Source organism: Pedobacter kyungheensis, from assembly GCF_000812965.1.
Lineage (GTDB): Bacteria > Bacteroidota > Bacteroidia > Sphingobacteriales > Sphingobacteriaceae > Pedobacter > Pedobacter kyungheensis.
The window spans coordinates 1-57124 of record NZ_JSYN01000043.1 but is presented as its reverse complement, the minus strand read 5'-3'; the positions used below and the strand labels follow the sequence as shown (position 1 = coordinate 57124).

Genomic DNA, 57124 nt, shown 5'->3' with positions numbered 1-57124 from the left:
GCCTTCTTCGGTTTGAATGAAATCGATACTGTTATTGGTGTACTGAATACCATCAATATAATTGGTGGCGGTACCACCAGCTTGTTTTTGTAGTTTTTGTCCGGCAGCATCATAGGTATAGCTTACATTCGGGCCTGCAATAGAAACAGGCAGGTTAAGGTAATTGTAATCAATGTTTGTAATGCCCCTGGCCGTATTGGTTTTCTGGTTACCGTTAACATCGTAGCTGTAAGTACTGTTAATAAAACCACTAATAGCTGTTAACTTATTACCATCGTAACCGGTATAGCTGTTGGTAGTAAGATTATCGCGGGTTAAACTAGCAATATTCCCCATTACATCGTAACTAATGGCTTCACTCATCGGTACACCTGCAACTGTTGCTGCAGTTTGCAGTCTATTCAGCTTATCATAACCGTAGTTAAAAATATTTGCAGTTGGGTTTGCGGTATTTGTCCAATCCCAGTATTGTTTGGTAATGTTACCGTTGTAGCCTTGTGCAACACCATCCTGATAATCGAGTTGCATGCTAAACTGATCGGAAGTGCTGTTCTTCATCCAACCACGTTCGTTGTAGGCAAAGATAGTAGCCTGGCTATCGTTGTGCAGGTTCTTTTTAGTCAGCTGGCCAATTTCATTGTACTCCAGGTGATTCAAAGCTACCTCGCCCTGGTTATTGATGTTTTCGAAAGTAGCCAGTTTACGGCCGGCATGGTCGTACTCATAACGGTTGGCAATGGTAGTAACTACCCCACCTACCGTGTGCGTACGGGTACTGGCTTTCAGGCTGCCATCAAAGTTCCAGGTATTATCTACCACATCGGTACCATTTAAGTGGTTGCTGCTTTTGCTTTGTACTATACGCCCTTCCAGATCATAATAATTGGTGGTGAGCAGCATGGCACCCGTGCCCAGGTTCTTCACTTTGGTACCTGTTAACAGGCTTTTGGTACGCGCTGCAGGAGCCTGGCTGCCTGAGGGCGGCCCAAAGCTATTCCCTGCAAAATCGTAATCATCGTAATAGTTTACCGTATGGTAAGCTGTAATACTGGTTGGAATGGTTGTATTGGTATAACCGATCCCGCTGGCATCGGCATTGTTACGGGTTTCCCACAAGGGCTGGTTAATATTTGTTTGGTTATCTACCGAGCCCTGCAAAGCTGCACGACTGTTACCATCGGTATAAAGCCCTGTAATAATTACCCTACCCAAGGCATCATATTTTGTAAACAACCATTGGCTATTATTCCGCTGGTTGGCATCCTGGCTCATCACCACCTGATCGAGTTTGTTGTAAACCATAAACTCCCAGTCTTTACCCGGGATTTTCTTTTCTACTAACCTTTTTCGCCCATCGTAATGGTAACCGTAAATAAACTGATCGAAAACATTCTGGGTTTCGTCAAAGCTGCTTAAGGCCTGTCCGTTTTCGTTTATAGCGGGTGGCAATACATAACGCAGGTTACCCAAATCATCGTACACATAATAGGTACTCAGGCTTTTGCTATTGGTTTCCCAAACCCGTTTCAATACCACACGCCCTTCAAAATCTTTAAACTCTTCGGTGGTACCGGCATTGCCCGATACCCAGTTTTCGTCTTTAACAATGGTTTTGTAGAGTTTACCCGGCAGGTAAGCACCCGCTGTTGCGCCATTGTCGCCAATGTTTATCGTCCACAGTTTCACTTCATCCTGCGCATTGGTGCCATAATCGGTTTTAAGCGTATGGCCCGCACTGATTTGCCAGTCGGCACCAGGCGCACCTTGTTGCAACACACGGTTAAGCGGCGAGGCTTCGAAAACCGTTTCGGCAAAGGGATAGGCGGTAGCTTTTACACCAGCTGTAGGACTGTTGTAAAAAGCCAGCTGATCTGCCAGCGCAGCTGCGCGGTAATTGCCTGTGGTGCCGCTTTGTGCAGCATAGGGCTGGTATTTAAATTGCTCGCGGCCAAAAGCATCGTAAGCTACAGGCTGTACAATATCTTTAAAGCCGGGGCTACCCTGTACCTGCACGGTTTGCAAGGGCCTGCCCAGGCCATCTAAATACTGGATGGTCTGGTTTTCTTCGCAAATGTTACGGCTGTTGCCCAGAGTAGCATCGGTTACAGGTATTTTAAAGCTGCGCGTAAGAATATAATTTTGGTTGGTGCTAGGTGTTGAGGAGAGTGGTTGGCAGTTAAGGTAGCTTAGCCCGGTGGTAAAAATACGTACCGGCCCGGTGGTTTGGAAACCATCAATAAGCGTTACACTGGTGGGGGCACTGATTTCTCTTTCGCCATTATGCACCGATACCACTTTTTGGGCAAAGGCATGGCTACCAAACAACAAGAACGCTGCTGTAGCAAAGTGTTTAATTTGTTTTTTCATCGGGAGCGTTAGTTTTTATAGTGATAATCAGTTTGTTTTAAAATATTGCCATTCTGGTCTTTTACGGCTTTTAAGCGCTGAAAGGCATCGTACTCATAATAGGTAGTCATGCCTTTGGCATCGGTACTGCTGGTCATGCCAACAAGGGGGCTATAAGTATAACTAGTAATTTGGGCATTAGGCAACCCACTTCTTAAAGAAGCAAGGAAATTAGCTACCTCTGTAGCTGAAGGGTTGGAATTACGGAATGTGTTTATATTGTTTGTACCACCTAACAATGCTTCGATAGAAGAGTATTCGGCATTTTGTATTTTGGCAATTACAAACCTACCATAATAACTATAAATATAGCTTGTATTAATTTGTTCTTCTTTTGTTAATTTTATCAAATTATTATTTCCATCATAGCTAAAATCTGCTCTCTTTTCATATTTGGTAAGGTCTATCGCTGTTCCTGAATACATTGGCACTGAAGATGGCGCTAAGGCAATATTGTTTTTTAAATTATAATAAGCGCTTGGAAACATCCCACCGCCAGCTTTGTAAGCAGTAATTTCGGCATCTACAAGGCGGTCTGTACTTCCATTGTTAAGCATAACCCTCTTTTCAACCACGGGGCTAGAAACATAGCCATAGTTTTGGTCATAATCCTTTGGATAGCGGAAAAGGATGCTATATTTTTCTCCTTTACTTGTACTAATTTCTTGACGGGTAAGCTTACCATGATTTGGATTATCGTAAAAATACTTGTTTTCTACAGTTGCGTATTTTGTCGTATCGGCTGGATTGTAAACCGTTTCTACACTTCGTTTTAAAAATGGCCATGAAGAAACCATTGAAAAAAATTCAGACTTAAATACAGGAGCTACGAAACCTACCGGTTGCTGGCTTTGAATAGAGTTAAATCCTACAACATAACGCTCGTTTAATGCAGGATTATCATGCCCCAGTACCGTATTATAATCATTTGTAACTTTTTTTACAGGGAAATAATTATTAGACTGAATACTGAACTTATAATCTATCGTTTCTATTGGCAATCCTGCAATCCAATCATGCGCGTATAAAGGAGCAAAAGGAAAATTTGCTTTAGATGAATTGCTCGTTGATTCTGAAAAACGATGCAAGGTATATCCTTTTGCCGATTTGGTTTCGTTATATTCGATTACATCCGTATAATAAACAGGGCTCCCCTTTATAGAAACCAGTGGCACGCTAGATGACTGAGCCTTAAAATGACATTCAGGGTAATTTCCAGTTACTTGAATCCTATTGGAAATATCATAACTGTAATAAATCTCAAATTTATTAACACCAGATGACTCCCCGCTTTTCTTCTTATATTCAAAACGCCTTGTATTTGCCAATCCCAGCTCATTGCCGGTAAAGTCTAAAATAGAGGCAATACGTAGTCCTCCTGCAAGTACCTCATTTGATTCATATTCCTGATAAGACCATTCCAATTTAAAGTTCCCGGGGTAACTGCCAGTAGTCTCCACTTCTAGACTATACTGTCCTGGTTGAAGTGTAGTGTAAGGATCGCCATCAAAGTTGCTCGTTCCCGCAAAATAAGTAACAACATTCCCTTGTCCATCAAGTATTCTGGCCCTGCAGTTTATTGCCAAACCAGTCTCAGGGTCAGTTTGTTGGCCAGATGTGAGTTTAAAGTAAGCTTTAAAAGCTGTCGAACCATCAACAACAGTAAAGGGTCTGGTAATAACTGTATTGTCTTGTGATAAGGCTGTAACATATGCAATTTTATTTTCAATACCAGATTTTACGGCCCTGTTACCTTCGTAATTAAACACTGTACTTCCACCAGTTGGATAAATTATCTTTTTTAAAATCCCAGCTTGAGTTGCAAATTCAACCGGCTCCCTATTAGCACCAACAGGAAAGTTGTTAAATGCATCTGCCGGAAGCAATGTGGTATTGCTTGCCGCATTATAATAGCCCCAATGATCTTGGTTCTTAGACAATCTGTTCGGCAAAGATTGTATATCGTAAGAGAATTGATATGCCGGCTTACCTTCCTCTTGAATAGAAAGTAACCTTAACCGGAAATTATCTTGTGGCTGTACTGCTCCATCAGCGGTTGTATGGGTATATGAAAATAAATAGCTAACCAGCGGAGTGGTTGACGATGCATCTAAAACTTTAATGTTGGTTAGTGCCTTAGCTCCTTGTAAATCAAGCCGATCGAAATTATATTCAAAATTAACAGTTTCACCATTTGAGCAACTAATAGAAGTTAGTCTGCTGTCATGAGCATAAGTATAGCTTTGGCTCACAACATCCTGTTTCGAGCAAAATCCCTGAGTTGTAAAATACCGGGTTTCAGAAGGCTGGTTCCAAAATGTTGTAACTGATGTAGTGTTGTAATTAAAATCAACTTGTTCATTATTAACACTAATAATTTTTGAAAGTAAAAAACTGGTATTTGTCTGATTGTTGGTATTCGATACGTCTAGCGTTTTAAACTCATACACATTATCATTTTCATCAGTTACCTTAAAACCTAAGGTACTCCCAAGAAATTCAATTTTAATGGGGTCATATGGAACCGTTACGATCTTCGCTGATCTATCAAAGAAAAATTTTATAGACTTCCCTGGAAGACTTAGAAAAAACATATCGGGTTGGGTATCTACTGTACGAAGATTTACTGATGAATTTAGGAGTATAAATTCAGGATAATTCACATAGGTATTAATAACTTCATTTCCAAAGTCCGCGGTGGTATTACTATACCCTTCACTCTGACTTGCAGTTTGTAGCCATCCACCTTCCTGGATATCTGGCAATCCATTTACTGAACATGTTATGGCACCACCAGCCGCTAAACTCCAACCTAAACCTACATTGCTGGCTATATCATTTACTTTGTTCCCTGCTGCATGATAACTTACAGCAAGCGGTATAGTTAAACTTTTTAGTTTAATACTGTATAAAGGAATATTAATTTCAGGTACACCTGTAAAAAGTCCAACCGGAATTTCTCCATATCTTCCTAAAGAGGCTGCGTTTGGAGATGTTGGCTTTACCTCAAGATCCGGCATATTTATATTTTGCGATGATTGCCCCATTACTTGAAGAGCAGAGCATATCATAATTATTTTTAAGATGGTTTTTCTTATCATATTAGAGAGTATTTATTTTAAAAAAAATGAATTTGAATTGGAGGCATATTCCATGATAAATCGGCCAATTAAACACTTGAATTTTATAGTTAAAAATCCAGCGATTCGTGCGATGCAAGGTTTGGTAAAGCATTATTTATAGATTAATTATTATTTAAAAACTACTACTCATCTGGAACATCGGCAAATACATGGCAATGAGGATTACCCCTACTACCAAGCCCAGAAAGATGATGATTAAAGGTTCGAGCAGGCCGCTGATGGCGTTGGTTTTGTACTCTACTTCTTCGGTATATTGTTCGGCCAGCTGCTCAAAAAAGTATTCGAGGCGGTTTACTTCTTCGGCTATTTTAATCATCTGGATAAATTTGGCCGGGTAAAAGCTGTATTTGGCCAGGGCCGATGAAAGGCTGCTGCCGAGCAGGATATCCTTTTCGGCCAGGCGGAGCGAATTTTCGACCGGGTAAAAAGTAATCATTTGCCTTACCAGTTCGAGGGCCTGCAGCAAGGGGGTATTGGTTTCGGTGAGCAGGCGCATGGTATTGGCAAAACGGGCCAGGTAAACTTTGCGGGTAATTTCGCCCACCAGGGGGATGCGCAGCAAGAGCAATGCAGCTCCTTTTTTAAACCAGAATTTATTGCGGTTAATGAAATAAAGCGCAACGAGTGCCAGCAGCGTAAACAGCATGAGGTAGATGTAGCGATCGAACCAATCGGAAAAACTAACGATAAGCGAAGTGATGTAAGGCAACTTGCCGCCAAAGCGTTTAAATACATCGGCAAACATGGGCACCACAAACTTGATCATGAAAAATACCGCTGCAAAAGAGGTAAACAGTACGAGCAAGGGATAGGTAATGGCGCCGATAATTTTACGTTGCTGGCTGATTTTAGCTTTGTAGTATTTGGCCAGCTCGCCGAGTACCTCGCCCAGTTTACCGGTTTCTTCGCCAATTTTAACGCTGTAATATTCGTACGGACTGAACTTAGATTCGGCCTGCATGGTTTCGGAAAGCGATTTACCGGCTATTACCTGCTTTTGCACCGCAGCAAAAAGCTCCACATCCTTTTTGTGGCTATACGAACCTGAGGTAAGCTCGAGGGCTGAGCGGATATCGATACCGGAGCGAATAAGCGTACCGAGTTCGTTGTAAAAACCTTCCTTTTTCTTATCAGAAAGTTTCCCTTTGCTAAAAGAGATGTCTTTGCTGAGAAAAGCAAATGCCCCGCCCCCTTCTTTTTGCTGAGGGGCGCTGTCTTTTTTCTGGTATTTTGAAATATCTATTGATGGCATGTTAATGAAGTAAATCGTGCGCGCTGTACAATTTGGTTAAGGCAATGGGAATTGCAGGTTGTTTATCGGGTGTGAGCATGAAGTTAACCTGATCAACAGTATCCAGCTCGAGGGTTTCCCTGCCTTCGAAAAGGAAATGGGTTTGTGCAGGTGTTACATGAAAGCTATCGGTACGTAAATCTTTTACCTTCCTTAACACGGCTTTTTCTGCAAAATGGTACGATATGCCGAGGCTATCGCCTACAATATCGATCCCATCGGTGCTTCTGATGAGGTAACGTCCCCTTAAAATGTCTTTCTCCATGGTTCTGCGTAAGGTTAGTACTTCTTCGGCCACAGCATTTCTTTTTTGGAAAGCCTGAAAATAATCGCCCACCATACCATAAGCGGTATAGCAGATACTGATGCATATGGCGGCCAAAAGCATGGCGATGGCTACTTCCATCAGGGTATAAGCCTCAATCCGTTGTGTTTTCATTGTTCTTTTTTAAAAGGAACCTGATACTGCCGGCCTGCGCCCCGTTATCGGTTGCTTTAATTTCTAAAATCTCCATGCCTGCCTTCTCCTGTTTCAGGGTACTGCATTCGTAATCGATACTATCAATAACCTGATGACCGCTTTCTATTTTGCCGTTTTTAATGGCCTGTTGCCTGAGCCATTCGAGCTGCTGGTTTACACGTACTTTACGCATAGAAACCCCGGTGCTGAGCACGTTAGAAAACAGCCCCATGGCAATGGAGAAAACCACCATGATAATTACCATGGCAATGAGTACCTCAATCAGTGTAGAGGCCTGAAGTTGTTTGCCTTTTAATTTTCCCATCGCAATATCTTCTTGTTTTCGGCCACGCCGGTAAATATGGCCGAACTGAGGTACATGCGGTTCCGGGCCTTCCGGTTTAAAACCACATCAATTAAAAAATTTTCGTAAAGGGTTGCAGGTGTTTGCATAATAAAACGGTTGCAGGAAACTTTGCCTGCCACTTTAACCTGCTTACCGAGCTTAAGCAAGCCGGTTGCATAAACCTCGCCCTGCACGCTGCTTTGCTCACCAATGCTTACCAGCGTTTGCAAGGCAGATCTTTTGGGTTCGTAACTGAAAATGATGCCTTCGAAGCGGTTATTTTTCCCCAGTGTAATCTTAGCCTGATCGACCATTTTTTCTCTACTCACCAATCCCAATACAGATGGATAAGTTAGCGTAACCGCATTGCCCAGGGTAATGGAATCGCGTGCAAAAAGCTGGCAATTGCCTTTAAAACCATCGGCCACCACAATGCTTTTGGCGTAAATGATGGTATTATCGAGCTGCGCGGTGGCAGCAATCTTTACAGTGGTATCTGAATACAATATAACCTGACCTGAAAGCTGGGTACCGAGCTGGCTCAGGGCGGATGCGTTAAACTTTTTAGCTTCAGCGAAAAAAGAAACCTGTTCATCGCCCCCATTTAAAGTGGGAAGTTTTGCCGGATCAAAATCGAGCTCGGTTTCTATTTCCTTAATCCATTTGCTTTCGAGGCCATTTAAAGTCCGTTTACTGTCGCTAATTTTACCATAAACCAGCTGATCGCCTGAGTAGGGCCGGCTATCGACATACGATTTACGCATACCAGCCTTGGGCACTTCTGCATTGCCGGTAATGCGGGTATCGCCACTAACGGATAAAGGCCGGTCTTCATCGCTGAGGTACACGGCTACGGCATCGCTGGTGGTTTCGTGCCCCATTAAAAAAACCTGTTTAAGGGTATCGGTCAGTACAAAACTTTTAACGGTTGCCAGGTTAAAAATGCCCCAGTGTTTTTGCTCAATTAATACGCTATCGGTTTCATCGCCAAAAAGATCTAAAGCAAGGTTGTTTTGTTCGTTAGCTGCATCTTGTGCCAGTACATAAGCAATACCCGAATCCATATTGCGGCTAAGCCGGGCCATGCGTACTTCTTTGAGGTAACTACCCCGGTAATGCGCAGCCAGCATAATGAGCGAGGCACAAATTACCGCGATGATAAATGCTACAATAATGGAAAAATATAAAGCACCTGCTTTAAGCATATTTAGGGTTCATTTGTTTGTTGGTCATTGGTTCATTAGTCAATAGTTCATTGCAAATTGTTTATTGGTCATTAGTTCATTGGTCATTGGTTCATTTCCAAATTGATAATTGTTTATTGCTAATTGGTTATTGGTTATTGCTAATTGGTCATTCGTTCATTGCTAATTGATAATTGCTTTTGGTTAACTGGTTAATTGTTCAAGTTGGTTAATCGATTATGAGATAAACTGAAAACTGCCAACTGAAAACTGATAACTGCCAACTAAAAACTGCCTAATGCTTAACTTTCTTCTTCAGTTCATCAATCTCCTTTTGCTGCTGAATGATATAGAGCGTTAATTCCTCCACTTTTTGCAGCAAGCGGGTTTGCAAATCGCTTATACCCACACCTTCCTGCTGCATGGTTTTAGCGGATGGTATTTCGGGCAGGTGGCGGTTTTGTTTCACAAACTTTTCGAGGTCGGCAATGGGGCGCAAAGGGTAGCCATTTTCGAAAACAAAATCGGCTCCGGTGGTATTTACTACAATTTCGTTGGCACGCACTTTACCATTTACATCTACTTTATAAGCCGTATTGGCCTGGGTTGTTTTTCCAATCAGGAGGTTCCCTCCATCTGTAAGCTGCATAGCTGCGTCGGCCACAAACGGTGCACCAACTGTTTCTTCACTTGCACTTTTCGTGTAAAACTTTATCCCGCCGAAACTGAAATTATCGCCCAGTACAATTGCATTCCTCGACATATTACCGTAGGAATAAGTTAAGCCTGCAACGGTAGTACTCGGCTTTAAACCATGTGCCAATACTAAACCTGCAGATGAATACATGCTACCTAAAGTATTATACTCACTTGAACCAACTATACCAAAGCCCAGATAATTTCCACCTGTGGGATTTTCGAGGTTAATGCTGCCGTTAACGCTAAGCCTTTGAGTAGGATATGTAGTGCCAATACCGGTGTTTCCGCTACTTAATATTGTTAACTTTGGATTATTATAATCACCCTTGGCAACCATCCATTCCCCAGCTAATAAATTACCGAAAAACCAATTATTGGTACCATCAGTAAGTCTGGTTTGCACACCCTGGGTGTATCCCCCATCATTGGTATTTCTTTGCAGAAAAAGCGTTGGCGAGTAATCGTATACCACCGGGCTACCAGCTGTTGGGTAACTGTTGTTTTGGGCAAAGCCCGATAAAGCAGCTATTAGCAGCGGCAAAGCGAGTAGTTTTTTCATCATTTATTTATTTTCGGTTAGTTTTTTAAGCAATGTTTCCATTTCTTTTTGTTTGGCAGCGATGTTGCGCAACTCTTTATCTTTTTCAATGAGGTGTAATGTTAATTCCTCAATCTTTTTCTGTTGTAGCTTAACCACTTCACCTAACACTAAACCATTGGTTTCGATCTCTCTGGCAGACGGCATCTCAGGCAGGTGTTTATTGGCTTTGATGTAACTTTCCAACCCTTCCAACGTTCCAACTTTATAACCTTCCTCAAAAACATAATCGGGCCAGTTGCTGGCTTCTACTTTAATTTCTTTAGCCCGTATTTTGCCGTTTACGGCCAGTTTTTCGGTTGGATTAACAGTACCAATACCCACATTACCGTTTTGGCCATTTAAAAATAGCCTGCTGGTTAACTGCGATTGTTCATCACGGCTCCTGAAGTTAAAACTGCCATAAATTGTACCTGCTGTATTTGAATAAAGGTTATCAAAATAGGTATTCGCATCGGCCGTGTAATAATAAATATTTGAACCCGCATAAGCACTGTTTTGATAGCGCATAGAAAGTCCTGGGCGTTGTCCATCAGCGGTAGATTGGATATCAACAGTAGGATTCTCACCTCTTAGGGTAAGTAAATTATCTGGATTTGCAGTACCAATGCCAACATATTTGTTGGGTAGTATTTTCAGGGCAGTATTATTACCTCCTCCACGCCAGTTGAACTCAATTGGTAACCGGTTTCCACTTGGATCAAGAGGAGCTTCAAACAATAAGCCTGTCTGGAACTGCGAATAAATAGCGGTTTTCTGGTAGACAGACCCATCAAGCCCATCACCCCAAATACTCAAGGGCGAATTTTGTGCAAAGCTGCTCTGAACCGCAAATAAGGGCAATAAGAGCATTAATTTAATCAGGTATTTCATTTTATATCAATATTAACGGGTTTTATTTTGCTGTTGCAGCAGCATATTGAGTTTTTGATCGAGCTCGCTTACTTTCGCTTCCATTTTTTTCAGTTTGTTGATTTCCTTGTCTTTTTCGATCAGGTGCAGGGTAAGTTCTTCTATTTTTTGGAGTAAAAGTTTATTCATTTCGCCCAGTTCGATTCCATTTGCGGTTACCTCTTTTGCACTGGGTACTTCTGGCAGGTGTTTATTCGCCTTAATGTAACTTTCCAACCCTTCCAACGTTCCAACTTTATAATCTTCTTCAAAAACATAATCGGGCCAGTTGCTGGCTTCTACTTTAATTTCTTTCGCGCGGATTTTGCCGTTTACCGACAATCTTTCGGTAGGATTGGTTGTATTGATACCAACATTGCCGTAAGCATCAATTCGTAATTTTTCTTCATTGGCATTAGTGCTGAAACTAATAAACCCTCCGGTTACATCTCCACCTCTATGGAAATTGATAGCACTGTTCGTTTGACCGTAAAAGTTATGTACAATTGAAAAGCTTTCTCCTCCTACGACATTGGTATTATGGCCTTGTATACCCAAAAAAGTTCCATTCCCAGCATAATCACCCTCAGGTAATCTTCCAAATACTGCGCCTAAAGCTCCATTAGGGATTGGGGTGGTAATGTCAAAAACAGCACGCGGCGCAGAATGCCCAACACTTATGTTTGCAGCTTCGATAAATAAATTATCATAGCCAGTTGTTATATCATAAGCACCAATCCTTGCATAGCCTGGATAGCCTCCAACGAAAGCATATTTGTTTGGATTTGCCACTGATCTGAATTGAATTTCCTTATTTGTGGTAGTACCCCTATCGGTAACTGATTGTAAAGTTTCCTGGGCAAAGCTGTTTATGCATAAAACGGCAAAGCTTAGCGTTAATATCAGTTTCATATTACTTTTTTGTAGCGTTTATATTTTCAAGCTTTTTTAAGCGTTCTTCAAAAACGGCCAGCAGCTCTGCCTGCGATTTTAATTGTTTGGCCTGTTGCACAGCATTTTTATCTTTCTCAATTAAATGTAGCGTGAGTTCTTCTACCTTCTTTAACAAAAGCTTATTCATTTCGCCCAGTTCGATTCCGTTTGTGGCTACTTCTTTTGCACTGGGTACTTCCGGCAGATGTTTATTTGCCTTAATGTAACTTTCCAACCCTTCCAACGTTCCAACTTTATAACCTTCCTCAAAAACATAATCGGGCCAGCCTGTTGCTTCTACCTTTACTTCCCTTGCCCTAATGTTGCCATTAACCGCTAAACGTTCGGTGCCAAAAGATTCGGTACCAATACCTACTTTCCCATCTGCCCCAACCACCATGTGGATATAATATTTTCCATCGACCCAGTTTGTGGTTCCCAATACAAAACGGTCGTCGCCGCTGCCGTAATCATCGCCAATATTTACTCTTAAATCGCTTATATTAGCTGCTCTATTAAATCTATACATGGACAGTTCATCTCCATTGAAGCTTGTTCCATTAAAATAAATCCTGTTTCCTGCACCTACTACTGTACTTCCATCTATGCCGATGGATAAATTACCATCAATAATTTGGCTCTGTGCCCTGGCACCGGCCAGCGAACAGGCTAAAACGAGTGTTAAATAGATTTTTTTCATAGCTTATTTAGTTGTTTTTTGTAATTGATCGAGTTGTTTTTGCTGTGCCACATTTTCCTTTTTAAGCTCGATAACATAGAGGGTTAATTCTTCTATCTTTTTAAGCAGGAGCTTATTCATTTCGCCCAACGCTACACCGTTGGCCTCCACTTCTTTTGCGTTTGGTACTTCTGGCAGGTGTTTGTTGGTTTTGATGTAACTTTCCAACCCTTCCAACGTTCCAACTTTATAATCTTCTTCAAAAACATAATCGGGCCAGTTGCTGGCTTCTACTTTAATTTCTTTCGCACGGATTTTACCGTTTACGGCTAGTTTTTCGTCAGGTGTTGCTATTCCGATCCCAACATTTCCCTGAGGCCTGATTGTTATTGCTTCAATTTTTGTTTCATTGTTAACGGTATACAGGCTTAAAGAACCTTTAACATATCCAGTTCCTCCATCTAATAATTTAGCCTGAATTCCACCAATTTCAGGTGTGCTACCATTGTTTACCGTATTCTTAAAAACAATTCCTGCCCCTTTATCGCCCTCTATTGTAGTTTTAGTCAAACTCAATTGATCGTAGTTATTACCAGTAGTGACTTCCAATTTAGTTGTTGGTATAGTTGTTCCAATACCTACACTGCCTGTAATCCCTAAAAACATTCCTGTTTGATAATTAAGGAGTTCATAATTATTTTGAGATCCTGCATATTGAAATTGAAGACCTGTTCCACCATTATCAATATTGGTTGTCAATCTCATCCCATAAGAGGTATTTTGCCCTGAATGGTTAACAAACTCTAAAGCACTATTTCCATTTCCGATTTGCCCAAGCTTAACAGTTTCAAAATTATATACTCCAGGAATGCTGATCTGTTTAGCTGCTATCTCCGATCCTAAATTTCCCAATTGGAGTCCTGTTAATGGACTTGTAGTTCCTATCCCCACATTCTTATCAATAGAAAGTCCCAGGTTATGAAACCTTGCATTTTCTGAGCTATTATAAGGCATTATCAGTTTACCATCTTCTGCACCATTGCTTAACCAAAAATTAAAACCAGTTGGTACCAGTTTTTTGGTATAGGTATTTGCTAAACTAAAATTTACACCAAAAATAGATGAAGCAGCTCCAGTATTTATACCTAGAGAAGTGCTATTGCCATTTTGAGTAACTGTTTGCAAATCCTGTGCGCTACCTGTTAACCAAAGTATTGTTAAAGCAAATAAAAGGTTAACTCGTTTTATTCTTATATTGTCAATCATAATGTTTGGTTTTGGCATAATTACTTGTTTGAAGCTATCTTTTTGACTAAAGCTTCTAAATCATGCTGTTTAGCTTCTATCTGTTGTAATCTTTTGTTCGAATTTTGTAGTTCTTTATCTTTTTCAATCAAATGCAGGGTAAGTTCTTCTACTTTTTTAAGCAATAACTTATTCATTTCGCCCAGCTGCACGCCATTTTCTGCTACTTCTTTTGCGCTCGGTACTTCTGGCAGGTGTTTGTTGGTTTTGATGTAACTTTCCAACCCTTCCAACGTTCCAACTTTATAATCTTCTTCAAAAACATAATCGGGCCAGTTGGCGGCTTCTACTTTAATTTCTTTCGCGCGGATTTTGCCGTTTACGGCTAGTTTTTCGGTTGGGTTGGCGGTACCAATGCCTACGTTACCGCTTGTTAGAATATTAAAGTGATCATCGTTATTATGCCTGATACTAAATTTCGAAGACATCGCTTCAGGGAATTTAACAAATGACCATTGCCCTAAACCAGTACCAGCATTACCCGGCACTGCTCCTAGAGCTATGCTTGCATAACCTGAAGTAGCACTTGGTAAACGAAGATTTTCATTATAATTAGTGCCATCAGGATTAGAAATAATGGCAGTTCCACTTACATCAAGTTTTACAATTGGGTTGTTTGTTCCGAGACCAAAATTTCCGTTCTCATTACTCACCAACAAAGATCGCCAAGATTCCCAACCTGTACTCTCAAAACCAGAGCGGAGATAAATCTTACTATCATCACCAAAAGCTAGTTCGTGTGCCTTTCCACCTGAGTCATCGGCCCAACCTCTTAAACCTAACACTGTTTGGTAAAATCCAGTAGAAAGGCCCAGTACTGACGTGGCTTTAAAATGAGCCTCGAAAGAACGGTTGTAAGTATACGGCATCGTTGGTGTTGCTCTTGTGTCCTGAACAGTCAATACAGTTTGTGCCAATAAAACATGGGTTGTTAATGCAAACAAACAGGTCGTTATAAATTTCTTCACCATATTATTTTTTAGTTTTAAACAGTACTTCAAGTTTTGAAATTCTGTCTTCCTGCGATTGGTTTTTGGCTTGCTCCTGTTTCAATGCTTTATCTTTTTCAATTAAGTGCAGGGTAAGTTCTTCTACTTTTTGCAGCAATAACTTATTCATTTCGCCCAGCTGCACGCCATTCTCTGCTACCTCTTTAGCGCTCGGTATTTCAGGCAGGTGTTTATTGGTTTTGATGTAACTTTCCAACTCCTCCAACGTTCCAACCTTATAGCCTTCTTCAAAAACATAATCGGGCCAGTTGGCAGTTTCTACCTTAATTTCGTGTGCGCGGATTTTACCGTTTACGGAGAGTTTTTCGTTAGGTGTTAAAGTGCCGATACCAATATTCCCATTCGGGTTTATGGCCAGCGAATTAATATCAACTCCATCGGCTTTAACCACATTCATTCTAATTTCACCATCTAACAACCTTAAATATGAACCACCCCTAATTGTATTTATTCTGGTAGTTCCGCCAGCTGGAGTGACGAAATTGCTTACATTATTGCCTATTCCGGCACCTGTCCAGGTTAAGCCGGGTTCGCTAGCCCAAAGTGTAAGGTTAGCTTGCTGGCTTGGAGAAGGATGAGGATAAAAAAGGCTTAAATTGGTATCACCGTGTCCACCAACAATCTGTAAAGGATGGGCAGGTGTAAGTGTACCGATCCCCACATATCCCTGTTCTGGAAAAGTATTGGTTTGGCCAACAGCCATTTGCGCCAGCAACAAAAAGGCCGGCAATAAAATCTTAGTCTTCATAATGCGTTTAGATAGTAGGTTTTACCCTATTTATTTTTTTGATTAATTAATAATTCTAATTGTTGTTTCAATTCGAGATGGCTTTTTTCTAACGCCTCAATCTTCTGTTGCTGCCCTTTAATTGCCAGGTCTTCATGTTGTAATTGTTTGTCTTTTTCAATTAAATGCAGGGTAAGTTCTTCTACTTTTTTTAGCAATAGCTTATTCATTTCGCCCAGCTGAACGCCATTTTCTACTACTTCTTTTGCACTCGGTATTTCAGGCAAATGTTTATTGGCCTTGATGTAACTTTCCAATTCTTCCAACGTTCCAACCTTATAACCTGCCTTAAAAACATAATCGGGCCAGTTAGTAGCTTCTACTTTAATCTCGCGGGCACGTATTTTGCCGTTTACGGCTAGTTTTTCTGATGGGTTGGTTGTTCCGATGCCCATGTTACCTGCGCCACTGATGGTAACGGCCTCTACTTTTGAAGAGCCAGCTTTGGTATAAAAGCTTAAAGATCCGGTTACATTACCAGTACTTCCATCTAATAACCTGGCCTGTACCCCGCCAATTTCTGTAGTGCTACCATCATCGACAAGGTTTCTAAAAATAACTCCGGCTCCTTTGTAGTATTCAACAGTATTTTTGGTCAAACCAATCTGATCGTAATCAGTGCTTGTAGTAACTTCTAATTTGGTTGAAGGCGTAAGCGTGCCTATTCCAACTTTGCCACTTCCATCAATAATCATCCGTGCTTCTCCCCAGGTAAAAAGCTTAATTCCTGCATAACCCGACATATACATATAGGGAGGGATGTTCATTGCTTCACTATACCAACCTAAACCATAATGAGCTACAGGTTTTCCTAAATAGTTAAACTGATCGGCGACGTCCCATGCTACTGCCGGGCCATTGCCGCCGGCATCAAAAGTTTGTGCCTTAGCAAGAGTGCCAACAGCAAGCATTGCGATTAATACCAGCCTTTTCATTTATTTTTTCTTTTTAATTGCATTAATTTGATTCTTAAGTAACCTGATTTGTTTACCCTGTTGTAAAAGCTTTTCATTTTGAGTACCGATAGACTTATTCTGCTCAATCAGATATAGGGTAAGTTCTTCTATTTTTTGCTGTTGGAGTTTGAGCATTTCACTCACCGCAATTCCATTGGTTTCTACATCTTTAGCAGCAGGCATTTCGGGCAAATGTTTATTGGCCTTAATGTAACTTTCCAACTCTTCCAACGTTCCAACCTTGTAACCTTTTTCAAAAACATAATCGGGCCAGTTGTTGGCTTCTACTTTTATCTCTCGGGCGCGGATTTTACCGTTTACAGAGAGTTTTTCTGATGGTACAGTAGTGCCGATCCCAAAATTACCATTGGTTAATATGGTAACCGCTTTAGTTTCGCTATTGCCAACCGAAAAACCAATCCCATCAAAAGCCCTGATTAAGAGGTCGTTTCCCGAGCGTTTAAAACCAGCAATCGTATTTCCTCCCAAATCAGTATGTTTTAACCAATAGCCATCAATACTGTTGTATTTCAAGTCAACTGCTCCAGCCACTTCAAGCTTTGAAGTTGGTGTTGAGGTGCCTACACCAAGGTTTCCTCCAGAAAGTGTCATATGGGTTGCAGCCATATCGCCCCAGGTCTGCTCGCCGGTATAAGGGTTTCTTTCCCACCATGTTCTGGTGTTTAACTGTGGCTGCAAAAAAGAAATGTCAACGGCAATGCCATCATGTAATGAGGCAGAAAACCAATCAACACCAGCTTTATTTCGATAAAGCCATAATTTATGCATCATGTTGTTTCCAGTCGTACCTCCAACACTAGATATTTCAAATGCATCTCCTTTCGCCCCGCCTAATTGAGCATTACCATTTTTGGAAAAACCCAGAACAATTGTTAGTACTATTATTATTTTTTTCATTTTATTTTTTATTAAGCTCAATCTTATCTAAGCGTTTCATAATATTCTTTATGACACTTTCTTGCTGGGTTTGTATTGCCTTTAATTGTGTATTTTGGGTTTCCAATTTGTTTATCGACTTATCTTTCTCAATTAAGTGCAGGGTAAGTTCTTCTACTTTTTTCAGCAATAACTTATTCATTTCGCCCAGCTGAACGCCATTTTCTGCTACTTCTTTTGCGCTCGGTATTTCAGGCAGGTGTTTATTGGCCTTGATGTAACTTTCCAACTCCTCCAACGTTCCAACCTTATAACCTGCTTCAAAAACATAATCGGGCCAATTGGCAGTTTCAACCTTAATTTCGTGCGCCCTGATTTTACCGTTTACGGAGAGTTTTTCACGTGGTGAGATGGTGCCTATCCCAACATCGCCCTTACCTGATATGGTTAATTCGGTTGAATAAAGCCCGGCTACACTTGAAGGAATAAGCTGAACATAATCAACATATACATCGGTTACTCCAGGCTGGTAATTCATTCCCCGCATTTCCAAATTGGTAATTCCGTGTGGTATAGCTACTGGAATACTGATTAATTGCCACTCGTTACTGGCTTTAAACATGCTGGGTGAAATCCATATTGCTCCGTGCACTATATAGCCATACTGACTTACAATATCCAGCATAAAAAGATTGGCGTTTGAGGTATTGGCAGCAACCTTTAGCCTTACCTGAAAGAGATAGTTACCAGCAGCAACCGGTACATAAGGGCCTGCCCAGATGGTTCCGCCAGCACTGTTGGCTGGCCTGAACATACAAGTGCCACCATTAGCACTGGCATCATTAACCATGGTAGTGCCCTCAATCACATTAAGTCCGTTACTTTCATCATGAAAGATGTTTGAAATAGCGCCCTGAGAGAAACAGTTGTCAACAAATGCAGCGAAAATGAATATTAAAAATAGTTTTTTCATGTTAATTTATTTTTTGTTTTTATGTTCAACGGCATCCATCCTTTTTAAAAGCAGATTAATCTGTTTGTCCTTTTCAATTAAGTGCAGGGTAAGTTCTTCTACTTTTTGCAGCAGTTTTATATTCAGTTCGCCCAGGTTAACACCTTCTTTTACCATTTGCTGTGCGGTAGGGATTTCGGGCAGATGTTTATTGGTTTTTACGTATTGTTCGAGCTCAGCTAAAGCCGGTAGTTTATATCCCGGTTCGAATACAAAATCGGCACCTGCATTAGTGGTAACCTTAATTTCTCGGGCACCAATTTTGCCAGCTACGGTAAGTTTGTCTTGCGGGTTAGCGGTACCTATGCCCACATTACCATTGGCCAGCGCTTTTATGGCAATTGCCGCTCCGTTCTGAGCATCCATTAAATTACCCACATACAGCTCCCATTCGTTGGTCATGGGTAAAAATTGGTTAACGGTTAAATCGTTACCGGTTGCATTGAGGGGAGTAAACGTATCGTTAAAATTGATTGATCTGATTTTGATATAAACAGTAAGTGGGTCGCTTTTAACCCCATAGATATTTGTGGCACGCACTCTAAATTTTGGATTACTGTAATGAGGATTACAATCAATGGTAAAATTTTGTTGCTGATCTACATATTTGTTTTTGTTGATACAACCAACCTCGCGCCATAGATTTGGATTGACATGAGAGATTGCAGCAATATGGGTAGCCGCTGCAGCAATATAGCCCCGGAGATAACTAATCGAAATTTCGTAATAACCTGAGGCACCTGCAGAAATGGGTTGCACCCCTACAAATTCAATATAATCGCCAACCGCAAAGTTAGCGGGGAAAGTTACATTGGTTTCATAATAATCGGCCTTTGAGTTTAAAACAGTATTTCCCTGTGTTTTTTCTGCTGCATGAATATTACTTTTTGTAAAGATGAATAAGAGCATTAAGATAGCATAGCGTTTCATTTTCGTTTGGTTTTAGGTGTAGTTTTTTGTTTTTCTATGAGTTGTTTTTCGAGTGCTTTAATTTTCTTTTCCTGTGCAACTACGTGCAGGGTAAGTTCTTCCTGGTTTTTTAAGAGTTTTTTTACCAAATCGCCCAGGTCTACCCCATTATTTTCAGCCTCTTTAGCATTGGGTATTCCCGGTAAGTGTTTATTGGCCTTGATATAACTTTCCAATGCTTCCAACGTTCCAACCTGATAACCTGCTTCAAAAACATAATCGGGCCAGTTACTGGCCTCTACTTTAATTTCTTTGGCACGTATATTACCGTTAACGGAGAGTTTATCGGTTGGGAAGTTTATTCCAATCCCAATATTTCCATTACCTAAGATTCTTAAAAGCTGTTTCTCCTGACTGGCATTATTAAAACTGTAAAATGCAAATCCTCCGTGTGAACCATATCCTTCATTAGCTACAAAATCCGATTCTCCACCTCCACCTGTCCTATTATGCCCAATAAGCATTTTTCCAGTGCTTGCCAGATTCTGATAGGCAACGGGGTTTCCATAGGCATCTAAATTTGCAATGTGGCCGCCAAGTTTTGTGGTGCCCTGAACATCTAATGTTGCACTTGGTTCAACTGTACCAATCCCCACATTTCCATTATATTGCCAGGTCATTGCGTGCTGATCGGGTATATTACTCTGATTATTTGCTCCATTGATGTAGAGGTCTAATCTCGAACCCCAAACCGAAGGGCCACCGTGTGTGATCTTAAATTCAGCAGATTCGTTATAACTGTAATTTGGAGTACCATAACGTGTGAGCCTTAATGCCGATTGGCTTGCAGCTACAACGCCATTTGGTCTACTATCCGGCCCAACAAAAACATGTAGTGGGGCTTCCGGATCAGTTGTTCCAACACCAACTGCCCCATTGGCAGGAAAAGTATTCTGGGCATCGGCCAGATTGCTGCCACACAGCAGAGCAAAAGCAATTAAATATTTGAAATTCATCAGGCTAAGGTTTTGGTTTATCCGTTTTTGGTTTAGTGTCTTCAAGTGCTGTTACCCTTTTAATCAGGGCATCAACTTGCTTATCTTTTTCGATCAGGTAAAGGGTAAGTTCTTCTATTTTTTGCTGCTGTAGCTTTAGCATTTCACTTACTGCAATTCCGTTTGTTTCTACTTCTTTGGCAGAAGGCATATCAGGCAGGTGTTTATTGGCCTTGATGTAACTTTCCAACTTTTGCAACGTTTCAACCTTGTAACCCTCCTCAAAAACATAATCGGGCCAGTTGTTAGCTTCTACTTTGATTTCGCGGGCGCGGATTTTGCCGTTTACAGCCAATTCATAGTCTCTTGGTGTTTGTGTTTTAATGCCAACATTGCCAGAAAAATAGCCTTGAGTAGCGATAACACTCTGAAGCCCTAATAGTGAAGCAATTGTGGGTTCATTGCCATTTACTACTTCCACCCTTGGCGCATAAAAGTACTGACGGTCGTTTACATTGGGGTCGTAGTATAGGTAAGATCGAACATTGGTAGCCGTAGCGCCAACAGCGAATTTAAAATCAACTATATCTGCCACTTTACTGCCATTTAACCCATCGTAAATGCCTCCGTAACTCATTGTGGAGGCATCGCCGCTACCGTGGATATAACCGACCACTAAAAACCATTTATTCAGTTCAGGCAGATCTCCATACCAGAAATATGGATTGATATGCTGTTCACCATTTAAGTCGTTTACATTATCTGTTCCGAAATAGCTATAGCCATCATTCGAGTTTGTTTTTTTCAGCCAGATGGAAAACCGGTACATTTTGGTATGATCGATAGTAAAAGCACTATGATCGAAGCCGCCATCAGCGTTACTTTGGCCCTCTGGTTTGGCTTCCCATAAAATAGCTCTTTTACCCTGAGGCCCTTCGCCCCAAATCCTGGTATTTTCTATTGGCTGACCATTTGCATTAAATGCTCCTGCACTACCCGAGCCTACAGTCCAGCTTTGCATATCGAGAATATTCTGGGCCTGTGTGTTATTAGTAGAAAAAATGCAAGTACAGGCGCAAATAAGTGCTATACTCCAAAAATTTGCTTTCATAAGTAGTTATTGATTCTTAATATTTAATACTGCCTCAATTTTAGTTAGCCTAACATCCTGAAGTTTATTATTTTCTTTTTCTTTTTTCAGTTCTTTATCTTTTTGTATCAGCAATAAAGTAAGCTCTTCGATCTTTTTCTGCTGTAGTTTTAGCATTTCACTTACGGCAATTCCGTTTGTTTCTACTTCTTTGGCAGAAGGCATATCTGGCAGGTGTTTATTGGCCTTGATGTAACTTTCCAAACTTTGCAACGTTTCAACCTTGTAACCCTCTTCAAAAACATAATCGGGCCAGTTAGTGGCTTCTACTTTGATTTCGCGGGCGCGGATTTTGCCGTTAACGGCTAACTTTTCTGTTGGATTAGTTGTGCCAATACCTAAGTTACCATTTTCATTAATCCGCATTTTTTCCTGCCCACCTGTTCCAAAAACAATGTTTTGATTCATATCGGGAACAGTAGAATAGGAACTGATATCTATGTATGACATTATACCAGGCGATGACCCGGCACCTGCACTCAATCTAAGCAATCCGTCATCAGCGCCATAGCCGCTTTGGCTATAACTCCTTATTTCGCCCCCTATTGCTTGTGTAGAAATTGCGGGTCTTAACGAGGTATTAATTATAGCAGACTGTAATGCCATATTTCCTGCTATATCTAATTTTGCATTTGGAGCAGTTGTACCAATCCCCACATAACCTAATCCTGTTCCATCTGTTTTCGTTGCGAGTATTGTATTTCCATTCCAGGATTTGATTAGGTCCAAATCGCCACCATCAGCATTGTTACCAACACCAAAGCCATGCTGGTAAACGCCTCTGAGTGCCCAGTTTTGTGCTCCGGTAATGCCCGAGTAGCCCAAAGCAACTATACCAGTAACGTTTTTGCCTGGGAAATTAGCCTGATCTAATATTACTTTCAGATTGCCATTAACCACAAGCCGCTCGTTGGGATTTTGAGTGCCAATACCTAAATTCCCCATCATGTAACTACTACCCCCTATCACTGAACTTAAAGAAATATTCGGGGTTTGTGGAGCACTCCAGGCAGAGAAATTGAAAGTATTGCCAGTAGTGCTAATACGCGAAGCACTCCCATTTGACCACCACATAATGCTACTGTCGTGCCGCGTTCCGCCAGCTGCGTCGCTACCAATTACAACATCGGCGGCATAGGGATTACTGGCATCCATAACGTTATTTCCAGTGGTAACAATTTGCGTTTGCGCCATAGCTATACTGCCTGCGCCGAGCAAAAATGAGAGCAATAAAATTTTCATTGTTTGGTTTTGGTTTATTTAAAAAGGTTAGCTATGTGCTATTTCTTTTTTAATGTTTTGATATACACATCCTGTGCTTCTACCTTTTTACTTAAACTAATCAGGTGAAGTGTTAATTCTTCTATTTTTTGCTGTTGCAGTTTTAGCATTTCACTTACAGCAATTCCGTTTGTTTCTACTTCTTTGGCAGAAGGCATTTCAGGCAGGTGCTTATTGGTCTTGATATAACTTTCCAACTTTTGCAACGTTTCAACCTTGTAACCCTCTTCAAAAACATAATCGGGCCAGTTGCTGGCTTCTACTTTGATTTCTTTGGCGCGAATTTTGCCGTTTACGGCTAACTTTTCTGTTGGATTAGTTATGCCAATCCCAACATTACCAAAAAAAATTCCGTTTGAGCTGAAATAGGCACTACCCATTAGGTTCGAACCACTTGGGTTAACATATTCATCTATCGCAGTTTTAAAAGATCTTGCCGGGCCATTTATTTCCTGATAGGGCAAAGCATTTTGCACCCCATCGTATACATTTATACTGAGTGGCGATGATTTACTATTAATCATGTAGGTTACTCCGCCTCCTTTTAGCCATATCAGAATGCAATTTGAACCATTACTTGAAGTTCCATCAATCCAGCCTGCAATAAAAGAGTTAGCAGAGTAAATGGTTGAATTTATAAACGAAGATCCATTTCCATAATTGGTCACATGATATTTAAAATTGGCAATCATTGAGCCTGTCCAACTTCCATTAAGATGTACATCAGCCCGGCCGATATTGATTTCAGTAAAAACATTATTGTTCCATTCAGCATCTGAAAAGCTTACCGGATAATATTTATCTGCATCGCCACCAACATTAATGGATGTTTGAGCACTTGTTACTATATGATATATTGTAAACAAGCAGAAAAAGATTAGTTTTTTCATTATTTATGCTTTGATGGTTTATTCGCTTTTAGTTGTGTTTGTTGGAGTGTGGATACTTTTTTATTCAGCTCAATGAGTTGCAGGGTAAGTTCTTCAATCTTTTTCTGCTGCATTTTTACCATTTCGCCCAATTGCAGGCCCTGGGCATCAATCTCTTTTGCAGAAGGCATATCTGGCAGGTGTTTATGCGTCTTGATATAACTTTCCAACGCTTCTAACGTTCCAACCTTGTAATCTTCTTCAAAAACATAATCGGGCCAGTTGCTGGTTTCTACTTTGATTTCGCGAGCGCGGATGTTGCCATTTACGGATAACTTTTCTCTAGGAGTGGCCGTGCCTATACCCACATCACCATTTGCTTTTATCGCCATTGAAAGCGGCCCTGTGAATGCCTGGCCTTCAGATACCGCCCCTGGTATATTTGTATAAAATAAAATACCTCCCTGATGACTCTGTCCATTTCCCGGAATTATGATCGAAGCCCCTGACATTGAACCATGGGTATTAGCAATTTTCTGATCATCATTATCAGAAACAAACAGATTAGAAGATATTAGTACTGTTCCATGATTATTTGAGCTGAAATTAGCATAACTCTTGGTGCTAGTATTGATATTTGTTTGACCGAAGGCGGCGTTAAAGCTTTTTATATTACCTAGTACATCCAATTTTGATGTTGGATTAGAAATTCCTATGCCCACATTACCACCATTGATATAATGATCGCCTTGCCCGCTTATCATTAACCTACCTGTTGATTCTACATTATTTTTAGAATCCAATAGCGTCATCCAATCAGACCAGGCATTTTGAGACCAAAAAGCTTCCCTATAGCGAATTTTAGAATTATCCCAGCCGGCAAAATAAAATTGTCCGGTTTGATGCCCATATAAACCATAAAATTCCATAACCGTTCCATAAGCAGTTGGTCCTCCGTTGTTGTAATTATCCCATAATTTTATCGACATGGGATTGATTGTTGTTCGCGGTGCATCAGAAAAATCGATATTCTGGTGGTTAAAGGTTAATTGATCCTGTTGAGCACACAGGAGACTTACAAATACCAGATTAAGGGCGAGCGTTAATATTATCTTCATAGTCTTGTTTGGTAATAATTAAATGGTTTATTTTTTAGTTTATATTCCTTTATTTATCCTTTAGCTTATTTTTAACGGTATCGAGTTCTTTTTTTAATTGGATAATGTAGAGCGTAAGTTCTTCTATTTTTTGCTGTTGCAGTTTTAGCATTTCACTTACTGCAATTCCGTTTGTTTCTACTTCTTTAGCAGCCGGCATTCCGGGCAGGTGTTTATTGGCCTTGATGTATCCTTCCAACTTTTGCAACGTTTCAACTTTGTAACCCTCCTCAAAAACATAATCGGGCCAGTTGCTGGCTTCTACTTTAATTTCTTTGGCTCGGATTTTACCATTAACAGATAGTTTTTCTGTGGGCGTACTGGTACCGATACCAACATTGCCCATAGCGGTAAGATCCGCATCGATGTATAATTTAGAAAAATAAGAATTTGGCCCTCCACCATAAGGAATAGGACTGCGTGAAGAATTTACACCTGCACTCTCTAAATAAAGTACATTGGAACCATCCGCTGATAGTCTAAACTGTGGTCCACCACTACCATATCTATGAAAAACCAATGTAGGTGATGAGTTCGTTACCGTTCCCTGATTATTTACAATTTCAATACTATTGGTAGTCAGAGCTGCATTTGTCCAGGAATATCCACCCATCCCTGTATTGCCATAGCTAAACCATGCCTGCCCTTCTACTCTACCTGTACCTGCTACATCAAAATTATATTCAGGAGTTTTTCCAATACCTACTTTTCCATCGCTTTCCATCACTACCTTTTTCCAGGGCTGGCCGGCATTGTTATTGGTTTTTCTGAAATAGAGCTCCTGATCGAAGAAGCTGCCAGCGAATTGCATGGCAAAATTGTTAGCCGTATTACTATGGCGAACATCTAATAAATGCCACCAAGTCGTGGCTCCCGCTGGATAGTTTACCGGATTAACTGTTTCAAAAAAGCCAGATACAGCACCGGCATCTCCTTGCAGGCCGGCATTATCTCTGGTAGCGGTTTGCGCATTTGCTGCCAGTGTAGTAAAGCTGAATAAAGTAAGAGCGGTTAATTTGATGGTATTTTTCATAGTATATCTCTATTTTATATTATTTTTTATTGCTGGGTTTTGCTGTGTTATTTTATTTGGCTTTTTGTCTCTTTTAAAAATCGATTTCAACCAGCGGGTAATTTTAACGGCTTTACCGGGTTTATAGGCAACTACTTTACCCTTTTTGTAATTAATTACCTGAATACTATCGGCACTGATGCGTTTTTCGAGCTTTCCGTTTAACTGCCCATCAAGGTACTTTCCTCTTTCGAGCAAAACACCCTGCTGATCGTACTTTTCAAACCTGCCGTTGGCTTTACCCGAAGCATAGTGAATAATCGAATCGAGTTTTCCATCTTCGCCCCAGCTTTTCCAATTGCCTGTTTTTAGCCCCATTTGGTACAGCCCCTGGGTTTTAAGGCCTTTGGTATCGTAAAATTCATTGTATACGCCATCCAGCAGTTTACCGCTAAAACCACCCTGCGTATAACGGATCTGATTACCGCTAAACCAGGCGTAATTACGGTCTGATTTAAGATAAGCGGAGCCAATATCTGCCCTTTGAACATAGAATACTGCTTTGTAATGGTCGTAGTTAACGGTATGGGTATAGTTATCTACATTGAAATAAGATTTTATACTTTGTGCATCTACCTTAAAAAACAGCAGGCACAACTGGAGCATGGTGATGTAAATTAATTTCATTATTTTATTGATAAAAATTTTGTTGCATTCTGGTACTCGACTTTTATCGAGTCGCCAACTCTTTTTATAAATTTTAGGCCATTTGCACGTTCGCCTTCGCTTAGCATTACTTCTTTACCGTTTACGCTGATAATGGCTACCTGTCTTTTTTCTGCACGGTTATAAATTTGTCCGCTGTAAACAATGCCCGACCAGTTTACCTGAGGTTTTATAGGCATGGGCAGTGATACAGGACCTGCCAGTTTAACAAGGGGCTCGGGCTCTGAATTGGCCAAAGCAAAAGGATCGGCATATCCCATTTCTAATATTACCTGATCTTTTGCATGGTCGGTCATATTGAAATAGGGTTCTTTGATTGTCCTCGAATGAAGTGGTGCATTATCTTCTGCTGCCAACCCATCAAATACCCGGTAAAAAATTACCCCCCATACTGCTGCCACGCAACAAATGAGCAGATAGGTCATTTTCTTACTTTTCATGCTTATTGTATGGTAAAAGTTCTAATTTCACTATAGGCACCCGCATTTCCGGCTTTATCAAATGCCCTGATCCTCCAGGCAATGGTTTCGCCTATTTCGCCGGCATCAAATACATGCTCTGTAGTGGTAATAATTTGTGGGTAGCTCTTACTGTATGGCGTTTGTTCATCACTTTTATATACCGATACTTCATAACGTTCTGCATCGGCTATGCGGTTCCACACCAGCCTTACCGGCCGCGAAACCAGTTGCTTGTTTAATGGGGTACTCAAAGTAACCTTATCAGGCCCTGTAGCATCATAGCTAAAGGTACGTACGGTGCTCCACTTCGAGTTTTCGCTGGCATTTTCGGCCCGCACCCTAAACTGGTAGGTTCCTTCCTGGCTAAGGGTTTGTAAAAAGCCTAAATTATTGGTGGTAATGTTCAGCGTCATGTTTTTTTCGTCCAAAAAGTTGTTGTTATCAACCTGTAAGCGGTAAACCGTAGCACCAAAAAGTTTAAGCCACTCGTACCTGATGTCGGGTTTCGAAAAATAAAGCCCGCTTGATGGAACGGTTAACTGAACAGTTTGCTCGGTAAGGCTTGAGGGAAAAATTTCGAGCGCACGCGTGGTGTAATCGCTTACACTGCTACCGTTTTCGCCTCTAATCCTCCATTCGTACTTACCGGGATCCATGGTATACACGAACTTTTCGGTTTTAATCAGGGTATCTAAAACGAGTTTGCTTACACTATCAAATTTTGGCGATACCACCTGCAAGCGATAAAACAGGGCATCGGCCATGGGGTTCCACCAAAAAGTTTGCTGGTAGCTGTTGGTTTCCAACTTATTGGCAGGGGCCAGCACTTCAATCTTTCTGTTTGCTATTGAAGGTTCGATAAATTCGCTACAACCCGAAAGCAATAGCAATATGCCTCCCATTAAAATATTTATCTTCTTTTTCATCTTTAAAACTGTAAATTAAATTCGCCCAGGGCCTGAGCATTTATCAATATTGCCCCAAAAGTAATTATTGCCGAAGCCAACCTGGAATAGGAAAAAATTTGTACACCCGACTTCTTTTTGATCATTTTTTGCGCTTTTTTTTCAAAAAAAGCCTTACGGTAGGTATTACCAACAAGTAATTTATTTTCTTCGTACCCATTAAGCATTACCATATTGCCCTCGATGGCGGTAATTTTTTCATCGTTGATGATATAAGATTTATGAATACGGCTAAAATTTGTATTTGGTAAGCTGTCTTCCATTTCTTTCATAGAGTTGTGACAGGAGAAACGTTTGTTGTTTTCCATATGGAGTACAACATAGTTCTGCATGGCTTCTATATAAATAAGCTGATCGCATTTGATTAACAACTCTTTGATACCTTTCGAATCGGCCTTAATAAAAAAAGAATCGACAACCTGTTGCTTTTTAGTACCATGTACAGCATGTGCCAGTTGGGTAAGGTGATCGAATTTATTGATGCTTTTTACGAAGCGGTTAAAAGTAACCGGACTAATCAGATAATCGAATACCGAGTTTTCAAAAGCCTCGAAGGCCATTTCTGTATTTTCAGAAATGAAAACAATTGAAGAAAACTGTTTAATTCTTTCTAACCAACTGTTATTCAGCCCGAGTAAGGCAACATCTATAAAAACAATATCTGGCCGGATGGAGTAAACAGCATCGAAATTTTCTGGCCTCTGTATCGAATATCCCTTTAATTGCGTAAGTGAATAGTCGCTTATATAAACGCAAAGCGATTCGACGGTGTGCAGTTCACCTATTACGTAACAGCTAATCATAATGTAATCTTTATCGTAACATCTAATTCCCCTATTTAGGCCTAAAAGAGGCACTATCTGATTAAAGCAGAAACCGACCGGTTTGTAATGGATCTAGGGATGGCAAATACCTGCAGGGCAGAATAAATTGAGAGAAGCATTAACAATAGACGTGTACATATTTGTTGCCATTAATCAATCGAATATCCCTAAAAAATTATAAAGCACAAAAACAAAACACAAAAAAAAATTAAATGTAGCCTGATTAATTGTATGCTGATAAATACAATTAAAAAATTAGTTTTACAGGCCTCAAAAAAATACATTTACAATGCAAAATGCAGTATATATCTTACAGGTAAGATCAAACAAAAAATACATAACCGCAAAAAATGCCTGCTCAATCATTTTTCAGCAGTATAAATAGCCCAAAAATTTCTTTTTTTTTCGATGCCAGCTTTCATTTCTACATCAAAAATTAAAGCCTGAAATCTTACGATTTCAGGCTTTGTTCGTTTGTAAATTTGAATATCTATTTAAAAATTAACCAGCGCCTGCCCGTCATAATAAGATGGAGGCGTAATACCCAGAAAACTTAATATGGTTGGTGGCACGCTGTACAAATAAGGTGCACCATGGTAATCGGTTGTTTTACGGTAAAAGATAGCTGTAGTTAAGGCACTGCGCGTAATGGTAGCACTGCTTTTGGTCAGGATATCAATTTTTGGGGTAACCAGAGTGCCATTATAAGCCGTTCCTGAAGTTTCATCGCCCTTGGTATATAAAACTAAATCTGCCTGTTGCGGATGTGCTGATGTTAAAGCGGTAAAACTGTAGGCACTGATACTGCTAGCAGGTAAAGCCGATTTAAACAACCTTATTTCGGAAATATTACCGGTAAAATAAGGACTGTAATTGGTGGTTCCGTCTTGCCCGATTTTAAAAGTTGTGCCACTCTGTAAATCACCAACCGCAGAGATATTGCCTTCGGCTACCTGGATGCCACCATCGTACATTGTCGCTTTTTGTGTGCTCCGGTTAACTACCACAGCTACCTGGTGCCACAACTGATCTGTGAGGTCTACCCCGTCTATATCCAGACGATGGGTACCATCTCCAAAGTTGGCCCTGATTACGCCATTTCTATTGGCAATAATGATGCCCTTGTTATATCCGCTGGCCCAGTTCTTATTCCCGATAATTACCGGATCGCTGGTAGCTGTGGTTGCCCTGGCCCTAAACTCGATGGTAAAGCTGCCTGTTGCACTTAAATCGAGGTTACTTAAGGTAGGTAACTGCCCATATACGTTTGTTTTAAAATCGACAGTGGTAATGCTATGCGGGTTCGATTCGGTGTTAGTGGTAGGCAAAGTATTTACCAGTTGCGGCGTAATGGCACTGTTGTTCAGGATAATAAATGCATTCCGCTCCAGGTAACTGCTCCCGCCGTGGCTTGAATCGCCGCCATGATCTGTAGCCACAACAATCAGCCAATCTTCATTGTTATAGGTAGGTCTAGCTTTTACAGCATTCAGAATTCTGCCTACCCTTGCATCAACCGCTTTTACCGAATCCATATACATCTGTGTGGTAGTTCTGTAGTTACTCGCGTGGCCGGCATGATCTACATCATCGAAATGGCAAAAGGCAACATCGGTATTGCTGCTGGTAATTTCCTGGATAATTCTCACTTCAGTGGCATTATCGCTTGCACTGTTTTGTTTTACCGTTACATCGGGCGTGGCAACAATATAATTGTTTATCGACGACCAGGTTACGATTGATGCAGTTCTTAAAGCCGGCAAACTGGTTTTAATCTGCCTGAAAAAAGAAGGGTAGTTTACAAAGTCGGCGCCTGAAAAGCTGTTATCAGATGCTTTGTGTTTAGCAACACCTACGCCGGTAAACAATGCCGACCATCCGTTTGACGACCAGGTAGGCACTTCGGCCAATGCATTGGTGCTGGTGTAAGACTGATCCATCAAGGTTTTCAGGTTCGGTGCATTAGCTGCCGTAATTGCTTTCCATACGCAACCGTCGATACCAATAAAAAGCACCTTTTTAGGTTTGCCTGCCAAAACGCTTCGCGCAGTTGCTTGGTTTGAATTGTCTTCAATTGACTCGGTTGCAGCCTTTTTACAGCCAAGTGTAGCCAGCCCCATCGCAATGAGGAACAGTAGAGGTTTAAATTTTCTCATAGTTTAAATGTTTAATAAAGTAATACAAATGTTTAATAAAACTAAACATTCAAATATTAATAAAAAATTAATTTTTAAATTATTTTAGTTAACACTCAAACAGTTACCGCCAGGAAAACGAATCCAAAACAACACCAACGCATATTTCTTATCATACTGAATCCGATATAAATCAACATACTTTAAAAAACTGTATTTTACTTCATACAACATTTCTGTTTCTGCTACAAAATTTGCTAAACCGCAATATTGTACATACATATTATTTTCAATTCTAAAGCTAGCTTCAACCTCATTATCAGCTATAAAAATCTTATTTTTAATTTTCATCATCAAAAAATGCTAAATTCTAACTAACTTCAAACATTCAATATGTACATACAAATACACCAACAATTTATAGTCTGATTGTGGGAAATCCCAAAATGTAAACACAGATGAACGAAAGAAAATTATACTTAAACAAATTGCTAAGCCTTGTTTTGTTGTGCTTTACTGCTACAGCAGGGGCACAAACAACTTTGTGGCAAATTGGCCATGCAGATAACAAGGCTACAGAATTTGCGCTGGCCCCATCGGGTTATAAACATTTTTTAGCTGCGGATTTTGGTTGGGAAGATAAATTTTACCTGATTGGGGTTTCGAAACCAGAAAAAGATTGGGCTTATATTTTACCAGGTCCTAAAGATACCTGGGGCGGCACTGGGGGCACCTCTGGTTTACGCACGCACAATGCCAATATTTTATTTGGGCTGCAGCAACAACCTACCGGATCGGGCTGGAAATTTGTAGTCGACCTGATTGGCTACCAGGGCGCATTACCGCCATTATTTAAGGTTACCATTAACGGAAAACCTTATGTAAAGCAATTACCCCAACTGGCAACCAATAAAACTTTTGAGGGAGATTTAAGTGCCGCGCATGAATATAAGATCGAAATTCCGCTTGAAGCAAATCAGTTGCGCAAAGGCGGAAACGAAATTTTGATGACTACGTTGGAAGGTTCGTGGATGGTATTTGACCAGGTAAGGCTGGAAGGCCCCTCTTCGGCCAAATTAATACATAACCAAAACGTATTTCTCCGCAGCGTAAAACCAGCAGATTATCAACTTGAAGAACAAGAAAAAAAAATCCAGCCTTTATTGCTAGATGTGCAACTGGTTACCGGCAAACCTGTGTTGACAGTGAAACTGGACGGCGCAGCAATATTCAGCGAGCGGTTGGATAGTGCAAGATACCAGTTTGAAGTACCCATGCCAGCTGTTGCCACAGCAAAACAAAGCAAATATGAAATTTACAGCGATGGAATATTGCTGGAAAGCGGCGTAGTAAAACGTTCTGCACAGCGCTTGTTTACGCCTGCTGATTATGTAGATACCCGGATGGGTACTGCCCATTCGCGCTGGATGATTGCGCCAGGTCCATGGATGCCCTTTAGTATGGTAAAATTAAGTCCAGACAACCAGAATAGCGGCTGGCAGGCCGGTTATGAACCCAGTTTTGAAAGCATTGGCGTATTTAGCCACATCCACGAATGGACAATGGCTGGCTTGGGCATGCTGCCAGTAAATGGCCCACTGAAGATTAAAACAGGCGACGAACGCAGTGCAGGTGAAGGCTACCGATCTCAAATTGACAAGACTACTGAGGAAGCCCCTTTGGGTTATTATAAAGTAATGTTAAGCGATTACAAGGTTAAGGCAGAGCTAACGGCCACTACCCGTTGCGGTTTCCAGCGTTATACTTATCCAAAAGCTACCGATTCGAGGGTAATGATCGATTTACAAATTCCTTCGGAGTATGCTTATACGCTTAAAGATGTGACTTTGAAAAAGGTAAGCGACAGGCGAATTGAAGGTATATCGAGACAGTTTACGCCCGGCGCATGGTCTGGCGATGTAAACCAGGATTATAAACTACATTTTGTGATTGAATTTGACCAGCCCATCAAAAAATTCGGAACCTGGCAAAATGATGCGCTTAGCAGTAAAGATTTAGTAAATACCGGGGAGGTAAAAGATGCCGGGGCCTATGTAGAATTTGATACCAGAACAAATCAGGTAGTACAGGTACGCACCGGGATTTCGATGGTGAGTATTGAAAATGCCTCAGATAACCTGAAACAGGAAATTACCTGGCCTTATGGCTGGAGTTTTGAAAAAGTAAGAAACGGACAACGTGATACCTGGAATAAGCTGATTGGCCGGGTGGCAGTTCAATCAAACGACAGGAGAGAGAAAATCCGCTTTTATACCAATATGTACCGCGCGCTGGCCAGCCGCAATACCTGGAGCGACCTGGATGGCAGCTGGGTAGATGCTTTTCAAAAAGTGCAGAAACTGAAAGATCCCAATTCCCTTGCGCTGGGTTGCGATGCTTTTTGGAATACTTTCTGGAACCTGAACCAGTTCTGGAACCTGGTTACGCCAGAGTGGTCATCGAAATGGGTAAAATCGCAACTGGCCATGTACGATACCAATGGCTGGCTGGCCAAAGGGCCGGCGGGAATGAACTATGTACCGGTAATGGTTGCCGAGCACGAAATCCCGCTTATGGTGAGTGCTTACCAAATGGGCATTCGCGATTTTGATGCCAATAAAGCATTCGAAGCGATGAAGAAAATGCAAACTACCCCATCGCAAAAAGTAGGACTGGGTTATGCCGGCAACCGCGATCTGGTTCCTTACTTAAAATACCATTACGTGCCCTATGATCTGGGGCGTTTTTCGAACACTTTAGAATATGCCTACGATGACTGGACCGTTTCGCAGTTTGCCAAAGCATTGGGCAAAAAAGAAGAGGAAAAAGAGTTTGCCCTTAGGGGGAATTACTGGCGCAATGCCATTGACAAGGAAACGGGTTATGCCCGGATGCGTAAATCAGACGGAAGCTGGGAGCCTAATTTCGATCCCTTTAAATCGGGTGCCAACGAACATTATGTAGAGGGCAACGCCTGGCAGCTCACTTATTTTGTACCACAGGATGTACCCGGACTGGTGAAAGAGATCGGTGCAGATAAATTTGTAGAACGCCTCTCGTGGGGTTTTAAAGAAAGCAACAAATTGCGTTTCAATGCACCTGGCGACCAGTACTGGGATTATCCTGTAATTCAGGGCAACCAGCAATCGATGCATTTTGCCTTTTTGTTTAACTGGGTGCAAAAACCCTGGCTAACGCAGCAATGGAGCAGGGCTATTTTAGACAGGTATTATGGCAGCGATTTAGCCAATGCTTACCTCGGCGATGAAGACCAGGGCCAGATGAGCGCCTGGTTTGTCATGGCAGCCTTAGGCTTGTTCCAAACAGACGGCGGTTGCAGTACCGACCCGGTTTATGAAATTGCCAGTCCTATTTTCTCTTCGGTAAGCATTGATCTCGGCGGGCAATATGGCCGCGGAAAATCTTTTACCATTGAAGCGCCGAATGTATCGCGCGATAATAAATATGTACAAAAAGCTACTTTGAACGGAAAACCGCTGCAATCTTTTAAATTTCCGGCAAGTGAGCTATTGAAAGGCGGGAAACTGATATTGCAAATGGGGCCAAAACCAAACAAGAATTGGGGAATATAAAACCCATACTTCATATTTAGGTACTCTACCTTGAAAAAATAAAGCCTGAAATCTTACGATCTCAGGCTTTATTTTTAATCCATCCGCTTTAAATTATAAAATGTAGCAGAATGTGATTGCTTGTTTTAAGGTTTTGAACGGAAATCAAACCAAAGTGTTCCCTTAATCTTTTCGCCATTGGCATGGTTCAGCTCACTTTCTGGCCCCATCACTTTTGCTGATTGAAACTTGGTACCAATCGGGCTAATGGCATTTAAAAACCCGATGTTCCCTTCGGGAAAAGCCGGTTCGACATTATTATTGGTCAATGCAGCTGCCTCACGTGCGGGCTTAAACATTTGCAGGTAAGTATTTTTATTTGCCGAATAAACGGTAAAGGGTGCTTCGGTATTTTGGATGGTTACCCAGTTTACTTCGGCATGGTAACCCTTAAATTCGGGATATTTCCAGCTTTCGCCGGTAATGGTATTGTTGTAATCTTTCTGCCAAACACCAAATTGCTGACCTTTTAACCTGTTTTTCCAAACACGGTACGGACCGCGCCCCAGCCATTTCATTCCGGTAACTTTTTCTTCGGGGTAGTTGAAAGTAATGCCCGAGAAACTGACATCGCCTTGCTGGCTATATGTATAATCCAGTTTAACCGGCTGGCCAGGAGTGAAAGTCCATTTTACATGCAAAGGAGCATCGCCGGTATAATCGGCTTCTACTATATATTGTCCATTAACAACCTGATGGGTAAATGATTTCAACGTAGTATTGACACCCGCCAAAACCGGCCCTCCTGATAAAGAAACAGTACCGGTTGGTTTCACTACTTTTTGGATATAACCGGTGGCTTTATCAAAATCGTAACGGATTCCATCGCAGTTAATACTGAGTGTAGCATCGGTTTGAGTTAATTTAATATTCGGTTTGGCTTTAAGGCTGCTGATTTTAGGAGCGAAAGCTGCAGGTGCGGCTATGGCCCAACTCCAGGTAAAAATTTCTTTTTTATCGGGGCCATAAGCAGTAAGGTATAGTGCATCGTTTTTGGCCCATGTTGAGGGTAAAGGCAAGTTTAAGATGCCCTTTTCTGCAGGTTTAAGATTAAAAGGCTTTAATGCACCTGTTGCAATTACTGTAGGCACCAAAGTTTTAGCCGTAGCTGAGGGGAACTTAACCAGTTTCCATTTAAATGTACATTGATTGAGGTTGGTAAACGAATAGCGGTTTTCGACCGGTATTTTACCATCAAAACCAGTAGTAATTGGTTGTGGGTTAATATACACCGGCGACCAGATTTCTTTAATGGTATAATAACTACCCTCCTTTTCGCGGTGCGGACCTACAATGCCATCAGGCGCATGGTTACCATCGCTATCGTAAATGTTGTTTTTATCGGTACGGATAATCGATTCGTCTAAAAAAGCCCAGATAAAACCACCTCCTCCATGCGGGTGTTTTACGATTTGCGACCAGAAATCATCCAATGCTGCCCCTGCTCCGCCATCATACAGGGCATGCATAAACTCGGTAGGAAAAAAGACTTCTTCGCCGGTGGCGGTCCGGCTTTCCATGCCCTTAAAATCGGGATAGTGCTTGGTATCGGTACCATTAAATTTCTCCCATGGATGGATTACCGTACGGTTTTGCGGATCGTATAAGGCATATTGATCATCGAGCTCACGGTTAAAGCCACCTTCATTTCCATTGGCCCAAAATAAAATGGCAGGATGGTTTACATCGTGTACAACCAGCTCTTTAACCAGTTTTTTACCGATTTCGGTATCGTAATTGGCCTGCCAGCCGGTAAGTTCATCTATCACATACAAGCCCAACGAATCGCAAACCTCCAAAAAATCGCGATCTGGCGGGTAGTGAGACATGCGCACGGCATTCATATTCATGTCTTTCATCAGCTGTACATCGAGCACATGCACCCCGTGACTGAGCGTACGACCAGTTTCGGGCCAAAAACTGTGACGGTTACTGCCTTTCATTAAAACCCTGCTTCCATTCACATATAAACCATCTTTTGCACGTAACTCTACAGTACGGAAACCAAATTTTTGTTTAACCTGATGAACAATACCTTTCTCATTTTTAATGCTCACCACAACCTGGTAGCGGTTCGGGAATTCGGCACTCCACAACAAAGGTTTATTAAAAGCAGATTTCAGTTCATAATAACTGCCATCCGCGCTTGCCCTGGCGGTAAAAGGTTTCCCTAAGTTTTCGCCATTTAGTTTTTGTACCTGGGCTTCAATTTGTTCGCCTGATTTTAAATTTTGCGTGTATACATCCAGCTGAAATGCGCCATCTGCTTTCGCATTTACGGCAAGCCTTTGTATAAAGGTTTGCGGAACAATTTCGAGGTACACAGGTCGGTGAATACCACCAAAGATCCAAAAATCGCCACTGCGCTCGGCTTTATTTACCGATGCATTTGCCGATTGTTTATCGACAGTAACTTCGAGCAGGTTTTGTGCACCGGGTTTTACCAAATCGGTAATATCATATTTAAAAGCATAAAAACTACCCTGATGCACGGGCCCGGCTTGTTTGCCATTAATCATCACCTTAGTATCAGTCATCGATCCTTCAAAAACAATAAATATCTTTTTATTATTTACCTGATCTACAAAAAACTGATGTTTATACTGCCCCTGTTCTTTATTTTTGATTTTATCGTGACCATAGTTGTAGGCGCCAAAGCCTTGTTGCTCCCAGTTAGAAGGTACAGCAATTTTGGTCCATACGCCGCTCTTTCTGCCTTCTGTGCAGTAAAAATCCCAGTTTACGGTGTGATCTTTATCCGTTCCGGAAAGATATTTAATAATGGTTTGTTGTGAAAATGCACTGAAACCCAACAGGGCAGCAAATAAGGACAAGGTTAATTTTTTCATTGTTTTTAATTCAGCATGAATTGGTGAGATGAACTAAAACTAAGCAATTATTCCTGCCCTTTCTGTAAAATCCTTGTACCACAGCAGAGTTGCACAAATTCCACTATAGAAAAAACGTTAAATAATGCCTCATAAAATCGATTTAAATGGCATATTCTACCGTTAGCATTTGGCCAGGTTGAAAAACACTGTCCTGATTGGAATTAAATAAAGCCTTAAACATGCAAATGGAATTGCAAAACATGTGCCCACGCCGTAGCAATCTCCGAAAAGTACAATATCTGCAGGTCTAATACTGAGGGATTTTTGTATTGTGTTTAAATAAAATCTTATTGACTTGAAACTTTTTTAGCAGTGATCAACATCCCGCTACGCCCTGCCATATCATTAATTACATACGCCTTCTGGTAGATGCCAATCAGTTTGCCGGTAAATTTATTGGTAAGCCTGTATTTTCCGGCTGGTAATTGTATGGTGCGTTTCGCGACTGTATTTCCCCAGTTAAACACCGAGTAAACTGTCTCGCTTTTTAACACCGTGGTGCCTATTTCAAACTTTTCGTTTTCGAACCTGGCGGCCACACCGGTTGGCGGAATCAGTTTCTTTAAAATAACCAGGTGCTCCGGACTAATGGCAGGTAAATTATCGCCGCTTAGCAACAGTCCGCCGGTAGCGTATATACTGGCTGCATGAAACAGGAATTCGTTTTCGGGGATTGCCGGTTTGGTATCCTTATCCGCAGTAAAGTTGCCGGCATTATCCATTACACCATTGGCTCCTCCATTGGTTAACAGGATACAGTCGGGGTCGTTCCACCAGAAGCGGCCATTCTGCCAGCTTCTTAGCAGATTTTCTTTACCAATACTTGCAAAAGATTCCCAGCCATGGGTAATATCCATAGAACTGCGTGAACCATGAATTAAGCCCAGCGAGCCCCAGATGGGATGATTACAGCCCAACAAAAAAGCATCGCCAGCCCCTTTACGGATGGCTTCCATACCACGACGGTAGGCTTCAATACGGGTAGCAGATTTATCGTAATGCACACCGCCATGAATAGCGCCCCAGTAGTTGGCATCTAATTTAAAATAGGTACAGCCCCATTTTTCGCGCATGGTTTTAAACAGCGCCGTAAAGTACCGCTGCACTTCCGGGTGCGTACCATCAAGCGCATACCATGGACCTTGCCGCCAGCCACCAAAGCCTACTTTGTCTGATCGCATGGGTTTACCTGTTTCATCTTTTACCATCCAATCGGGATGTTCTTTAAACAATTTAGACTGCGGACTGGCAATAAAAGGTGCTACCCAAATGGCTGGCTCGAGTTTTTTAGCTTTAATTTCTTTTAATACATTGGCTACACCACCGCCAAAAGCAGTACCGGTTTCCAACCAGTCGCCCATCCAGGGCTGGTAGCCATCGTCTATTTGTACATATTTTAATTCGGGTAGGTTTTTGGCAATCCAGTCGGTATTGTCTGACACATTTTTGGCCGTAACTTTTGGCCCAAAGCATACCCACGAACACCAGCCCATTGGGATGGGTTTAAATACCAGTCTGGGGTGATGTACAGCAATGGCCTGGGTTAGCTGGTCGTAAAGTTTTTCTCTATCCGGGCCGGCAATGGCCATAAACTCTTCGAGATTCCAGGTTTCACCGGGTTTTAACACCAGGTTTTCGCAATCCATTGATATGCGGAGGCGTTTGGCATCGAAAGAAAAACGCGAAATAAAACGGTTACAAGAGGTTGTAGCTACTAAAAGCCGATCGGCCTGTTGTGGTTGCAAGGTAAGCATGCCATAAGCGGTGCGCATGCCCTCAGGCTCGGGTATTTTATAATGGGCACGATCTGAATAAGAGCCCCAATCTTCGGGTTTAGCCAGTGTACCGCCTATCTGCCCTAGTTTTTGGAAACTCTCGCCATAAATGGGTGTATTTGCATCCAGTCCGTGATTGAAATCAAAAACGATCACTTCGCGTATAGCAAGCGGCTTGCCTGAAGTATTTTTAACAGAAAGCGCACATAAATTACCTTTCCAGATGCGGCTAACTATGGCAGTTGCGGCATCGGCCTTGCTCCCATCGGCTAAAATTATGCTGGGTTTTGATTGCTTTAAATCTGACAGGAAAGCTTCGGCAGTTTTTGAGACAGGTATGCCCGCTATCACCTGTATAGATAAGAGTACCAGCAGGCAAAACATTCCAGACTTTTTCATATTCTTCATCATCTTAAAATAATGTCTTCTAAAGAACCAAATAGTGTGGTCGGCACTTGCCTATCCCTATTTATCTTGGGCGACAGGAAGTGCTGTAAAGCCGAAAACAGGCCGGCTTAAGTTGACTGATTATCATTTGGTTAGTTTATCAAACTTCAGCTATTTCATGGATATTTTTTTCAGCTATTTTAGCTGCTTATTACGCAATATTAGCTTTTAAAGACGTGGCTGTATCGGGCAACCAGAATTTTAAAAACACCGGTACATTGGTTTAGCCTTATTTTCTCTACCGGGCAAGCCGCATTTCGGGTGAATTCGTATTTATTTTTTTAGCCATTGCAAGGCAGGGCTGACCAACGGTTATTTTCATGGTCAAATTATTAAATACACATCGCCGCAGAGAACTGTGGCGATGTGTGTTTTGAGAAGACATAGATGCCTGTAATCATAACGGCGACCTTTAGCGCAGGCATTCCTGCATCTGTTCTTTTGCTTTTTGAGCGAGGGCAAAGCTTACTTTCGGTGCAGGAAGATCACTCCGCTGGTAATAATTATCCAGGCGTACCGGAAAATCTCCTGAAGCCATCATTTCATCCTGCCGTGTCATAAAAACCGGCACAACTCCGTGGTTATTCTGGGGATAAGTCATACTTGAAGCATGACTATAGCCCAAAATATGCCCAAATTCGTGAAAAGGTGTAGAATAGCTTGTGCTCATATAATTTAAAGTAAGCCAATCGGGCAAACCAATACTACTTCCTCCACCTAAACCGTTAACTTTCCGGGTATCGGTTAAACCACAGTTGATATTGGTAACCGCTTGTGCCTTTAGCCAATCAGCTTCCTTTTCTGCGGTAGTAAGCCACGTTTTACCATCATCGCCTGTAATCGGTTCGTTAATCAAACGGCTACGCAGCAAAGAATCGGTATACATATAGGCAAAATTGATCATGAAACCGGTCAACATCCTGAACTGTTTTGCCGTAGGTTCATCCAACCAGTCATTATCAGCATTATTGGGATCAAAGTCATGCATTTTTAGCTTCCATTTGATTATGCTTAATTTTTTAAGCTTTGCGATTAGTGGGCTGGTGCCTGTAAATTCAAAACTGATATCGGCTGGTTTAATCCCTTCTGTTTTATAGGCCGATAGGTTTACTTCATGGTTATTCACATCCAGGTAAACATCCTGTCCGGTAATAAACGGATATTGGATTTGTTTGATCCGATGTCCTTTTATTGTACCGATTTTGAATAGCTGAATCTTTTGGTCGCGGCCAGCTATAGTAGCCAAAATAGTGGCATCGCTAATGTCTACAGGAGCAAAATTGGCCACCTCGATAGTGGTATTGTTAATAGCGGTAATGCGCAATACCTTACTCACGTCAAAACGCCTGCTTTTATCTGTCATCATCGACATTTCTTCTCCATCCTCATACATCAGTTCGCTGGCATCGGTGCCTGTAAAAGCGTAACTCGGTGTTGTAATTGTCGGTTCTACCGGCTCGGGGGGATTTTTTTTACATCCGATTGCCAATAGTGCTAAACTGAAAATCATCAGTCTTTTTAATACGTAGTTTTTTTTTAATAGGTAGTTTTTTGTTTTCATTGATGTATATTATAGGTATATGTAAAGCTTTTCAAGGCATCATCCATTTATACCAAAATAAATTGGCATTGTGATTAACATAAGCTAACAATTAAATAGACAACCGAATAAGTTTAGTACAAATATACATTTGTTTACAACAAAAACATAAAATACAACATTTTAAGCTACTTTTACGACCCGAAAAGTCACTTTTAACAATTTACAGCCATTAAAATTTGATATTCTTAGATATTTTATTCAGTCAACCGATCAATTTTGATAAAATCCGCTTTTTTTTAGAAATAAAATCGCAAGACAAAAGCTTTAAACAAAAAAAACACCTTAAAACAATGTGAATTACAAGCCAAAACACAAATGACCAGGATTGTTTCCCGGCCATTTGATTTGATCGTTTGTGATTTGCTTCTACTTCAACAGTCTATTTGCTGCAGGCAACCATTTTTGATACACCTGCACCGCAGTTTTTATTTCATCGCCCTTTGGCTGATTGTTAAAATGTTTATCATTTCGCTCGCTCCAGTCAGCCTCCCATTTGGCCATGGCCTTATAAAAGTCATTTGCAGTATTACTTGGGCGGTTAAAGCGGTGATTGATTTTTTCTTCTTTATAACGGTCTTTCTCTTCTTTTTGAAGCTCGAGTGTTAAGAAATCAATAAATTTTTGCCACCTTACTTTATAAAAATCTTTAACCATACCATTCCACTGCCTTGCAGAATAATCATATTGAATGGCATTTTCGTTATAAGGGCCCCAAATGGTAATCAAAGCCCGGGCGTTTTTCTCATAAAGATCACTTTCAGCTTCAGTTTTTCCTATTGAGCGGGCATCTGCAATCCATTTACCCAAAAGGAACTCTTTGCGTGTACCCAACAACTCATCAAAATCATCCATTAACGAGAGGTATTCTTTTGCAGTTTTGGCAAACACAGCTTTATCTCCGTTGCGATAGGCATCGGCCATTTCTTTTTGCATGGGAATGGCTAAATCAGCCAGGCACTGGCGGGTTAAATCGACCAGATCATAGCGATAAGTGGCTTTGTTTTTAATATTTACAGGTGCTTGTTGCAGGAGTACCAGAGCTTCCCATAAGCTTTTAAAACGGTATTTCTTTTCCGAATTTAATGCGCCGTTTGGCGATGCTCCATTTACTTTCAACGCTGGTCTTGCACAAATGCTGCTTTCCATAAAGGTTACAATGCCACTTTTACCATAAGTGGTGTGTAGCAGCGTATCCCAGGCTAAACTTACTTTTTCATCGCTACTGCCGTATCTGGCCAGCAGGTAATCGTCCATCCATTTTTTGGTATCGGGTTTTTCCTTTCTCCAGGCCATTTCTGCAGCTGCATCATAAATAATAGGGTTGTGTTCTATGGCTTCGGGAAACATGCCAATCCCTTGAAACTGTTTCGATTTTTCAGGTTGGTTTAAAATATCGGGGTAGGCTGCCAATACCGCATCTAAATCGCCACCCATGGCCGTGTTACCACCAAAGTTGTGAATGATCCCACCTACCCATGGCCTTCCCCAGAAAGCTTCGCTGCCTTTCCATTTAGAAGCATTCAAATCCAGCATCAATATCCGATCGGGCGGAATGGACTGCACAATGGCTTTTTGCATGCTCCAGGTTTGCATGGCAATTACAGCTTTGGGATCGACACTTGCTGTAGTGGTATAAATCGCTTTTCCTACCTGTGCCAGGTATTCATCACCGGCTACAGGTGCCTTACCTTCATGAAAAGGATCGGCAGCATAAATGTGGTTGGTGCCAAAAAGGCGGGTTTGCTCTTCAATAAAAGTTTTGCTCATGCGGGCATACAAGGGATCTAAAGGATTAAGCTGCGCCGTTCCGGGACCAACATAAAACCAAACTGCCTTTTTACGAATATCGGCCTGTGGCTGTTTTTCCATGAGTTTAATGGGCACGTAACCGGTAAAACCCTGAAGAATGGGTTTCATCCCCAGTTGCCGCTCGCGGGACAGGATTTGTTGCCCCAGAACAATGCTCCTGTCGATCCAGTTTTGTGGTAAAGGGCCGTTAATGCTTTCAATATTGGTCATCCACTGCCAGGCAAAATAGGCCGGCCCCACTAAAAAGGAACGGATCTCTTCGTCATTCATCCCGTATTTGCGCAAGGTATTTTGCCAAACGGCCTCTTGTCCGGTAATGGCTAACGGCATGTTAATGCCCTGCATGGCCATCCAGTCTATTTCCCTTTCCCAGCGTTCCCAATCCCACCAGCTCATCGAGTAATTGAAAGTACAGTAGTTTAAATACACCCGATCTTTGTAAGGCGAAGTAATCCGCACTTTTTTGGCCGGAATGGGAAGTTTAGCAGGCAAATCCATATTATCGCCGCACCACGAACGCTGTGCATGGCAATAATATTTGAGGTACCAGTTTAAAGCCGAGGCTACCTCAACCGGTGTATTTCCACGTAACACAATTTTATTTCCTTTGCCCTCTATTTCAAAAATATCTTTATCTCCTTCTGCAGGAATTTCTGCTACCTGAAAAAAAGCAGCATGCTTTGGTATTACACGTTTAATGAGCGCCTGGGTGCCTGTTTCAAAATCTGAAGCGAGGGCATTTGTTGCTGGAATTATCAGCAGCAGGTACAATATTATTTTTGGTATGAATTTCATGATTCTCTTTAATGTGTTTTATTAATTAGTGGGATAGTTTGCCTCCGGCTGTTATTGGTTATCGGCCAGAGGATATCATTTCCGGCCGGAACTTTTTTGCCGGCGACAGCTTGCTCTATCAGTAAAAAGCTTTTAAAGGCGCCGGCACCTTTGTAGCTGATCTTAATTTTCTTACCCAAATAAGGTTTTAAATCAAAACTGGCCATGTTCCATGGTTTTGCCTGAGCACTGGGCATACCTGCAAGGGCGTAACTGGCAAAATTGTTTATTTTAGCTTTACTGGTTCTCGCGGGCACTAAAGGCTTTCCATCTATGCTCAGCTCCGGAAGATTAGGAAAACCGGTAACCAGGAGGTCGCAGCGATCGGGTACAGTTGTTGGGAGTGTAAGCTCAGTGGTGGAACCATCAGCCTGCTCACTGGTATGGTATACCGGCAAGGCTGGCATCGGAACGGCATTTCCGGCTTCGCCTTTTTCAAACTCGAAAGCCATGGTGGCATAACCTGGCAAAATGATTTCGATATCCTGCCCTGCGGTAAAATTTTGAGGATAGGCATCGGCATAGGGAAATACCACATCGGCATGAAAAACGGTTCCGTTCTTCCCGCTAACATGCACGCTCTGGTTAAAAGGAATACGGAGTTTTTGTGTTTTCGCATCCGGATTACGGGCCACTAAAACACCTTTATCTCCCTTCCAGCCCATATAGCCATAAGCGCTGCCTTCATCTGGCCTTCCACCTACATAAAAGGTATTGTTTAATGCCTGCTGGTGTGCTTTTGCCCAATTGTGCACGGTACACAATGCTTTCCACTCCTCAGGTTGCATGGCAGAGGGCGAAATATACCACTCTTTTAAAAGCGTACCTCTGCCATAATGCATTAATACGTATTCCTGCCAATCCTGAAGGTTATCGCTCTTGCTTTCCATCCGGCCGTCGCTGGTTTTGATAATACCATGCGTCATTAATCTCGAAATGGGTACCAAAGGCCTGTCGGCAGGGTTTCCCCACATGCGCCATAAATAGGTATCGCGATCGGTTGAGGCCATGGCACGTGTTGAGATTTCGGGCCAGTTTCCATTGGTTCCGTCATCACCGGCCAGCATCCACAGGGCATCGGCATATTTTAGCCACCAGGGTGAAAACCACACCCAGTTGGTCATGTTCTGATAGATACCGGGATTCATTTTACGGGTGGCCACCAACACTTCGAGACAGGCATCGAGATTGGCTTCGTGACCATGCCGATCGGTTGGAGGATGGTTATTACCCGGCGCCAGATCACTTAACTGATTAAAGTCGTGTTTAAAATAAATGGTTCCGGTTTCTTTTGCCAGCAAGGGAATTTTCTTCAATACCGTGTCCTTGTATTTGGTAGAAGAAAGGCTGTAGTAGCGACCAAATTTGGCAAAATAGGCATTAGGCTTGGCTTCGCTATATCCTTCGGCCAGGCCCCAGTCTATTTTATTGACGTAACCATTAATGGAAAGCCAAAGGCCAAAACCTGTTCCTTCGGCTTTTAAGCGATCGCTTAACCGTTTAACATCTTTAATTCCGTTGGGAAAAAATTTCGGCAGCGGGTCCCAAACCGATTTGGTGTTTTGCCAGCCGTTATCAGGCACTACGGCATCTAAATTAATGCCGTAAGGAGCTGTAGCAGCTTTAAATTCCCGGTAAATATCAATCAGCCCATCGCCACTTAAATCTTTTGCTTTTGGTTCAAACCAGTTGTTGTAATGCAGAAAAGACTTCGGCTTTTTCCACAATCCTTCCAAATAAGTCATAAAAGCCATTTCTGCCGATTGATTGTTCAGGGAAAAACCATTTACAGCGGTTTTACTGTTAATTTCATACCGGTTATCTGCCTTTTTCAGGGCAAATCCCGGAAAATGCATCAAACGGATCAGTCCTTTGCCTCCCTGATGGTCGATATCTCTTCCCTCGAGGTTAATATCACTGTAATTGCCAACTTTTTCGTAGTGCCGGCCATAATCTTTAGGGGTATTGCCATCTGTACGTCGGGCATAACCCCCAGGATATTCCAATCCTAAAAACAACTGATTGCCCGCAAAAACCGGCTCGCCTTTTCCTCCTCCTTTTTGCTCCTGCGCAATGGTTAAACGCTCAACTTCTAAACGATCGACGGTTGCTGCCGATTTATAAAGCAGCTGTAATTGTTTGCGCAGAAAATTTTCGCCCTTTTTCAGGCTGTACTGCACTTTAATCAGTTGTGGGGCAACCGGATCTTTAGTTACCTGCGGAAGTGGCTTATAGGTAAAGGTTAAAAATGTAGTATCGGCACGATTATATTTTTCGGGTGATCCGGTCGCTGTAAAATCGGCTATGGTTAGTCCTTTTTGTTTATCCATGGCCAGGATTAAAAACTCATCGCTTTTAACCGGTATAAGCTGCCGGGTAGACTGGTTACGGAAAGCTGTGGTTCTCCAGACTTTACCATCGAAAGTAAAATTCCGTTCTACCAACCCATTGCCAATCTGGATCTGTTGTGCCCTTGCTGTTGTAAAAAACAAAAGCAGTAGGGCTATTTTTAATAGTTTCATGTGTGTGGTTTAATCAGGCTGCATCGAAAAATAGTGATGCAGCCTTTTAAATGATACTTATTGCAGGGGATCAAAAGTTCCGTTTTCCCAGCCAGCGTTTTGCAGAATTTTAGGGTTATTCTGAATTATGCTCCTCGGAATGGGGTAAAAGAGACTATTGCTCTGGATTATGATAGGCTGAAGATCAATCGGATCTAAACTTTCTGTAAATACGGTAGCGCTGGTTGGCGGCACCGCCGGAGTAGGGTTAATGAGCTTTAAGGCTTTACGGGTTTTGCCATTCAACGTGCTGGATAAGGTATTCCAGCGCAGCAGATCAAAAAAGCGGATTTGCTCAAAAGCCAGCTCAACCTGTCTCTCTTTCTGGATGCGGCTTCTTAAATCACCCTGACTCATTGCCGGCGCTAAACCATAGAGGTTGTTAATACCCGGTAAGATTTTAGCCCTGGCGCGTATTTTAGTTAAAGCATCGTAAGCAACCGTGGCATTTCCGGTTTCATTTGCTGCTTCGGCGGTAAGCAATAAAATATCGGCATAGCGGATAGCAATAAAATCAGTTCCTGAGGTTCCGGCCTGTGCAGCTGTTAAAGTGGTATCGACAGCTTTTTTGCAGTAATACCCGGTGTAGGTGCCGTTCACATCGCGATAGCCATCAATACCGGAGTTAACGTAGGTCCACTGTTTACGACCGAAATAAGTAGCACCGTTGTAAACAATTGTGGCATAAAAGCGATCGTCTCGACCACTAAAACGCTGCTGATAAGTCAGCGCGGGATTAACATCCGAACCATCTTTCATCGGATAGGCATCTGCCATTTCCTGCGAAGGTTGATTTCCTCCTGTCGAGTTTACAGATACTGAAATCGGCCTGACGGTGGCATCCCGTCCTTGCGTACGCCCCGGATTAGCAAAGCGAATGGCAAAAATCACCTCCTTATTCATTTCGGTGAGAAACAGGCTGCCATACGAATCGAAAAGACCATAGCCACTGGCATTCAATTTGGTTAATGCTTCGTTACAGGCTGTATAAGCCGCCTGCCAGCGGGCAGCATCGTTATTGGGGTTATACCGCGGCGAGGCCCAGTCGACCAAAATCCGGGCCTTTAGCGCCAGGGCTGCTTCTTTACTTGCCCGCCCTACATTTGAACCTGGCGTAACCGAAGGCAGTAAAGCAATCGCTTCATCCAAATCTTTCACCATAAAACTGATGCATTCAGACGTCTTGTTCCTGCTCACAAAAATATCGTCGGTAAGTTCTTGTGGCACCGTAATAATCGGTACACCGCCATGCCTGCGCACCATTTGAAAATATTGGTAGGCCCTTAAAAACTTAGCCTCGCCGGTAAACTTGTTTTTTAAACCAGCACTTCCTGCAGCAGTTGGTAACTGTTTAATCATTAAGTTAATTTTACGGATTGCTGTATAAGGCCAGTACGAAATGCTGGCATCGGGCGTAACCGTACCGTTAATTACCGGCGAGCCATTTCTCGATTCGTCGGTATATCCGGTTAAACTGAGGTCCCACGAGGGCACATCCAGGTAAAGGTTATTGGCAAAGGCCGTTATTAAAACCGTATCCTGCCACACCAAAGCATCCTGAATATTATTGATATCGTTCTTTTCTGTTACTTTTTTGCAGCTCCAGGCCATTACAAGCGCCACAGCTAGAAAGCATATTTTAAAGCATATTTTTTTCATGTTCTGATCTTTTTAATTGGGCTTAACATTGTTTAAAAAGAAATACTTGCACCTGCAGAAATGGTTCTGAGCATCGGGTATTGAAATGCACCATAACCTGTTTCATTTGTTGGTAATTCCGGATCGTACATCTTAATATCATCACTGATGATGAAAAGATTGGTTCCGGTTAAAAACAAGCGGCATTTTTCTAAACCAATACTTTTGGTTGCCCTCGCAGGTAATGTGTAACCCAATTCCAGACTTTTTACCCGTAGATAGTTACCGCTACGTAACCAGAATGATGACGCAGGACCTTCTGTTCCATTTAAGCCTCCAATTTTAGGATAAGCTGCACCAGGGTTTTGTGGCGACCAGAAATCGGCCCAAAAGGCCAGTACATTTTGCTCCTGCCACTGACTCCTGTCGCTTAACATTACTTTGCGTGCACCTACGCCTTGCAACAATACCCCCAAATCAAATCCTTTCCACGATGCGCCCAGTGGAATGCCATAGGTAATCCGTGGATCGTAAGACAGATTAGATAAGACCACATTATCATTCGCGTTGATAATGCCATCAGGAGCTCCATTGTTAGGACCAAAAAGGTCGGTAAAACCAATATCACCAAGTTCGAAAGCCCTGGTTCCGTATTTCAGTTTCAGGTAATTGGCCAGCTGATCGGTATTGCTGATAATGCCATTAGCCTGATAACCGGTAATGAAATTAACCGGCCGGCCCGTACGGCGTTGATAATCGGGAATATTGGCCTGCTCAGGATATTTAATTACCTTATTCGTGGTATAGGCTAAGTTAAATCCAACATAATACTTTACCTGACCGATCTGATTATCGTGTCTCAGGGTTAGCTCAAAGCCCTTGGCATTCACCTGCCCGTAATTAACCTGAGCCAGTGCAATACCAAATGTAGATGGAATTACGGTTTGATTGGCGACTAAAAGATCGGATGTTTTTTTATAAAATAAATCCAGGCTACCGCTAATTAACCCTTTGTAAAAACTGGCATCCAAGCCCACGTTGGTGGTCGCTATTTTTTGCCATTTGATATCCGGATTAGGATAGCGTTGCGGTGCAATGGTATTTACCGGAGTTGAAAAAACGGCACTGCCTTGCAACGAAAAATAAGAGTACCATTGCGAAAGGTCGATATTATCATAACCGAGCAAACCATAACCTGCCCTGATTTTCAGGTTATCTACATTCGGCATCGCATTTTTAATAAAGGGCTCTTCAGATAAAATCCATCCACCCGATAGTGAAGGAAAATATCCCCATTTATTTTTAGGGGCAAAAGCCGATGAGGCATCGGCACGAACAATGGCATCTAAAAGGTATTTCCCTTTAAATTTGTAGTTTAAACGGCCAAAAACCGATGACCGTCCAAATTCATTTCCCGTACCGGTTAAAGAGCGGCGGGCCGGATCGCTATTGGCCACAAAAAGCTGGTCGATGGTGCTGGATAGAAGATTTTCGCCTTTGGCCGAGAAATTATCGCCTGCCGATTCAGATTGCTCATAAAAAACCTGCAAACTCAGGTCGTGATTACCAAAAGTATGGTCGTAATGGGCAGAAGCATTAAATACATAGGTTTTGTTTTGAATGTACTGCTCCTGAAAAAAATCGTAAGGTTGTTGCGCAGCGGCTTTGGTGCCAATTATCTGATCGCCAATTAAGTGGTTGTTGCCCCCAAAACGGTTGAAAAGATAAAGGGTGTAAGGCTGGTACCGGGTTTTATACAAATCGGCCTGTTTATTATAGTTATAGCTGATATCTGCTCCGAAACCTTTTATGTAGTTCGGATTATAGCTCAATTTTAAGAACCCATTCAAATTGGAACGATCACCTTTTATGTAGCCGTTTTTAATTACTTCAGGCACCAAAAAGTGGTATAAACTTCCATCGGGCAGGCCATTTACATAAGCCGGGCTTAAAGGCGTAAAGTTCATGGCTGCACGGGTAAGATCGCTCAAAGTAGTGGTATTTACTCCATCATACCACCATGGGGTAGTATTTGGCCGCACGGTACCCTGAAGATTTACCTTGGCAGAAAAACCATTACCAAATTTGAAATCGAGGTTACTCAGTACATTAAAGCGTTTCGATTCGAGCTTATCAAATAAACCGGTTTCGCTAAAATAACCAGTAGCAACATAATACCTCGCATTTGGCGAGCCACCGGTTACGCTTAAATTGGCATCGGTGGTACGAGGCGTTTTGCTAATCATTTCGAAAAGGTCGGTATTGATCTTTCCGGCTTTATAAAACTCCAGCTCATCGGCAGTGTAATACCTTGGATCGTTAGCTGCAACCCCTTGATTGAGATAGTAATTATTGCGGTAAAGTGCGTCCTGGTAGGAGTTTAGTCTTTTAGGCATGCGTGTAGGATCTGATTGACCATGACTAATGTTAAAACTAAATTTGGCCGGTCCTTCCGAACCTTGTTTGGTGGTAACCAGTATCACCCCACTACCACCTCTTACCCCATAAATGGCGGCAGCACCGTCTTTTAATACCGAAATACTCTCAATATCGTTTGGAGAGAGTAAATCGAACTCCTGCTTGCTGCGCGGAATATCGTCGATTACGTAAAGCGGATCCTGACCGGAATATGAGGTAGTTCCCCTTACCCGAACCGAAGAACTCACGCCAGGAAGACCACTTGGCGACATCACTACCAGACCAGCCAGTCTGCCTGCCAGGGCATTGGAAACATTAGAAACCGGTATATTACTTACTGTGCTTCCCGATATGGAGACTACAGAACCGGTTAAAAACTTCTTCTCCTGCTTGCCATAGCCCACAACTACTACCTCATTAAGGTCTGCTGCATCTTCTTTTAGCAATACCGTCATAAAGCTATTACTTGCATTCAGCTCCTGAGTAACATAGCCCACAAACTTAAAAATTAAAACGGCAGATGCATCGGTGACATTGATATTGAATTCGCCGTTTTCGTTAGTTACCGCGCCGTTTTTGGTTCCTTTCTCCAGCACGCTTACCCCGGGAATACCGACATTTTTGGCATCGGTTACCTTTCCCCTCACCACAATCCGGTTATGATCGCCACGGGTTAAAACAACCAGATTCTCTTCTACAATGCGGTAATGGATACCTGTATTGGCCAGCACGCTAGTTAAAACTTCTTTCCACGATTGATTGGCAAAGCTGGCAGTAAATAGTTTTCCGGCAGGCAAAATCTCATCATTGTAAACAAAATGAATGTTGGTTTGATTTTCAATGGATTTAAAAATCTGTTTCAGATCTGCCTGCTGCATAGAAATAGAAACTTTTTCTTGTGCAACGCTTCGGGTGGCAAACGTTTGTAGCGTACCTAATAAAATAAAAAGTACAACAATTTTCATCATAAGCAAAAGCTTGAGCATAGAACGGTACGGCCGTTGCAGAACGGCCTGTGGTTCATTTTTTTTCATATATTTGTTTTTTGGTTTTGTTAATAAAATGGCTGTTACGTGTTCAGCGAGGGGCCATTTCGACAATTCACAATTAGAGGGGAATGCGTCAACATTCTCCTTTTTTAGTTTTTAAAGTTTAGGTTTCTTTCATATCATTTGGTTTAGTTTTTAGTTGGGGTTATAGATTGGATATAAACCAGATTTTTCTCTATCCGGTAGTTAAATCTGCCTGCATACTGTAATGCATGCAGCACTTGTTCAAGAGTATAGTTTTCGTAGGTTCCTGATAAATTAATGCGTTTAAGGTCTTCATCCTGAATAATAATTTCCTTATTGTACCACCGCCCCAGCTTAACAGCAATATTCTGAAAAGGCTCGTCATCAAAAACGAGCTTGTTTTCTGTCCAAAGACTTTCTTTAGCCTTATTATCGGCAATCTCTACATTTGATTTGCTTAACAGAATGGTTGGTTGTTCTTTTTTAACCGTTTCTTGTTTGTGGTCTTTAAGCTCATTGTGCACTCTTAGCTTCTCTCCGGGTTTTAGGCTAATGCGGCTTAAAGGCTGGTCGTCCATACTAACTTCTACCAAACCATGAATAAGTGTGGTTTCAGTGTTCTCATCGTCAGGATAAGCTTTTAAATTAAAAGCGGTTCCCAGTACTTTCACTTTAATACCGTTAGCTGAAATGATGAAGGGATGTTTTTTATCGTGAGCCACTTCAAAGTAGGCTTCTCCACTTAAGCTAACCGATCTGGTTGCTCCGGTAAATGATTTGGTGTAAAAAAGTTTGCTGTCGCCATTCAGCCAAACTTTTGTACCATCGGCCAGTACAATCTTATTTTTTTCTCCCTTTTTTGCAATGAGTACCAATTCCGTATCGCGCTGTTTTCTGAACATCATAAAGCAAAGCGGAAGCCCTATTAAAAGCAGGATTGCAGCAACCTGAATAAGCCTGCGGTAAAGTGTAATTGTTTTTTTCTTTCCTGATGGGATATTTTCGGGTGACGGTGTTGAATCCTGAGCTGCCTGATCAAAGTGACCTGCTAACTGCATTTTAGCGTAATGAGCCATATATGCCTCCATGGCCTCTGCTTTTTCTGTCTGGCTTTGTGGCTCAGCTTTGGCCGTAAGCAAGGCATAAATATTGCGTAAACCTGGATTTTGCTCCATGAGTTGATGCAATTCGTTCAATTCTTCGTCTAAAATATTACCGGCATTAACCTGATTGATCAGCCAGTAAAAGCGTTCGTCGTCCATCGATAAAAAAGGTTATTACCGACTAAGACAAGAGAAAGGAGAAAAGTCCTCAATTAAATTTTAAATATTTTTTTAACGATCGAGATACACGCTCAAAGCGGCACCTAATTTTTGCTGCGCCAGCTGCAGATGCCGGTCAACAGTATTTAAAGAAATTTCCATGATCTCTGCTACTTCGCGGTAAGAAAGGCCATCCTGCCGGTTTAACATAAAGGCCATCCGGCATTTAGGAGAAAGGGCTTTAACACATTTTTCAATCTTTTCTTTTAATTCCGCATCCAGCATGCTTTCCATCGGCGTAGAAAGTTCTACTAAACTTGATGGTGCGACCTGATCAATATCCCAGGTGGTGTATTTTCTATTCTTAACCAAAAAATTAATGGAGCTATTTTTAACTGCGCAGAAAAGGTACACTTTGGCATTCGAAACATCTAGCAATGCCTTTTCCATTGTCCACACTTTTAACAAAACATCCGATACAATTTCCTCCGCTATTTCTTTTTGCTTTACATAGGTAATACTAAAGCGCAACAGACCAGAATAAAAATGGAGAAATAGCTTTTTGTAAGCTGTTTCGTCTCTCATTAATGCAATCTTATGCTGTAGTGCAATAATATCCATTCTTATAAGCAGATGACTGGTTCGATTTTGGTTAGCTTTTTGGGAGAATGCCTGTAGTTGAAGATAAAGCTATCAACTTGAAAGCATTACCACAAATAGTACCTTATAAAATTGTTCGCGTTAATATCATCCAACAGTACCTGGTCTGGTTTTTAAAATGAGGTTAAAAACATAGCTCAGCACTAAAAGAGCAAGCTTTTCATTGTCATCAGTTCTTTCTTTTACAAGCCAGAAAGCCGCCAGATCATGATAATATGATTGAATAAAATACTAATTAACGTTAATAAATAATTAGCCTAATGGATAAAAACATTCGGTTTTAGTGATTCAAGATTCAACAATTTGGAGGATATTTTTGCTTGTAACAAAAAATCCCGGTTACTTTAGCAACCGGGATTTAAATTTATTAAAGGAGTTTACTTTTGTTTGCCAAACAAGCTATAGCTGATTCCGAGTTCGTAATCGCCGGCGGTATAACCGCTTAATGCGCGTGTATTGGTGGTGTACATGCCATTAACGGCCAGTTTATTGTTCCAGTTAATGCCTATCCCAAAGGTAGCACTGCCTGCATTGTGGTAGAGTGCCAGTACATTTACCTTGTTTACCGATGGAGAAGCGAACTCAATGTTTACCCCTGCATCAAGCAAATTGTGGTAACCTTTAACGCCACGGTAAGCCACTTTAGGCTCTACAGTAGCAAAGTTGGCCGGTATCCGGTAGCTTATTGCTGTAAAGAACAAAGGCTGATCGGATGAGTGGTACGCATCTTTTTTCAATATACGTTTCAGGTTATTTACCGCACCTTGTACCTGAAGTCTGCCTGTACGGTAGGCCATTCCGAAATCGGCATCCAGATAGGTTTTACGCTGGTTCACGCTATAAATATCAATATCATCGGCATCACCCTGCACATTGGCAATGTTAATGTCGTCGTCGGAAAACGATAGCCCCAAACCAAAGCTCAGGTGCTGATTGCCCTGATCGAGCGGAAGGTGGTAAGTAAAAGAAGTTGCGGCGCGCGTGTGCTTTAACAATCCTGCACGGTCGTTGTTTACCTGTAGTCCCACCGCCAGCTTTTCTGCGAAGCCGTAGTCGGCCGATACAAACTGGGTAAAGGGTAAACCGGGCATAGTACTAAACTGACTGCGAATACCGGCATTCAAGGTTAACTTTTGTTCCAATCCGGCCATAGCCGGATTGGTGAGATACTGATTCTGATAATAGATTGCACTCATCGGATTAAGCTGTGCTTTGCTTTGCGCAAAAGGAAAGCTGATGAAGAGCAGCGCCACACACCATTGGATGAATCCTTTGTTTTTATATTGATTAATTGTATTCATTGCTTTGAAGTATTAAAATTTTCTAACAATTGTGATAAATCCTCTTTTCGCTTTTACGCCGTTACCCAGTTCTATAATGTAGTAGTAAGTATTTTCATCCAGCGGAGTGCCGTTGATGGTACCATCCCACTCGTTATTATAGTTCTTTTTGGCATACACTTCCCTACCTGCACGGTCGAATATGCGTACCTGATTATTTGGATACATGTCGATGTTTTTAATCACAAAGAAGTCGTTTTTACCATCGCCGTTCGGTGTAAGCACGTTATTGGCCACCAGGTTATAATCTTCCACTACGGTAATGGTAATCGTTGCTGTACTGGTACAACCCGAGGCATTGGTGCCAGTTACGGTGTAAGTGGTATTTTGCGATGGGCGTACGGTAAGCGTTGCTGAATTCTGTCCACTGATAATACCAGAAGCAGTTGCCCAGCTATAGCTTAATGCACCACTCGCTTTTAACTCAATGGTTTCTCCCTTGCTTACATTTGTCCCTGGTGTAGCCACTATCTGAACTTGCGGTAGTGGAGCAGCCGTTAATGTAAATGTTCGGCTAAAGGTATCAGTACCTCCGTTCAATGTACCACCATTATCTTTTACAGTTACCGTAATGCTTGCAGTACCACCTGCAGGGTTTAACCTGTAGCTTAATACTGCGTTACCAGCTGTGCCTTGCGTTACTGAAAGCGCTGTAAACAGTGCTGCATTATCACTACTCACTGTTAAAGTAGTAGTTTGATTTTGCTCCGCACCTGCTGTAATACCACTTAATGCAATGGTTTGTGTGCTACCGCTTACACACACCTGCTGGTTGGCAATTGCTGCCAGGGTTGGGGCGGTGTTTAGCGGCGCGATAACCGTTAATACCTGGGTAACATTTGCAGCTGCGTTATAGGTAGCATTACCCGCCTGCGAAGCGATTATGTTTGCTGTACCTACGCCAACTATGGTTACGGTATTTCCTGTAACGGTTGCTACCGCCGGATTGCTGCTGGTATAAGTAACCGGATTTCCGGATGCACCACCAGTTGCGTTAAGTGTAAAGGTACCATCACCTAAAATTTTACCCGGTAAAGCTGTGAAAGTAATTACCTGGTCTTTCTTATCATCATCGGCTATTGTAACTGTTGCCGTAGCATTGCTGCCCGATGCAGTAAAGGTGAAGTTAGTTGAGTTTGCGCCTGTTAGGGTTAAAATAACCGTTTCAGGGTCTTCATACAGGTTATCGTCTTTTACTACTACCGGAACGTTCACACTGTTCTGACCTGCTAAGATCATAGCCGATCCACTTAAAGTGGTATAGTCTGTTCCTGCGGTTGCAGTTCCGCTCACATTGTAAGTTACCGTGATGTTCTCGGTCGCCGTTAGGCCAGCCGGTAAGTTAATGCTAAATGCACCGTTGGTTGCAGGTTCTGCAGCGTCGGTTGTTTTGCTGATGCTTACAGCCAGGTTAGCTGGGATATTGTCATCATCGGCAATATTTAAGCTTGCATTACCAGTTGCGGTAAGACTGAAGTTAGCCGAGCTAGCGCCGGTTAAGGTAGCCACTACCGTTTCTGTGCCTTCGATGATGTTATCGTTTTTAACCAATACCGGAACGTTTACACTGGTCTGACCTGCTAAGATTACAGCCGATCCACTCAATGCGGTATAGTCTGTTCCTGCAGTTGCAGTTCCACTCACGCTGTAAGCTACCGTGATATCTTCTGTAGCGGTTACGCCAGCAGGTAAACTGATGTTAAATGCACCGTTGGATGCTGGTTCTGCTGCATCTGCAGTTTTGCTGATGCTTACAGCCAGGTTAGCTGGCGTATTATCATCATCAGCAATGTTCAAGCTCGCATTACCACTTGCGGTAAGACTGAAGTTAGCCGAACTAGCGCCGGTTAAGGTAGCCACTACCGTTTCAGTGCCTTCGATGATGTTATCATTTTTAACTAGTACCGGAACATTCACACTGGTCTGACCTGCTAAGATCACAGCCGATCCGCTCAATGCGGTATAGTCTGTTCCTGCAGTTGCCGTTCCACTCACGCTGTAAGCTACCGTGATATCTTCTATAGCGGTTACGCCAGCCGGTAAACTAATGCTGAATGCACCGTTGGTCGCTGGTTCTGCTGCATCTGCTGCTTTGCTGATGCTGATCGCCAGGTTAGCTGGGGTGTTATCATCATCTGCAATGTTCAAGCTTGCATTACC

41 protein-coding genes are annotated in these 57124 nt (G+C 41.9%); 1 reads left to right on the top strand and 40 read right to left on the bottom strand.

What is annotated here, in order from left to right:
* The 29 genes from OC25_RS25355 to OC25_RS25215 all read right to left on the bottom strand — a co-directional run.
* Positions 1-2367 (bottom strand): DUF6443 domain-containing protein (locus tag OC25_RS25355; RefSeq protein WP_039482766.1); only part of this gene is annotated, 2367 nt, incomplete at its 3' end.
* Between the two features lie 8 nt (positions 2368-2375).
* Complete coding sequence (locus tag OC25_RS25350; RefSeq protein ID WP_039482762.1) at positions 2376-5507, bottom strand: RHS repeat domain-containing protein; 3132 nt, start codon at positions 5505-5507, stop codon at positions 2376-2378.
* Positions 5508-5661: 154 nt separating this feature from the next.
* Entirely contained in the window at positions 5662-6801 is a 1140-nt protein-coding gene (locus OC25_RS25345) for a type II secretion system F family protein (RefSeq protein ID WP_039482760.1), read from the bottom strand.
* 1 nt (position 6802) lies between these two features.
* On the bottom strand, positions 6803-7279 hold the full coding sequence (locus tag OC25_RS25340; RefSeq protein WP_039482758.1) for a PulJ/GspJ family protein: 477 nt from the start codon (positions 7277-7279) through the stop codon (positions 6803-6805).
* The gene (locus OC25_RS25335) at positions 7260-7625 is read right to left on the bottom strand and encodes a type II secretion system protein (RefSeq protein ID WP_039482755.1); all 366 of its coding nucleotides are present in this window, start codon (positions 7623-7625) and stop codon (positions 7260-7262) included. The genes OC25_RS25340 and OC25_RS25335 overlap by 20 nt, the downstream gene beginning before the upstream one ends.
* Complete coding sequence (locus OC25_RS25330; protein ID WP_156131583.1) at positions 7613-8851, bottom strand: hypothetical protein; 1239 nt, start codon at positions 8849-8851, stop codon at positions 7613-7615. Before OC25_RS25330 ends, OC25_RS25335 begins: the two co-directional genes overlap by 13 nt.
* A 274-nt stretch (positions 8852-9125) precedes the next feature.
* Positions 9126-10091 (bottom strand): hypothetical protein, encoded by a 966-nt coding sequence (locus OC25_RS27235; RefSeq protein ID WP_052266466.1) that lies wholly within the window; start codon positions 10089-10091, stop codon positions 9126-9128.
* Positions 10092-11000: a hypothetical protein gene (locus OC25_RS28295; protein WP_052266465.1), complete on the bottom strand. Its 909-nt coding sequence runs from the start codon at positions 10998-11000 to the stop codon at positions 10092-10094.
* Positions 11001-11012: 12 nt separating this feature from the next.
* Complete coding sequence (locus OC25_RS28290; RefSeq protein WP_052266464.1) at positions 11013-11930, bottom strand: hypothetical protein; 918 nt, start codon at positions 11928-11930, stop codon at positions 11013-11015.
* Between the two features lies 1 nt (position 11931).
* On the bottom strand, positions 11932-12651 hold the full coding sequence (locus OC25_RS27220) for a hypothetical protein (protein ID WP_052266463.1): 720 nt from the start codon (positions 12649-12651) through the stop codon (positions 11932-11934).
* A gap of 3 nt (positions 12652-12654) precedes the next feature.
* Positions 12655-13896 (bottom strand): hypothetical protein, encoded by a 1242-nt coding sequence (locus tag OC25_RS27215; protein ID WP_167335443.1) that lies wholly within the window; start codon positions 13894-13896, stop codon positions 12655-12657.
* A 20-nt stretch (positions 13897-13916) separates the two neighbouring features.
* Entirely contained in the window at positions 13917-14879 is a 963-nt protein-coding gene (locus OC25_RS28285) for a tail fiber protein (protein ID WP_209435635.1), read from the bottom strand.
* Positions 14880-14907: 28 nt separating this feature from the next.
* The gene (locus OC25_RS27205; RefSeq protein WP_156131581.1) at positions 14908-15693 is read right to left on the bottom strand and encodes a hypothetical protein; all 786 of its coding nucleotides are present in this window, start codon (positions 15691-15693) and stop codon (positions 14908-14910) included.
* 26 nt (positions 15694-15719) lie between these two features.
* Positions 15720-16667: a hypothetical protein gene (locus tag OC25_RS27200; protein WP_052266459.1), complete on the bottom strand. Its 948-nt coding sequence runs from the start codon at positions 16665-16667 to the stop codon at positions 15720-15722.
* Positions 16668-17606 carry a hypothetical protein gene (locus OC25_RS27195; RefSeq protein WP_052266458.1) on the bottom strand — a complete coding sequence of 313 codons (939 nt, stop codon included), beginning with the start codon at positions 17604-17606 and terminating at the stop codon, positions 16668-16670. It abuts the gene before it with no gap.
* Between the two features lies 1 nt (position 17607).
* Positions 17608-18558, bottom strand: a complete 951-nt coding sequence (locus tag OC25_RS28280) for a hypothetical protein (protein ID WP_052266457.1) — start codon at positions 18556-18558, stop codon at positions 17608-17610.
* A 6-nt stretch (positions 18559-18564) separates the two neighbouring features.
* Positions 18565-19527, bottom strand: a complete 963-nt coding sequence (locus OC25_RS27185) for a hypothetical protein (RefSeq protein ID WP_052266456.1) — start codon at positions 19525-19527, stop codon at positions 18565-18567.
* Positions 19524-20522 (bottom strand): hypothetical protein, encoded by a 999-nt coding sequence (locus OC25_RS27180; protein WP_052266455.1) that lies wholly within the window; start codon positions 20520-20522, stop codon positions 19524-19526. The genes OC25_RS27185 and OC25_RS27180 overlap by 4 nt, the downstream gene beginning before the upstream one ends.
* Before the next feature lie 4 nt (positions 20523-20526).
* Complete coding sequence (locus OC25_RS27175) at positions 20527-21612, bottom strand: ubiquitin family protein (protein ID WP_052266454.1); 1086 nt, start codon at positions 21610-21612, stop codon at positions 20527-20529.
* 6 nt (positions 21613-21618) lie between these two features.
* Positions 21619-22893, bottom strand: a complete 1275-nt coding sequence (locus OC25_RS28275; RefSeq protein ID WP_052266453.1) for a hypothetical protein — start codon at positions 22891-22893, stop codon at positions 21619-21621.
* 38 nt (positions 22894-22931) lie between these two features.
* Positions 22932-23822 (bottom strand): hypothetical protein, encoded by an 891-nt coding sequence (locus tag OC25_RS27165; protein WP_156131579.1) that lies wholly within the window; start codon positions 23820-23822, stop codon positions 22932-22934.
* Entirely contained in the window at positions 23822-24919 is a 1098-nt protein-coding gene (locus OC25_RS28270) for a hypothetical protein (protein ID WP_052266451.1), read from the bottom strand. Before OC25_RS28270 ends, OC25_RS27165 begins: the two co-directional genes overlap by 1 nt.
* A gap of 49 nt (positions 24920-24968) precedes the next feature.
* Complete coding sequence (locus tag OC25_RS28265; protein ID WP_052266450.1) at positions 24969-25991, bottom strand: hypothetical protein; 1023 nt, start codon at positions 25989-25991, stop codon at positions 24969-24971.
* A 9-nt stretch (positions 25992-26000) separates the two neighbouring features.
* On the bottom strand, positions 26001-26657 hold the full coding sequence (locus OC25_RS25240; RefSeq protein WP_039482752.1) for a toxin-antitoxin system YwqK family antitoxin: 657 nt from the start codon (positions 26655-26657) through the stop codon (positions 26001-26003).
* Positions 26657-27136 (bottom strand): hypothetical protein, encoded by a 480-nt coding sequence (locus OC25_RS25235; protein ID WP_039482750.1) that lies wholly within the window; start codon positions 27134-27136, stop codon positions 26657-26659. Before OC25_RS25235 ends, OC25_RS25240 begins: the two co-directional genes overlap by 1 nt.
* Positions 27137-27138: 2 nt before the next feature.
* The gene (locus OC25_RS25230; protein WP_039482748.1) at positions 27139-28083 is read right to left on the bottom strand and encodes a hypothetical protein; all 945 of its coding nucleotides are present in this window, start codon (positions 28081-28083) and stop codon (positions 27139-27141) included.
* A gap of 2 nt (positions 28084-28085) precedes the next feature.
* Entirely contained in the window at positions 28086-28925 is an 840-nt protein-coding gene (locus OC25_RS25225) for a LytR/AlgR family response regulator transcription factor (protein ID WP_039482746.1), read from the bottom strand.
* A gap of 515 nt (positions 28926-29440) precedes the next feature.
* Positions 29441-31102, bottom strand: a complete 1662-nt coding sequence (locus OC25_RS27150; protein WP_082018717.1) for an alkaline phosphatase family protein — start codon at positions 31100-31102, stop codon at positions 29441-29443.
* Positions 31103-31186: 84 nt separating this feature from the next.
* Positions 31187-31435, bottom strand: a complete 249-nt coding sequence (locus tag OC25_RS25215; RefSeq protein WP_156131578.1) for a hypothetical protein — start codon at positions 31433-31435, stop codon at positions 31187-31189.
* A gap of 104 nt (positions 31436-31539) precedes the next feature.
* Here OC25_RS25215 and OC25_RS25210 point away from each other — a divergent pair, with 104 nt between their 5' ends.
* Positions 31540-34674: a GH92 family glycosyl hydrolase gene (locus tag OC25_RS25210; RefSeq protein WP_039482741.1), complete on the top strand. Its 3135-nt coding sequence runs from the start codon at positions 31540-31542 to the stop codon at positions 34672-34674.
* Positions 34675-34799: 125 nt separating this feature from the next.
* Here OC25_RS25210 and OC25_RS25205 read toward each other — a convergent pair whose 3' ends face one another.
* The 11 genes from OC25_RS25205 to OC25_RS25155 form a co-directional block, all read right to left on the bottom strand.
* Positions 34800-37562, bottom strand: a complete 2763-nt coding sequence (locus tag OC25_RS25205) for a glycoside hydrolase family 2 (protein WP_039482740.1) — start codon at positions 37560-37562, stop codon at positions 34800-34802.
* A gap of 329 nt (positions 37563-37891) precedes the next feature.
* Positions 37892-39778, bottom strand: coding sequence for a glycoside hydrolase family 36 protein (locus OC25_RS25200; RefSeq protein WP_052266448.1), 1887 nt, complete (start codon positions 39776-39778; stop codon positions 37892-37894).
* Between the two features lie 460 nt (positions 39779-40238).
* On the bottom strand, positions 40239-41387 hold the full coding sequence (locus OC25_RS25195) for a hypothetical protein (RefSeq protein WP_039482738.1): 1149 nt from the start codon (positions 41385-41387) through the stop codon (positions 40239-40241).
* A 408-nt stretch (positions 41388-41795) separates the two neighbouring features.
* Positions 41796-44033: an alpha-N-acetylglucosaminidase gene (locus OC25_RS25190; protein WP_039482735.1), complete on the bottom strand. Its 2238-nt coding sequence runs from the start codon at positions 44031-44033 to the stop codon at positions 41796-41798.
* A gap of 8 nt (positions 44034-44041) precedes the next feature.
* On the bottom strand, positions 44042-46594 hold the full coding sequence (locus OC25_RS25185) for an alpha-galactosidase (protein WP_039482733.1): 2553 nt from the start codon (positions 46592-46594) through the stop codon (positions 44042-44044).
* 57 nt (positions 46595-46651) lie between these two features.
* Positions 46652-48292, bottom strand: coding sequence for a RagB/SusD family nutrient uptake outer membrane protein (locus OC25_RS25180; RefSeq protein ID WP_039482730.1), 1641 nt, complete (start codon positions 48290-48292; stop codon positions 46652-46654).
* 32 nt (positions 48293-48324) lie between these two features.
* Positions 48325-51723 (bottom strand): SusC/RagA family TonB-linked outer membrane protein, encoded by a 3399-nt coding sequence (locus OC25_RS25175; RefSeq protein ID WP_039482728.1) that lies wholly within the window; start codon positions 51721-51723, stop codon positions 48325-48327.
* A 143-nt stretch (positions 51724-51866) separates the two neighbouring features.
* The gene (locus OC25_RS25170) at positions 51867-52964 is read right to left on the bottom strand and encodes a FecR family protein (RefSeq protein ID WP_039482726.1); all 1098 of its coding nucleotides are present in this window, start codon (positions 52962-52964) and stop codon (positions 51867-51869) included.
* Between the two features lie 72 nt (positions 52965-53036).
* Positions 53037-53549 (bottom strand): RNA polymerase sigma-70 factor, encoded by a 513-nt coding sequence (locus tag OC25_RS25165; protein WP_167335442.1) that lies wholly within the window; start codon positions 53547-53549, stop codon positions 53037-53039.
* 452 nt (positions 53550-54001) lie between these two features.
* Positions 54002-54925 carry a PorP/SprF family type IX secretion system membrane protein gene (locus OC25_RS25160; RefSeq protein ID WP_039482721.1) on the bottom strand — a complete coding sequence of 308 codons (924 nt, stop codon included), beginning with the start codon at positions 54923-54925 and terminating at the stop codon, positions 54002-54004.
* A 12-nt stretch (positions 54926-54937) separates the two neighbouring features.
* Positions 54938-57124: T9SS C-terminal target domain-containing protein (locus OC25_RS25155; protein WP_039482719.1), on the bottom strand; the 2187-nt coding region annotated here is incomplete at its 5' end.

Coding starts and splice junctions, on each gene's coding strand:
- OC25_RS25350 (WP_039482762.1), bottom strand. CDS start 5,507: ATGATAAGAAAAACCATCTTAAAAATAATTATGATATGCTCTGCTCTT.
- OC25_RS25345 (WP_039482760.1), bottom strand. CDS start 6,801: ATGCCATCAATAGATATTTCAAAATACCAGAAAAAAGACAGCGCCCCT.
- OC25_RS25340 (WP_039482758.1), bottom strand. CDS start 7,279: ATGAAAACACAACGGATTGAGGCTTATACCCTGATGGAAGTAGCCATC.
- OC25_RS25335 (WP_039482755.1), bottom strand. CDS start 7,625: ATGGGAAAATTAAAAGGCAAACAACTTCAGGCCTCTACACTGATTGAG.
- OC25_RS25330 (WP_156131583.1), bottom strand. CDS start 8,851: ATGCTTAAAGCAGGTGCTTTATATTTTTCCATTATTGTAGCATTTATC.
- OC25_RS27235 (WP_052266466.1), bottom strand. CDS start 10,091: ATGATGAAAAAACTACTCGCTTTGCCGCTGCTAATAGCTGCTTTATCG.
- OC25_RS28295 (WP_052266465.1), bottom strand. CDS start 11,000: ATGAAATACCTGATTAAATTAATGCTCTTATTGCCCTTATTTGCGGTT.
- OC25_RS28290 (WP_052266464.1), bottom strand. CDS start 11,930: ATGAAACTGATATTAACGCTAAGCTTTGCCGTTTTATGCATAAACAGC.
- OC25_RS27220 (WP_052266463.1), bottom strand. CDS start 12,651: ATGAAAAAAATCTATTTAACACTCGTTTTAGCCTGTTCGCTGGCCGGT.
- OC25_RS27215 (WP_167335443.1), bottom strand. CDS start 13,896: ATGATTGACAATATAAGAATAAAACGAGTTAACCTTTTATTTGCTTTA.
- OC25_RS27205 (WP_156131581.1), bottom strand. CDS start 15,693: ATGAAGACTAAGATTTTATTGCCGGCCTTTTTGTTGCTGGCGCAAATG.
- OC25_RS27200 (WP_052266459.1), bottom strand. CDS start 16,667: ATGAAAAGGCTGGTATTAATCGCAATGCTTGCTGTTGGCACTCTTGCT.
- OC25_RS27195 (WP_052266458.1), bottom strand. CDS start 17,606: ATGAAAAAAATAATAATAGTACTAACAATTGTTCTGGGTTTTTCCAAA.
- OC25_RS28280 (WP_052266457.1), bottom strand. CDS start 18,558: ATGAAAAAACTATTTTTAATATTCATTTTCGCTGCATTTGTTGACAAC.
- OC25_RS27185 (WP_052266456.1), bottom strand. CDS start 19,527: ATGAAACGCTATGCTATCTTAATGCTCTTATTCATCTTTACAAAAAGT.
- OC25_RS27180 (WP_052266455.1), bottom strand. CDS start 20,522: ATGAATTTCAAATATTTAATTGCTTTTGCTCTGCTGTGTGGCAGCAAT.
- OC25_RS27175 (WP_052266454.1), bottom strand. CDS start 21,612: ATGAAAGCAAATTTTTGGAGTATAGCACTTATTTGCGCCTGTACTTGC.
- OC25_RS28275 (WP_052266453.1), bottom strand. CDS start 22,893: ATGAAAATTTTATTGCTCTCATTTTTGCTCGGCGCAGGCAGTATAGCT.
- OC25_RS27165 (WP_156131579.1), bottom strand. CDS start 23,822: ATGAAAAAACTAATCTTTTTCTGCTTGTTTACAATATATCATATAGTA.
- OC25_RS28270 (WP_052266451.1), bottom strand. CDS start 24,919: ATGAAGATAATATTAACGCTCGCCCTTAATCTGGTATTTGTAAGTCTC.
- OC25_RS28265 (WP_052266450.1), bottom strand. CDS start 25,991: ATGAAAAATACCATCAAATTAACCGCTCTTACTTTATTCAGCTTTACT.
- OC25_RS25240 (WP_039482752.1), bottom strand. CDS start 26,657: ATGAAATTAATTTACATCACCATGCTCCAGTTGTGCCTGCTGTTTTTT.
- OC25_RS25235 (WP_039482750.1), bottom strand. CDS start 27,136: ATGAAAAGTAAGAAAATGACCTATCTGCTCATTTGTTGCGTGGCAGCA.
- OC25_RS25230 (WP_039482748.1), bottom strand. CDS start 28,083: ATGAAAAAGAAGATAAATATTTTAATGGGAGGCATATTGCTATTGCTT.
- OC25_RS25225 (WP_039482746.1), bottom strand. CDS start 28,925: ATGATTAGCTGTTACGTAATAGGTGAACTGCACACCGTCGAATCGCTT.
- OC25_RS27150 (WP_082018717.1), bottom strand. CDS start 31,102: ATGAGAAAATTTAAACCTCTACTGTTCCTCATTGCGATGGGGCTGGCT.
- OC25_RS25215 (WP_156131578.1), bottom strand. CDS start 31,435: ATGATGAAAATTAAAAATAAGATTTTTATAGCTGATAATGAGGTTGAA.
- OC25_RS25210 (WP_039482741.1), top strand. CDS start 31,540: ATGAACGAAAGAAAATTATACTTAAACAAATTGCTAAGCCTTGTTTTG.
- OC25_RS25205 (WP_039482740.1), bottom strand. CDS start 37,562: ATGAAAAAATTAACCTTGTCCTTATTTGCTGCCCTGTTGGGTTTCAGT.
- OC25_RS25200 (WP_052266448.1), bottom strand. CDS start 39,778: ATGAAAAAGTCTGGAATGTTTTGCCTGCTGGTACTCTTATCTATACAG.
- OC25_RS25195 (WP_039482738.1), bottom strand. CDS start 41,387: ATGAAAACAAAAAACTACCTATTAAAAAAAAACTACGTATTAAAAAGA.
- OC25_RS25190 (WP_039482735.1), bottom strand. CDS start 44,033: ATGAAATTCATACCAAAAATAATATTGTACCTGCTGCTGATAATTCCA.
- OC25_RS25185 (WP_039482733.1), bottom strand. CDS start 46,594: ATGAAACTATTAAAAATAGCCCTACTGCTTTTGTTTTTTACAACAGCA.
- OC25_RS25180 (WP_039482730.1), bottom strand. CDS start 48,292: ATGAAAAAAATATGCTTTAAAATATGCTTTCTAGCTGTGGCGCTTGTA.
- OC25_RS25175 (WP_039482728.1), bottom strand. CDS start 51,723: ATGAAAAAAAATGAACCACAGGCCGTTCTGCAACGGCCGTACCGTTCT.
- OC25_RS25170 (WP_039482726.1), bottom strand. CDS start 52,964: ATGGACGACGAACGCTTTTACTGGCTGATCAATCAGGTTAATGCCGGT.
- OC25_RS25165 (WP_167335442.1), bottom strand. CDS start 53,549: ATGAGAGACGAAACAGCTTACAAAAAGCTATTTCTCCATTTTTATTCT.
- OC25_RS25160 (WP_039482721.1), bottom strand. CDS start 54,925: ATGAATACAATTAATCAATATAAAAACAAAGGATTCATCCAATGGTGT.